The sequence below is a fragment of the Okeania sp. KiyG1 genome (genome assembly GCF_014132355.1).
Classification (GTDB): Bacteria; Cyanobacteriota; Cyanobacteriia; order Cyanobacteriales; family Microcoleaceae; genus Okeania.
Genome location: NZ_BLZO01000080.1, coordinates 1 through 57671, shown reverse-complemented (window position 1 = coordinate 57671; position 57671 = coordinate 1). Strand labels below are relative to the sequence as shown.

Here is a 57671-nt window from a genome sequence, read left to right as displayed (position 1 = left end):
TCCCACAAACGCAAGGTTTTGTCCCCACTCCCACTGAGAATCTGTTTGCCATCTGGACTAAAAGCGATCGCCAAGACAAGACCTGTATGACCTTCTAATTTATTCCTTTCTCGGACCCGATCTAAGGCTGCCAATAAGGTAGAATTAACTTCATTGATCACCGTTGGGTTTAAGTCTTTTTGCTGTTTTTGACTCTTAGCTGTTGTGTTAATGGCTTGGAGCAATTCTTCTGTAGTAGCTTCTACCGAGAGTCTATGCTTGATATTCGCAGCTTCTGCTTGGAATTTTGCGTTAAGTGCCCGTTTACTGGATTGTACGCCGAAAATCCCTGCAAGTCCTCCACCAACTACAACAAATATTAACGATGTCCCAAGTGCCCATGCCCTTTGACGGAGTTTTTTGTTAGCATTGGCTTGTTGTTGTTCTCTTTTTTCTGCTTCTTGACGCGCCTCTGCCTCTGCTTTGCGTCTGCCTTCGGATTCTTCTAGTAGTTTCTGTTGACGTTGTTCCTCTTCTTGTTCGATGCGATCGCGGACTTTTTGACTAACCTTAATAAGTTCTTGTGCATCACTATTAAGTAGATCCTGAGTGGGATATTGATTGAGATAATCCTCAGCATTAATTAATTTTGCCCCTTGCAGTAAAAAAGCCATTTCTTCTGGCTTCCCTTCATGTTTCCACTCTTGAGCCGCCATCTCAATCTTACGCTTGATTCTAATTGCATCGCGGTTTTCACTCACCCAACTCCGCAATAGACTCCAGTGACGAATCAAAGCTTCATGTGCCACATCCACCACTGCAACTCTCTCTGCTCCTCCTTTACCTACCATTTCAGTCGTCACAACCAACTTTTCATCAGCCAACTTCTGAACTACAGTCTCAATCAGTTTTTCTCCATAACGCCCATTAACTAAATTCGGCTGCAATACTCTTCTGCGGGTATCCTCTGTACCCTCCCCCAACTGCGTTAATTCTAGAAAAATATGTCGCACTGCTGCTTTTTCCTCTTCAGAACATCCCTCATACACCTCATCAGCACGTTGACGCAATGTTCCCATCACACCACCCAATTTAACATAAGTGTTGAGTCGCAAACAATTATCGGTTCTTTCCTCCCACAACCGTGTCAGTGTATATTGTAACAATGGCAGATACCCTGGAGCATCCGCTACATCTGCCAGTATTTGTTCCACCAGTGCTGGCTCAATTTCCAATTCTACCTGTTTTGCTGGTTCTACAATTGCTTTTCTTAACTCCTCTTCCGACATTCCCATCACAACAACACCATGTTGCTGCATCAGTTGTGCGAGTCCGCTATATTCCTGTTCAATACATTTACTAAAAAAATCTGCCCGCATTGTCAAGACTAAACAGAGTTTATCCGTTTTCGGTAAAGCATCAAACAAGCAGGCAAAAAACTCCTGACGTTCTGAGGTATCCTGACATAAGGTAAAAGCTTCTTCAAATTGATCTACTACCAGCACCAGTTTCCGTGTATTCGCCACAGAAATTATTTGTCTCAAACCTTCAGAACCTTTTTTTATCAATTCCTCAGCTTTAGCTAATTGGGTAGCGCGTTCAATATCAGATAACTCAGAATCTAAAAAAGTGAGTGCTAGAGAATTTAGGGGATGTTCGCCTGGTTGGAATATTTTAATCTGCCAACTTTCACTACCAGATAACCGCCTTCCCAACTGTAACTGATATAACAATCCTGCCCTAACAACACTAGATTTACCACTACCCGAAGCACCCAAGACAGCCAGAAAATTACCAGCACGCACCTTTTCTAATAATTCATCAGTTAGAGCAGTACGTCCATAGAAATACTTGGCATCCTCTTCTGTACAATCAAAATAAGCCAAACCTTTGTAAGGACAAATACCTTTTCCTGATTGAGCAGGGATATTAATTGGTGCTGCAAACCTATGGGTAAGATTAATTGGTTCCCCAGAATTACTAAAAATCGGACGTTGAGGAAAGGTATTCTGTTCTTGATTAAGTGAATCAATCACAGTGTAATTAGTCACCCATCGGTCTTGTTTAGGTTCCAATCCTTTGATAAGTGCTGCCGTGAGAACACTATGATTACTACCAACTTCCTCAAAAGCAACTTCAAAAGCACGAGAAGCAGCAATAAAACACCTATCTCTGCCTTTACCTCTATCTCCGGGGTCTGCTTCTGCAATATTGAGGACTTCTCCAGCATAACAACAATCTAAAATAATTATCTGCTGCCGTACTTCACTTTCTTGTAACAGTTCCCGCAGCCATTTTAAGCGTAAACCCCAGTTACCCATGTCTGGATTTGCATCACTACTTGCCAAAAAACCTTCTTGTATCCGTCCCTTGCTTTTTCGTAAACCGTGGCCAGAAAAATAGAGGAGAGCTGTATCTGGTGGTTTTCCATCAGGCATAAATAATTGTATTATTTTGTCTTCCAACTGGGTTAGAGTAACCTTGGTTTTTTGACCAACACGAATGGTATTATTCTGTTTATCCTTAACCGCAGGAAGTCGCGTTACTTTAAAGTCCCCATAATTTTCCAGTAATTTGGCTACAACTTCTGCATCTTGCCCAGGTGCAGTTAAATTATTGAGACGTTCGTAGGTGTAGGTATTAATTCCAATTATTAAAGCATCTCGACTCATAACAACAAGCTTTTTTTTAGATAAATGGTTACTCAAGAGGCATACAATAGTCTTATATGGAATCTGGCTGAAGAGTCGTCATTGCGACGATAGGAAGCAATCTCCGCGCACCCCTAAGATTGCTTCCTTCCACTCCGTTCCAGTCGCAATGACTTGAGTATAGTGATTATTCGGATTCTATATTACCATTATATTTTTGGTAAATACTTTAACTCAAATTATACTACATTATGACACAACTAACCCCAATTCAACTAGAGGACGGTACAACTATTTACGTTGAAGCTACAGAAGATTTGGACATTCCTGAAGTAAACAGTCCAGAAAATTTAGCAGAAGAAGAGAACGAAGAAGAAGCCCTGACAGACAAGGGTATAAGTCCTGAAAAGCTAAAACAGCAACTAATACAACACGCCCAGATAATTGAAAGTACGATCCGGGCTTATACTATTATTGGTTTAAATGCTTTTAAGAAAAAGAGAATACCCAATGTAGAGAAAGTCACCCTAGAATTCGGCATTGAATTGGGTGGAGAAGCTGGTATTCCCTATGTAACCAAAGGTACTGCTAAAAGTAATCTCAAGGTGACAGTTGAATGTTCGCTTCCTAAGCAAGTTGAAGAAACAAGATAATAGCAGTTTTCCGCAAGATGGAACACACTCTTAAGAACAAAAATCCTTGTAGGGAAGTTCCATCGAACGTCTGATGAGTTAAGCGATCGCTATTTTAATTCCACTAACTCTATTTTAGGTTTTCCACCATATATAGAACCCATTTGGGATCTATTTAAAAATATATGGGGAGGGTGGGGAGATAGGGAGATGGGGGGATAGGGAGATGGGGGGATGGGGAGATGGGGAGATGGGGAGATGGGGGGATGGGGGGATAGGGAGATGGGGGAATAGGGAGGTGGGGGGATGGGAACCCACCCCTAACCCCTCCGAGGAGGGGAATATCGAGAAATATTTGGTAATGGTTGAAGATGGAGCATTTTTGAATGTTATATGATGTCCGCTGGTATCGAATGAGACGGGAGCAAGATGCTCCCACTGCCGTAGGTAACAAAAATAATCACAATACACTCCCCCACTCCCCCAGGGCTATTTCAAAGTATCGCAAGTTAACGATGAGCGGGAGAATGGGAGTCATTTCAGTTATCAGTTATCAGTTATCAGTAACTCTAGCTGTTTGCGAAGCATGACCTAGGAAAGCAAGAGGCTTGAAATAAGGAATATGTTCTTTTTTTTATCCCCTTAAAAGGGGAGGCGCATACCCAAAATTTTTCGGTAATGGGGATAGGAGGATAGGAAAATTTACCAAAATTTGCCTATTTTTCAGCTAATAAGCGTCTTTAAGCTCTGAGAGAATATTTGGTTCAACGCCACTTAAAAGCCTCTATCTCCGTGTCTCCGTGTCTCCGTGTCCCCGTGTCTCCGTGTCCCCGTGTCTCCGTGTCCCCGTGTCTATCGAGAATGAAACAGCCCTCCCCCACTCCTCTACAAGCACTCAATCTGTCGCACCACAGTTAATGCTGAATAAGACACTCCTGCGGTACCCTCTCCCGGATGAGTTGAATCTCCTACCAACCATAAATCCTGAATGGGAGTACGATTGGCAAATCCAAAAGGTCCGAAAGTGGAAAGACGCTGACCGACACCACCCACAACACCTTCCTCCCTTGCTGTAAATTTAACAAAAGTACGAGGTGTAGCAGCTTCTTGATGAACTATTGTTTCTGGTTTTAAATAAAAATATTTACTCAAACGAGCGATCGCTTCCTCAGTATATTGCTGCTTCAACCCCTGATAATCTTTGCAATGTCTCCACATCTGAGTATCGGTAAAACTCGAAGCTGTAATTGTTGCCTTACCTGTGGGAGCGCGACCGTCTCCTGGATGACTCACTGATACAAACAAAGAATTATTTTCTCCAATGGGACCGTCATAATTGTAGAAAAACTGCAAATGAGGCGGACAGTCTTCTGGAATAGCACTTTCATCTACTCCCAAATAAATCACAAATGCACCTGATGGTGAAGGGAGTTTATTCACTCGGCGTTTGTAACCGGGTATTGGGTGTGAGGTCTGATTTTCATCTTCCACTAACTTCACTAAGTTTTCCACAGTGACATTAGCCACAATATGGTCGGCAGTTTCTACCCAAGTTTCTCCAGTTTTTTGATTTTTGACTTTGACACCAGTAGCTTTACCCTTATCTATATATATCTGTTCCACTGTATGACCCATCAAGAGTTTGCCTCCGTCTCTTTCTAAGGCTGTAACTAGGCGATCGCTTAACACCTGCATACTTCCCTCAAGATGATACAAACCTTGGGGAGCTTGGGAAACAGCTAAAGCGGTAGCAGCATAAAGTAGAGCGGTTTCCTCTGTACCTACTTGAGAGTAAAGTTTCAGTTGTAAATCTAGAAATGTTTTCAACCGTAGATTATCATTCAAACCATACAACCGTAACGCATCTGCTACCGTCATCAAAGTAAATGGCACTGTAATCAAAGTATCCAGACGTACTGCTTTTGCTAACTGCCACATATCCCAAATATTGCGCGGTGGTAAAACTGGGTCTCGCCCTTGAAATTTCCAACTTACCTCAAATAATTTTGTCATTAGTTGCCAAAAAGGTTCACAACCGGGAAATTGACTAAGTCTCTCTTGTTGCCATTTTTTGGGGTCGCGCCAAACATTAATAGGTTGAGTTTCTCCTGGTAGAAATACGGCACAGGAAGGGTCGCAGTTGGTGGCGTTCGGAATGTCGATTTCTAACTCAGAGAAAATCCGGTGATGAATACCACCTGTTTCTAAACCTGCCACTTGAGTTGCACCAACATCGAAAGTAAAACCACGTCGTTTAAAAGTGGAAGCGCAGCCACCAGGGACGACCGCTTGGTCGAATATGTGGACTTGATAGCCTTTGTGGGCCAGCAATGCTCCTGCTGTTAGGCCACCAATACCAGCACCACATACCACAATTTTTGATTTTTGTATAGTCTTTTTAGAGGACATAGAATTGATATTAATATTTCTTAATTAAATATTAATATAATCTATCATTTCATCGGCTTGGTTGTGCAGAGCGTAAAGTGTGGGATAAGTAAGGTTTGCAAAAGTGGGAATCTAATCTAAAAGCACTGAGATATAAAGGTTGAGCGCATTTTGGCTGCGAAGGGGGTGCAAATATTTAAGCTTCTTGGACCAAAAAGTTAGGAAAAGATACAGGTATAGTCATTCCAGTTAAGATTGAGACAAGGGTTTCTTGCTTTGAAAGAGTTTCATCTGAGATCTCCCCACACTTCCCACATTCCCCTCCAGGGAGGGGTTAGGGGTGGGTCCCCACCCTCCAACCACACTTTCTTGACGCACAACCATCGGCTTTTTGTAACTTTTAACTGCGGAGGTTGATAAACGCTCAAAGGAGGGTCAGGTATTACTTTTAACCTTTGACTTTTGATTTTTGACCTTTAACTGCGGAGGTTGATAAACGCTCAAACAAGTGTCAGGTATTACTTTTAACTTTTAACTTTTGACTTTTGACTTTTAACTTTTGACCTTTAACTGCGGAGGTTGATAAACGCTCAAACAAGTGTCAGGTATCACTTTTGACTTTTGCCTTTTGACTTTTAACTTTTGACTTTTAACTGCGGAGGTTGATAAACGCTCAAACAAGTGTCAGGTATCACTTTTGACTTTTGACTTTTGACTTTTGACTTTTAACTGCGGAGGTTGATAAACGCTCAAACAAGTGTCAGGTATCACTTTTAACTTTTGACTTTTTAATTTTGACTGCGGAGGTTGATAAACGCTCAAACAAGTGTCAGGTATCACTTTTAACTTTTGACTTTTTAATTTTGACTTTTAACTGCGGAGATTGATAAACGCTCAAACAATTATCAGGTATCACTTTTGACTTTTAACTTTTGACTTTTAATTTTTGACTTTTGACTTGCGTGTAGCGCTATACCAAGTCCGCAGAACAAAGATACTTTTCTATTACCCCCTTAACTTTTCAGCATAGCCGCCTCCAACTTTACCTTTGTAGTCAAGAAATAGAGCGATAAACAGATTTAGTATTAATAGGGGGATTAATGTGCAGGAATTAATTCTTTTTCTTAACTACTGACTCTTTCTTTAAGCTTCATTCAAAGCATTGCTAACTCAAGTATTGACAAAGAATAATAGTTGCTAAAACCATCCGGATGATGTCCGATATCGGTTGATTTGATACAACCGCATAATTACAGAAATATTTGGATTGAACTAACTTTTTTATGAAGATTCTATCAAGGCATTCAAAGTGTTCACAAATAAGAATTATTCACGCATTCATTTGAGAATATGAATAATCAAGTTGATTTTACACCTCCGCGTAATTACAGAAATATTTAGATCGAACTAACTATTTTATGAAGATTCTGTAAAACCACTCAAAATGTAGTCAAAAGTAATGCGGTTTATCTGTATACTGTGGTAGAAAAATAAAGCAATTGAAATATTTATGACTATTACTTAAATATTTTTCCCGGTGTATCATAGGATTTTTTTCATTAAGTTAGCAGCTTTTTATGAAGATTCTGTAAAACCACTCAAAATTTAGTCAAAACTAATTCAATTTATCCGTATATTATGGTAAAAATAATAAAGCAATCGAAATATTGATGACCATTACTTAAATATTTTTCCTGGTACATCATAAGATTTTTTCATTAAATTAGCAGTTTATTATGAAGATTCTGTAAAACCACTCAAAATCAAGTCAAAAGTAATGCGGTTTATCCGTATATATGCTAAAAAGGATAATAAGACCAAAATATTAATGATGAAGCTGATATCTTATTACTTTGCGAGTGCTATAACTCTCTTCCCTGGGGTGGTTAGAGGATTAGGTTTTTCAATTATTTTAAGATACAGCACAACACATTTTTTCCCCACCACTCCCAAATTATTCTGTAAGACTATTAAAGTATCAAAATTGAGTTTGCGATCTTAGCAGTTACAGCAACTTCGAGGGCTGTAAAAATAGCTATTAATCGCACAAACACTTTAAGGCAGTCATCAAAAATTTAACTATATTTATCATTGCTACCGATATGTTTTATTGACTGAGTCGGTAAATTTTGCATCTTCTCAAGACAGCACTATGGGTCTGAAAAGTAAAAGCTATCGTAATGTCTTGAGGATAAGACAAAAAAATTCAACAAAGCGCTCAAATGTTAACTAATTCCCAACTTATTAAAAATTTTATGTTTCAGGAGACATCAAGCTATGACTATTTCCAAACTCATCAAAAAATTTGCCACGACTCTCGCCGGAACAGCTTTCGTTACTCTTAGTGGTACAACAGTAGCTCAGGCAATTTCCATAACTCCCACCAGTAATGGCAATGATTTGCTCAATGAAGTCCTCGGCAGTGGGATTACAATTGTACCAGATTCTATCAATTATATAGGTGCTTCTGGTGCTTCTGGAACCTTCACTGATGGATTATCATCTGGTATTGGTATTGATAGTGGTATTGTTATCACTACAGGTCAAGCTATAGATGCTAAAGGTCCTAATGAGTCAGATAGGAAAACTACCGACAATAAATTACCTGGAGATTCAGACTTAGATGGGTTGATTCCTGAAGAGCAAACAACTTTTGATGCAACCATTCTGGAATTTGACTTTGAAAGTGAAGGAGGGGATGTTTTCTTTGATTATGTATTTGCCTCTGAAGAGTATGTAGAATGGACAAACTCTAAATTCAATGATGTCTTTGGCTTCTTCTTAAATGGAACCAATATTGCTCTAATTCCTGGTACATCTACTCCAGTTGCTATCAATACAGTTAATGGAGGTAAACCACTGGGAACTGATGCTAGTAACCCACAATTTTTCAACAATAATGACCCTAGTGAGGGTGGACCATTTTTCGATCTAGAATATGATGGCTTCACTAATGTATTTACTGCACAAGCACTAGGACTTAGTGCTGGAACTCACAAGATTAGATTAGCGATCGCTGATGCTGGTGATGCTTTTTACGATTCTGCTGTATTTATTAAAGCAAACAGCTTTTCAGATATGCTTGAAGACTCAGAAACCACCTCAGAACCAACCCCAGGACCTGAACCAAGATCACAACCAACCTCAGAAGCAACCCCAGAACCTGAAGCAACATCAGAACCCACCTCAGAACCAACATCAGGACCTGAACCAACATCAGAACCCACCTCAGAACCTGAAGCAATCTCAGAACTCACCTCAGAACCAACCCCAGAACCTGAAGCAACATCAGAACCCACCTCAGAACCAACATCAGGACCTGAACCAACATCAGAACCAACCTCAGAACCTGAAGCAATCTCAGAACTCACCTCAGAACCAACATCAGGACCTGAACCAACATCAGAACCAACCTCAGAACCTGAAGCAATCTCAGAACTCACCTCAGAACCAACATCAGGACCTGAACCAACATCAGAACCAACCTCAGAACCTGAAGCAATCTCAGAACTCACCTCAGAACCAACCCCAGAACCTGAAGCAATCTCAGAACTCACCTCAGAACCTGAAGCAATCTCAGAACTCACCTCAGAACCAACCCCAGAACCTGAAGCAATCTCAGAACTCACCTCAGAACCTGAAGCAATCTCAGAACTCACCTCAGAACCAACCCCAGAACCTGATACTTCTATTAAAGATGTCCAAGATATTCCTGAACCGTCTTTAGTTATTAGTTTGTTAGGAGTCGGTTTTGCTGGACTTTGTTCAAGAAAAAATAAATAAAATAGATATTAATTTTGATTTTTAATAGTTCTAAAAATTCATCCACAACTTTATTGGGTTCTCTGTAACATTTTTTGGAGTCAAACCGATAAATTCTTACACCATTCCGCTCAAAGTCTCTTTCTCTTTCTTGCTCTTCTGCTCGTCTTTTAGGTGTATGATAGAAACCATCAACTTCGAGAATTGCCCACTTAAATCCTTTGGTGGTTTTGTAGGAAATTAGAAAATCTGGTTCTTTATTTGCACGACCTTTTTTTTGTAGTGAGACGGGCGGCACTATTGGGAAAAAAAAGTAAGTTTCTTTTGTCGAGTTATTCTGCTATTTTAACTTCTGATTGAGAACGAAAACTGAGATGTTCCCATGTGATAATATCGTCTATTTTTATACTTTTAAATCTACCGTTATTTAATGGTAAGGAATCAAGAATAGTTCCTGTAATATTAGCATTATATAATCTGGCTTTTGTTAAATCTGCACCTCCTAAGTTGGCATTGGTTAAATCAGCATTAGTTAAGTCTGCTTCTGTGAGGTCTGCACAAGCTAAGTTAGCATTGGTTAAATCGGCATTTTGGAGGTTTGCTTTTGTTAAGTTTGCATCGCATAAAGAAGCATCATATAATCTAGTGTTACTTAAGTTAGCTTCACTCAAATCAGCAAGAGTTAAGTTAACCCACAGTAAGTCAGCATCTCTTAAATTAGCATTCCTTAATTCGATACCGTGCAATAAGGCAGCATCCAATTTGGTATTAGTCAAGTTCGCATTAATTAACTTAGTCCTAACAAAGTTGGCATAAATAAATTTTGCATCACTTAAGTCAACATTGCTCAAATCAATACCACTCAAATCTACATTCTCAAAATCTCTTTCCCTACTAGCATAACGCCTCAAAAGTTCTTCAGCATTCATATCAAATCTCAGATTATTAAGAACTACTATATTATAATTCCAAAAGCCAAACCAATAATATTTTTATTCTCATAGCGATCGCTCTGACAAAACTATAACGTTTGAGTAAAATAATAATGCCAACCAAAGCGTCATTCATGACTCAATACAGTTTCCTAGGTCATGCTGCGCAAACAGATAAGACCAAAACTCATAAGGTATCGATCTATAGATTCATGTACTTTCCTTCTTTCTTCTTCCTTCTTCTTTCTTTCTTCTTTCTTCTTTCTTCTTTATCCCCAAAATCACTCAAGGAGAAATTATATGGACTCGAAATTAACTTTTGAATATGACCGGATTGGAGATATTTTTTATCTCAATAAATGCACTCCATATCCAGAACAAAAATCAGAATAAATTGAGTATAGAATTATTGCTCGTTTCAACCCGGAAACAAATGAAATTTAAAATTTGGAAGTAATGTTTTTCTCAAAAAGACTATCTTAAATAATGGATAATGGATAATGGATAATTGATCATTACCTCTCCCTAAAAGGAAGAGGATTGAATAAAAGGAAAATTAATTCATTGTTTCTCCTTTAAAGGAGAGGCTTTAAACCTTAATTATTTGGTAAAAAAACTGGTTTTAATTGCCCATTAATGCGGATTTTAGTTTGGTAGGATTAAGCTAATACGCATTTAAAATGCGTATTAGCAAGTCAGAAGTTAGAAGTCAGAAGTAATAATGGTTTTCCGTTGAGCGAGGCAAACAACAGCTTATCCTAAAAAAATAAGGTGTTGCTGAATGTATACAATAACTTTGTAGTAAGATTTATTCTGGTTCAATAAAGCTTTGATGGCGTACCAAAAGTAATAGCTGATAGCTGATAACGCAGTTCCGACCATAGGAGGCTAGCTGATAGCTAAATGCTTACTATCATACTGATTTTTTGACATCTGACTTCCATCTATTGTAAGCTCTACCTACAATAACGAAGTAAATCAAACTATCATCAATGACTGCAAATATTCCCGAACAATTCATCGAAGAATCTCCCCTATCAGTTGCAGGAATTACCTTTTATATCAAAGATATTTTAGAAGAAGACTACCAACTTCAACAAATATCAGTTATCGGAGAAGTCTCTAGCGCCAAGCTCAATTCAGGAAACTTATATTTCACACTTTCTGAACCAGATAATTCTGCCTCTATTACCTGTGCTATTTGGAGAAATACTCTCAAAAATATTCATCATCAACCTGAAAAAGGAGAACAAATAATTGTCACAGGTAGAATCAGTCTCTATCCTCCTAGGGGGGACTATAAACTAATAGTTAATACTGTTTCTCTTGCCGGAGAAGGCATACAAAATATCCGTTATTTACAACTTCGTTCTCGTCTAGAAGCAGAAGGTTTATTCGATCGAGAAAATAAGCGCGCTCTCCCCAAATTTCCTAAAATAATTGCTGTAGTTACCTCGGATACTGCTGCTGCTTGGGGAGATATTCAACGGACAATTAAACAACGTTATCCTCTGGTAAAAATATTATTATCGCCAACTTTTGTACAAGGAGAATTTGCTCCTCCTGCCATAGTTGAAGCTATAAAAAAAGTAGAATTAGACGGACGTGCCGAAGTAATAATTTTAGCTAGAGGTGGTGGAGCAGTAGAAGATTTATCCTGTTTTAATGATGAAAGAGTTGTCCGAGTTATTGCTGATTGTGGAATTCCAATTATTACGGGTATTGGTCATCAAAGAGATGAAACTTTAGCAGATTTAGTGGCAGATTATTCGGCTCATACTCCTACTGCAGCAGCAGAAAAAGTTGTGCCAGACAAAAATCAATTTTATGAAGAACATTGTCAAAGAGTTGAAAGAATTATTGATGCTTTGAAAACTAGGTTTAATGAGGAAAATGCAAGTTTAAACTCTCTGAAAAATCGATTAAAAAATATCCCCCAAACTGCCAGGACTTTAGACAAGGCAACTGTTAAATGTCAGATGTTAAGGCAAAAGTTAGCAGCACTTAATCCTAAAGCAGTTTTATCTAGGGGTTACGCAGTGGTGCAAGAAAATGATGGTAAGTTAGTAAATTCAACGGCAGATTTAACAACTGGGCAAGAATTGATTATTCAGCTAAATAGTGGTAAGGTAAAAGTTAAAATTATGGATATTTTGTAAGCATTTCCTCCGGAATGCTGCGCAAACAGCCATCAGCTATCAGCTATCAGCTATTGCTCTTAGTTTAGGATAAAAGCTTTATTAATTGTCTTATTACAAAATTTGGCTCCCTTCCTTGCCCTTAAAGTCTATATTAATTTAAACACTGTCCTGAAAGAGAGAGTCTTGTTGCTGATAGCTGACAGCTAAGTAGCTGAATACTTACGATATTTTTGAATCTGAGAGTCTGGAGTAAAAAAATGGAATTTGATTATGAGGAAACTGTTATTAATCTTGAAGAAATTATTGCTGAAATTGAATCGGGGGAATTAACATTAGAGGAAGTGTTTGAAAAGTTTTCTCTTGCTGTGGAAGATTTGCAAAAATGTGAAGCTTTTCTTACTCAAGGTCAGGAACAAATGAATTTATTAATTGAAACTTTAGATGATGATTTTTAGGAGGTATGGCACACAAGGATTTTGCCGCGGAGAGGGGGTTATTGAGGACACGGAGAGGGGGAGATGGGGAGATGGGGAGATGGGGAGATGGGGAGATGGGGAGATGGGGAGATGGGGAGATGGGGAGATGGGGAGATGGGGAGATGGGGAGATGGGGAGATGGGGAGATGGGGTGTCACCGTGTCACCGTGTCACCGTGTCACCGCGTCACCGCGTCCCCGTGTCTCCGTTCTTTATTTGTCTTCTGTTCCCTGTTCCCTGTTCCCTAGAACCAACAAATTTTGTACCTCACTCTTTTTGGGAATTGCTATATAGCGTTTCTCAAAAAGCGTGAGATACAGTTGTTTTTCTTTTTTTCTATCCCCTGTTTCTCGAATTACTACTCCCTACTCCCTACTCCCTACTCCCTAAAACAAACGAATGCGCGTACCTCACGAATATGAGAATTGCTATATGACAGATAAACCGACAGACTATGCTGCTATTCTCCGAGCGACAGAAAATCAATTACCATTACCTCCAGAATGGTTAAAAATTGGTGTGAAAATATATTCTTCCGAACATGGAATAGGTCAAATTACAGCAGTATTAGGTAAACGTTTAATTGTAGATTTTATAGAAAATCCTACCCCAGTACATTTTCCTGATTGGCAAATAGCAATTAATCAGAAAAAGATTAATCCTAGAGATAATGTAATTCCTCAAAATAAAAATTTAAAACAGCCAGAAAAATCCAAAATTACTTCAGCAGAAATAGCAGCTATTCCTCGACCAGTATTTCAAACAATAGCCGAAGAATTTAAAGATAATTTAGTAGGGATAGATAATACTCCTCCAACTCCAGGAAAACTTTATCCTTTGCCAGAAGATTTACCAATTACTCTCAAAAGTTCTCTCATTTTACAAAATATTACGGAACTCTATGAACATCAAATTGAATCATTAAACGCTCTGAGAAAAGAATTAGACCTTTGCATCTTTACCCCCACAGCTTCTGGCAAAACTCTCTGTTATAACCTTGCCATTTTAGAATCATGTCTCCAACAACCTCAGACCACAGCATTATATATTTTTCCTCTCAAAGCATTAGCATTAGACCAGATGCAAAAGCTGGAAAAAATGGTCTCATATTTTCCTGAAAATTCCGTCAAAATTGGATTAATTACAGGCGACATCTCCTCAAAACAAAGGAAAAAATTATTTATTCCTAACCCACCCAATATATTAGGAGTAAGCCCAGATTTATTACACTATCAACTATATAGAATTAGAAGTAAAGATGGAGAAGGATGGCGCAAGTTTTTTCAACAACTCCGCTATGTAGTTATTGATGAATCTCATACTTATAGAGGTGCTTTTGGCGCTCATTTTTCTAATCTAATGCGCAGATTAAAAATGGCGGTAGACCGAGTAGGAGGAAATTCAGAAAAACTACAATTTATCTTTAGTTCAGCTACTATTGGCAACCCCGCAGAAATGGCAATGAGATTTAGCGATCGCTCCCATGAACCAGAAAGACTTCATCTAATATCAAAAAGTGGTGCGGATAGTGCTGGTAGAACAATTTTATGTTTCAAACCTAGCCACACTGCTAACCCCGATGCTTGTCAAATAATTTTGTCTTGGTTGCGCCACGACTTAAGTGGGATAGTATTTTGTAATTCCCGGGGAGCTGTTAAAAAACTCCTGGGCATAATTAAGAGAATAGCTGATAAGAATGGTGAGAGTTATTTGGCAGATAAAGTGGCAATTTTTTATGGTTCTTTGCAGCTTAAGAGACGACAGGATATTATCCAAAAATTAGAAGCTGGGATAATAAAAGTTATTCTTTCTACTTCTGCATTAGAAGCAGGAATTGATTTACCAGGACTTGACTGTTGTTTGGTGCGTGGTTATCCAGGTAGTTTAATGTCATGGGGGCAAAGAATTGGTAGAGCAGGACGTAGAAATGCTGGGTTGGTGATGTTTTTACCAGTAGCTCAAAACCCCTTGGATAACTTTTATGGGAATCAACCAAATTTATTACTAAATGGTGAGGTGGAAAGTGCTGCTTTTAATCCAAATTATCCGACTATTTTGGGTAAACATTTAGAATGTAGTTGTGTGGAAAGTGGCGTACCTTTGAATGAAATAACAGAACGTTTTGGAGAAGTTTCTGGAGTAATTGCCGATAGCTTATTAAAACAGGAAAAAATCTATATTACTAACTCTTCTGAACTTTGGGGATATGGTTTTCCTCATCGGAATATTAATATTCGCGGTCATGCTCAAAATGATGTGGAGTTAATCAATATTGATACTGGAAAAAGTTTTGAAAAAATGCAAATGAGTCTGGCACATAAAGAAGTATTTCCAGGGGCAATTTATTTTGCCCAAAATTATGACAGTGAGTTAAATTTTTATCGTTCTGAGAATCTCGACTTAGATAAAAAACAAGCAATTTTAAAACCTTTAGGCAAAGATTGTAATTTAGAAAGCAAGCCAAGAACTCAGTTAGTTATTCAAGAAATTCAGCAATTAGCAAAACCCCAAATAATTCAAACCAATATTCCACACGCTCGATTGAGATTAAGTTTAATCTGGGGAGAAATTACTTCTTTAGTAACAGGATATGATTTGTTTACTACTGAATATACGAAAAAAGGTGAAATTGTTAGAATAAATTTAGATAAAGGTAGCTTCACTCCCCCCTATCAAACTCAATATCAAGCTCCAGTTGTGAAGGTAGAGATAAATCATGTTTTTAACAATGTTATAGAGGAAAATATTAGACAAATTCAGGAGAAAATAAAACAGAAGTATCAAGACACAATTCCAGATAAGTTCAAAAAATTATGGAGTTGTAGTTCAGATTTTATTGCCTTACATAGTATGGGGCATCAACTAATGTTTGCTGTGCCTCTAGTAGTGTTAAGTTCGAGTCAGGATGTGCAATGGTTTGTGAAGCAAGAGGCAGGAGAAATTGTCGGTTATTTTTTTGATACTTGTGATGGTGGAAATGGGGCGAGCGAAGCTATTTTTAATCAATTGTTGAAGTTTGCAAGAAAGGCAACAGAATTAGCCAAAAATTGTGATTGTGAACATGGTTGTCCCCGCTGTTTGACTCAGCATAATTGTCCTCAGCAAAATCAAGGTTTATATAAAGATTTAGGGTTATTAATTTTGGAGGCGATCGCTTTTTAGGGAGTAGGGGAGTAGGGGAGTGGGGAGTGAGGGAGTGGGGAGTGGGGAGTGGGGGAGTGGGTAGGGACGCCCTTATGCAACGTCCATACAGAGAAGTAAATACTAAGAACAATTAACACTAACTAGCTAAGTAAAAAGCAATAGCTAAAGCTCAGAAATATTCAAGTTCATATTCGGATTAAAAATGAGAAGATTTATATTGAAAAAGATGGGACGGAGTTAGGAATTTCTACCTTAAAAATCTGGGTGCATCTCATATGTGCAAAAATACTTTTTTCCTATATATTCCCTATTCTCTATTCCCTGTTGTCAGATGAGTTGTTGCCTGTTGCCTAAAAGCGATAAATTTTTGGCTTTATTCAAAATTGAGATGTACCCAAAAATTTCGGTTAAAATGATTGTGTAAATCATCAGGAGGACAATGCCAGCAAGAGATGTTTACCACGATGCGGTTAAAAATGCTTTAATTAAAGACGGTTGGATTATTTTAGCCGATCCTTATGTAATCAAATACAAAGATGCTGAATTATTTGCCGATCTAGCAGTAGAAAAACCTATTGCTGCCACACAAAATGGACGCAAAATTATTGTCGAAATTAAAAGCTTTTTAAGCCCCTCAGCAATGAGAGATTTTGAAATGGCTTTAGGGCAATATATTTTATATCGAAATTTAGTCAATCTTACTGAACCAGAATATCAAATTTATCTAGCAATTAAAGACAGTATTTACGAAAACTTTTTTCAACGCGATTCAATTCAAGATATTACTAAAATAAATCAATTACTTTTGATTGTTGTTGATATGGAACAGGAGGAAATTCTACAATGGAAAAATTAGATAAATATCGTAATTATATTAAAAAAATACTAACTGAATATCACGAATGGGCTTCAGGTTCAGCCAATTTGGATCGAGAAAGTTGTCTAGTTTTTGATGAGATACACGATCAATATTTTTGGTTGTTTATGGGTTGGGAAGGGAAGAAAAAAATCAGAAATATTCAAGTTCATATTCGGATTAAAAATGAGAAAATTTATATTGAGGAAGATTGGACGGAGGCAGGAATTGCTACTGAATTATTAAGGGAAAATGTATCCAAAAAGGATATTGTTTTAGCTTTCCACGATCTAGAAACTCGTAAATTAACTGAGTTTGCCGTTGTTTAAATTACAGGATTACTGAATAATTAATAATTAATAATTAATAATTAATAATTAAGAGTTGATAGTTAATAATTATTCATTCAACAATTAAGGTTTAAAGCTTCCCCTTTTAAGGGGATAAAGTGGTCGTTAGCGTAGCTTCCCGTAGGGTGGGATGGCGTTTGCTACCGCAAAGCTTTCCGTTCCGGAATGCTACCGCAAACGCTAACAGCGGAGCGGCTCTGATAAGAGCGGGTTTCCTCGCCATATCCAATCGACCAAGAGAATCAAAAAAAATCCTTTTAGTCAATCCCCTTCTTTTAAGAAGAGGTAATTATTAATTATTAATTGTTAATTGTTAATTGTTAATTACTGAAACAGTTTTTGATGATATTTTTATCCCTATTATTTGGTTATAATAAAATTTATGAATACCGATTTAGCTTTGTGGAAAGTTGTAATTAATCTGCCTGAATCTCTGAAAAAAGAACTGTTGAATTATGCAGAATATTTACGAAAAAAATATCCGAATAATCAACAATCTACAGAAAAGATGGAAACTTTTAAGGGTTATGGTAGTTGGGCAGATAAAATTATTATGTCAGATGATTTTGATGAACCATTAGAAGATTTGGCGGAATATATTTCAATAATTGATAATTGATAATGGATAATTGATAATTACCTCTCCCTAAAAGGAAGAGGATTGAATAAAAGGAAAATTTTTTCTTGTTTCCCCTTGAAAGGGGAGGCTTTAAACCTAAATTATTTAATTATTTAATTATTTAATTCTTAATTCTTCGGTAATATGAAATATCTTTTGGATACTCATGCTTTTCTTTGGTATTTACTGGGTAATACTAATTTATCAATTAAAGCAAAAGATATTATTGATAGTAAAGAAGACTTGTATTTTAGTATTGTTAGTCTTTGGGAAATTGCGATGAAAATTAATATAGGTAAGTTGCAAATAAATCGACCTATGGAAGATTTATCTCAAGAATTGCAATATATGAATATTTCAATCTTACCAATTATAGATAAAAATATTGAATTATACTCAGCACTTACTTTACCATCAAATCATCGAGATCCTTTTGATAGAATGTTAATTGTTCAAGCTATGAATTACTCTCTTATTTTGATTAGCAGAGATGTTAAGTTTGATGCTTATCCCATTCAAAGGTTATGGGATTGAAGTCAATATAAATAATTTTGGTTTGAGGAAACAAAACACCATATTCGAGGCAATAATCAGAGTTTTTGATTTAGTTTTTATATGGAAAAGGTTCCTTAAGACATTTTTCAATCCTAAAATCCTTTTACCGAATAATTAATAATTAATAATTAAATAATTCGCGCCTTGAAGCCTCCCCTTTTAAGGGAAAAAGCGGTCGATGGATGGCGTTTTGCTCCGCAACATATAAAGCGGAGCGGCTCTGATAAGAGCGGGTCTCGGAGCCATATCCAATCGACCAAGAGAAGAAATAATATTTCCTTATATTCAATAAAGAACGGTTTTAACCAGAGGTAATTATCAATTATCAATTAACGAAAGTTTGCTATTTCCTGTTCCCTATTCCCTATTCCCTCACACCAACGAATTTTGTACCTCACGCTTCTTGGGAATTGCTATAACACCTACCACCTACCACTTACTGAATATAGCAATGTGCGCTGGGATATTTACACATAATTTTTTGTACACCTTTTATAGACTGCACTTTGAGCTGGAAGTTGTAAATACCTGAGCGCTCATTGCTATAATTAATAATTAAATAATTCAGGTTTAAAGGTTCTCCTTTTAAGGGGATAAAATCAAAAATTTTCCTTTTAGTCAATCCTCTTCTTTTAAGAATGGGTAATTATTAATTATTAATTATTAATTATTAATTATTAATTACTAACACTTTCTTCTCAATTTCACCATAAAAAAGCCATCCATTTGTTCTCTATGAGGCCAAACTTTTACCCATCCTTCCACAGTAGGAGGCACTATAAAATCAATAGTTGGCGCTTCAATTTCCCACTCAGAATTATTTGTCAAAAACTTCTCAATCACCTCCTCATTTTCTAAAGGATGAATTGTACAAGTTGCATATACCAAAACTCCCCCTGGTTTTACCCATTTGGCAGTATTTTCTAATAATTCACTCTGAAGTTTTGAGAGTTTTTGAATATTCTCTGGAGTTTGTCTCCACCGTGCATCTACTCGACGGTGTAAAGTTCCTAAACCAGAACAAGGTACATCTAATAAAACTCGGTCAGCTTGATTAATAAATTCAGGAAAACTTCGACTATCTCCTATAGAAATAGAAATAGATTTTAACTGCAATCTTTCAGCATTTTGTTCTAACATTTTTAGTCGAGAAGCTGTTTTATCAATAGCAAAAACTTTGCCATTATCTCCTATTAATTCTGCTATGTGAGTTGTCTTACCTCCAGGGGCAGCACAAGCATCAATAATTATTTCTCCTGGTTGTGGATTTAATAAATAACTAACTAATTGAGCGCTACTATCTTGAACTGACCACCAACCTTCTTTATAACCCGGTAATTTTTGAATTGGACCTACTGCACCTGTTAATCTTAAAAGTTGGGGAAAATGGGGCATCCAGTCAACAGAAATACCTGTATTTTTCATAGCTGTTTCTACTTCTTTGATTGAAGTATTGAGCGGATTAATTCTTAAATCAAGACTCGGCGATTGATTGAACCATGAGCATAATTCTTCAGTTTCTCTTAAACCTAATGTCTCTATCCAATATTCAACTATCCAGTCAGGAAAACTATATAATGTTCCTAATTTTTGTACTGGATTTTTAGGTAGGTCTATTGTCAATTCTCGCCGAATATATTCTCTGAGTAAACCATTAATAAAACCAGTTAATTTAGCTAGTTTACTTTGTTTTGCTAGCTCAACTGTAGTATTAACTGCTGCTGATTCTGGAATTTGTGCTAAATAAGATAATTGATATAAACCAATATGGAGAATTATCCGTAAGTCTGGATGTTGTTGGTGAGATTTCTTTTTTGCTAATTGATCTATAATTGCATCAAGCGATCGCTGCTTTCTCACACATCCATAAACTAATTCTGTAACTAATCGACGGTTGGCATCAATTAAATCATTTTTTCTGAGATGTTTATCTAGGGCAAAATCAGCAAAAGCTTGCTTTCGATACACCTCTTGGAGGATAGTAAAAGCTAATTGACGAGGGTTATTATTCACTGCAATTAATTAAAAAAATTAATAACTTTTTTGATTAATCTGGCAATTATAACATGATAATATATAGCAGAAGGAAGAAGGAAGAAGGAAGAAGGAAGAAGGTTGATATTCCTTTATTTCTACTGCGGAGTGCTCTCAAACAGACATTTGATCGCTCAAGAGTAGCCATGGCAGTTGGTATAGATGAATAATTTTAACTTTAAACTGTTCAAAATTTAACATTAGTAGATTAATATTGACTTATTAATAATTCCTCTATTTGAAAAGTCTTTTCCTATTCCCTATTTTCTTGAATAGTTTACTAAAATAAGTAGTCAAACAAAATTAATTGTATATTTGATAGTCCAGTTAAAATAGGTAAGACAAATGATTGTTATAGCATTAATTAAAAAAGTGAAGTACGACTTATTGCCTATTACCGAAAAATTCTGGTCTAAAGCTTCCCCTTTTAAGGGGATAAAAAGCGATTGAGGGATGGATGTATCTAACCATATCCATGAGACCAAGAGAAAAGAGAATATGCCAGATTTCAAGCATAAGGTTTCAGCTAGAGGTACTGATAACTGATAACTGATAACTGATAACTGATAACTGAAATTACCTCTTCCCCAATTAAAAAAATGAAATTACAACTAGAAAACCAATTGTTTGTCGTAGGTATAGCAATATTTGCAGAGAACCTACAACTACTAGAAACATTTTTTTTCTCATCTGCCAAAACAACTAAATATTGCATTCATAATAGTAGTCCAAAATCAATCTGCTAATTTTCCCAGTCACCTTGTCCAACTTCTAGAAGGAAAAACGAGCCTCACAGTCCATAAAATAGAAGATGGAATGAAAATAAACCCCTGGACTGTATATATCGTCCCAGAGGGAAAATATCTACACTTAAAAACTCAGACCCTACATTTACTCGACCTTCCCTTAGAGTCTGACACTCCCATCAACTATTTTTTCAAATCTCTGGCACAAGAATGGGGAGAGCGCGCTCTTGCCATTCTCATTTCAGGTAATAACAATGATGGCCAAGAAGGATTAGCAGCCATCCGTGATGCTCATGGCGTTGCCCTGGTTAAATCTCCAGAAACAGACCAATTTACCAGTATATCCACCAATGCCATTTCCTCTGAGTTAATTGAAGAAATCTTGTCTCCAGTAGAACTTGCTCAACTTATTTACCACATTGTGGAATGGGAAGGAAATCCATTATTCTCTAGAGACGATCGAGAATCACCATTAATTCCTTCCGAAGAACTACAGGAAATATTAAATATCCTCTACAAATATAAAGAAGTAGATTTCTCTTATTACAAAACTTCCACCATCACTCGTCGAATTATTCATCGCTGTACTTTATTACGATCTGGAAAGCTAGAAAATTATATTCATCATCTCAAAAATTCTGAAGAAGAACAAAAAATACTTTACCAAGATTTACTCATCGGTGCTACCTCCTTTTTTCGAGACCCTCCAGCTTGGGAATATTTAAGAACAAAAATTCTGCCCGAACTTGTCAAGAAAGCTCAACAGGAAGAAAAACAATTGCGAATTTGGGTTTGTGCTTGTGCAACAGGAGAAGAAGCGTACTCAATGGCTATCCTAATTAATGAAGCTATCCGACAAACAGGTAAGTCCCTGAATGTGAAAATCTTTGCCACAGACATTGATAGTAACGCTCTAGAAATTGCTGCTAGGGGAATTTATCCAGAGTCTATTGCCAAACATATATATCAGGAATACCTAGAAAGATATTTTAATCATGAAGTAGGTAGTTACCAAGTAAAGCGATCGCTACGGGAAATGCTGATATTTGCCCCTCACGACCTGACCCAACATCCTGGTTTTTCTAGGATGAATTTAGTTTCGTGCCGTAACGTACTGATTTATATGCAGCCAGAATTGCAGCAACGAGTGCTACGGTTACTCCACTTTTCCTTATCTTCCCAAGGAATTTTATTTTTAGGTAATACTGAAAGCGTTAGAGAACTGGAGGAAGAATTTATCCCCCTCAAATCTTGTTTGAAAGTCTATCGCAAGCGACGAGATGTGCAGCTATCCTTAACTCATCTGACACCAAAAGCAGTAAGCATACCTACTATCTATTATTCCATAAAGACAAAACTTAATCACTCCAGACTTGACCAAATGCTGACAGAAGTATTTCAAGTAGGTTTTGGGGAGCGACAAATTACTGCTTTATTGGTGAATATAGATAACCGCTTGCTGAATGTTTTCTACAATGAGGCAGATCTACTGCAAATTCCCATTGGGGAAGCAAATTTAGAAATCACCGACATTATTTTACCAGAACTCAAGCTACCTTTGAATACAGCGCTGCATCGTGCCAAACGAGACAAACTGACAGTTTTGTATACTGGAATTAAGCTCTATAGAAATAACCAAGAAGAAAATATTACTCTGCGAGTTGGTTACAACTGCGACACCCCATCATTAGAAGAATATTTAATTGTATTTCTGGAAATAGAAACCCCACCAACAGTATCTTTACTAAACGATCGCCAAAAAAAAGTCTATGAAGTAGCACCTGAAGTAGCACAACAAATTATAGAACTAGAATATGAACTCCAACAAACCAGAGAAAATTTACAAGCAGCAGTAGAAGAGCTGGAAACTATCAACGAAGAGCAACAAGCTACTAACGAAGAATTACTAGCCTCCAACGAAGAGCTTCAAAGTACCAATGAAGACTTACAGTCAACAAACGAAGAATTATTTACTATTAACTCCCAATATCAGGCAAAAATTGAAGAGCTGACTCATCTGAGCGAAGATATTGATAATCTCCTCCGTAGTATAGATATCGGCGTAGTTTTTCTCGACAAAAATCTTAAAATTCGTAAATTTACCCCTCCTGCTACCCAAGCTATTAATATTAGAGGCACTGATATTAACCGCCCCATATATCATTTTACTCACAACCTAGACTGCCCAGACTTCATCACAATTATTCAACAAGTTCTCAACCATCAAAAATTAATCGAGAGGGAAGTAACTTTATCTGCTACCGGAGAAAATTTACTCCTGCGCATTCATCCCTATATTCGGGAAGATGACATCAACGATGGTATAGTCATAACATTAGTAAATATTAACGAACTCCAAAAGACCAAAACTCAACTCACACACACTAATAATGTTCTGGAAAGCTTATATGAATCTAGTCCCGCAGGTTTGTTTTTACTAGACCAAGAATTAAGATTTTTACGCATTAACTCTATTTTTGCTGAGATTAACGATTTAACTATATCAGAAAATATTGGCAAGACCTTCTCAGAAGTGCTACCGTATTTAGCAGATCAATTAAATCCTTTATTCCATCAAATATTGGCAACAGGAGAAATCATCAGAAATATTGAAATCAATGCTCCTCATGCTACTAATATTGAAACAGTAGGTTGGTGGCTATCAAGTTATTATCCTGTAGAATTAGAAAACGGCAAACAAGGAATTGGTGGAGTAATTACAGACATTACTCAACTCAAGCAAATTCAACAAAAGTTATTAGAAAGCCAAAAATTAGCTGAAGCAGCTAACAAAACTAAGAGTGACTTCTTCAAACAGATGACCCATGAGCTGAGAACACCTCTAAATGTGATTCTTGGTTTTACCCAACTTTTAGCCCATGGAGATAATCTCGACAAGCACCAAAGAGAGCAGTTAGACCTGATATATAAAAGTGGGAATAATTTGCTAGAGTTGGTCGAAGAAGTTTTGGATTTTTCTAAGCTAGAAGCTAACCGCATGGAGCTGAAGCTGAGTTTGTTTGATTTTCAAGCCTTCATCACAGAGCTGAGACAAATGTTTCGACCAAGTGCAGAAAAAAAAGGTTTGAATTTATTGCTTGAGTTTGATGAGAAAGTACCTCAATATATTTATGGCGATCGGCAGAAACTACGACAAGTACTGATTAATTTCCTCTCCAATGCTATCAAATTTACTGATGTGGGTCATGTGAAATTAAGCGTTCGAGTTGCACAAATATCAGAAAGTAATGATATAGAAGATGATACAGAAGTGAACCCTGTTGATTTAACTACTAACCTAGAGTTTGAGATTGAAGATACAGGTAAAGGTATGACTCAGCAAGAATTAGAGAAAATATTTGAAGCATTTGTTCAAGGCACAGCAGGTAGGTATTCTCAAACAGGTACAGGTCTAGGTTTGTCAATAAGTCAGGGATTTGTGCAACTAATGGGTGGCGATATTCATATCCAGAGTAGTCCTGCTTCAGGAACAACTTTTAGTTTCTCAATTATTGTTAATTATGCTGCGGATACTACCCATACCAAGCTGCCAGTGGTTCAACAAGTATTAGGTCTCGCTCCCGACCAACCAGAATATCGTGTTTTAGTAGTTGATGACATAGAAGAAAATCGAAAATTGCTGCTGATGATGTTGAGACCATTAGGTTTCCGAATATTAGAGGCAGTTAATGGTGAAGAGGCGCTCCACCAGTGGGAGCAGCACCAACCACAGTTAATTTGTATGGATTTACGAATGCCTGGAATGAATGGGTTTGAGGCTATTGAACAGATTAAATCTACTCCTGAAGGTCAAAATACTATGATTATTGCCCTTTCTGCTTCTGGAGCTTTCAGTGACGAGCAACATTCATTTTTGGAAGATAACTGTTGTCATATACTCTCCAAACCAGTTGAAGAAGATGTTTTGCTCAACTCAATTGCTGAATGTATTGGTGTTAAATACATATATAGTTCTTGTCATATTACCCCTGTTCCTGAAACCGATGCTTCAGCAGTACCTAATTTATCTAAAGATTCCTTGAGTGATATGAGTATAAGTTCAGAGTTTCGCTCTCAACTTCATACGGCAGCTCTTAGTTGTAGTTCTGAGGAGGTTATTTCTCTATTAGAGCAAATTCCAGAAGAACACCAGCAACTCACAGACGCTTTGATGGAATTAGCTGATGAGTTTCGGTTTGATATTATTGCTGAATTGATGGAAGAAGAGTAGGGAGTAGGGGAGTGGGGGAGTAGGGGAGTGGGGGAGTGGGGGAGATTAAATATTGAAGTAATTATAGAATTATCAACATAATAGGAAGAAGGAAGGAAGAAGAATATATATCTGGCGATCGTCAGAAATCAAATCAATTATCGCGCAAAAACCATCAATTCTTTTCCCTTACTCTGTTGTTGCATGGAACGTCCCATCTCCCCATCCACCCATCCTCTGTAAGGCATCCCCGCGTCTCCGTGTCTCGGTTATAATACCAGTTTGATAAATATTTGCTACATTTTCTTGAGCGGGGGAGTAGGGGAGTGAGAGAGTAGGGGAGAGGTAAAAATTAAGAATAATTAACAATAATTGGCGTGCTAATTATCAAAAAAATTATTCAGTCTGTGTTAATTACTTAATAATTGAAGTGTGACTTAAATATAGCATTCTTTTTTCAAATTGATATAAGACGTCCCCGTGTCTCCGCCTCTCCGTGTCACCCCATCACCCCATCCCCCCATCTCACCACACTCTCCCTTCACCCAGTTGGATGAGAATAAAATCACCCTTATAGAGGAAGTGTGACTTTCAGTCTGTGTATTATGATGAAGATACTTAATAAAAGCAAATTTTGAGGAAATCGATATTATGAGCTTTCAAGTAAACGACTATGTAATGTTGATTGAGTATGAATGGATTGGAAAAATCTGTAGAATTATCAAACATACTAATCAAAAAGGTTCTCGTCTTGAATATGTCTTATCTAGTATTGATGATAACAGACCTTTTGTTTACAGCAAACACGAACAATTAATGCCTGTGTCTGCCGATCGCCTATAATATCATGTCCGACTGAATACTTATTATTAAGATACTAGGGGAGCGGGGGAGTAGGGGAGTAGGGGAGCGGGGGAGTAGGGAAAATAGAAAGATTTACTGTTTAAGCAAGAGGATAAGTTTTTTCCAGAACGCTCTTATCTGGACATGATATAATATCAAGCTCGGTTGAATACTTACACTTTGGAGGAAGGAAGGCAGCTATGCTGAAAGGTTAGAAGGATTTTGGATAAACTAGCTTTTCATAACCGGATTTGGTATTATACATAATTAATATATGTTGATAATTCTATAATTACTTCAAGCCTTCAATCTCCCCTACTCCCACCCCCAAATATATAATAAGTATTCAACCGGATTTGATCTTAAACCCGCCACAGAAAAAATAACTCATTTTGATGGCATTGTCAGTACGCGCCAGACAATAAAACCTGCAAATAAAACATAACCTGCTACTCCTACCCAGTCTTGCCAACTACCGGATAATTGACTTTCCATAATTTCACTTCCTATTAATTTTGACTTAGACTATCATAATTATTGATTATTGTAAAAAATCTAGAAATTAATCACTCAAAATTTGCAAAACATCGCCAACCGCCACACCCCCATCACTATCAACAGTTGCCAAAACACCTGTGTGAGCGTGACCAAATTTTTCTTTCAACACCGATAATAAAGGAATATCACGATCGCCTGTTTCTGGGTCAACCTCAATATTCATACACCGCCCAATTTTAGCAGTAACAGTAATTTGAGCATTACCCAAGCGCAACTGTTTTCCCACCAAGTCAAACTCTGACCAAGCATCCATTCCATCCACAACCACATTAGGACGAAACCTCTGTATATCTAATATCTTACCTGCCTTTTCTCCTAAATCATCCATTGTTGCCTGACTAATAATAGAAATATGTACAATTTCGCGGTCGGGATAACGAGTTGTACTGCCATTTCCCACTAACTGCACGGGAGCTTTTTGAGGATGACGCGCTCCTTTATTCGGTGTGAGACTTTTCAAATAATCTGTGAAAAAAGTACTGATTCGATCGCGCTCCTCAGATAAACCTGTATTTGCCTTCAGCAACTCAACCCCCTGTCGTCGCACAGTCAAAAAACCAGTTTCTGAGTCAAACTCACAATTCAAAGCAGCTAAACCAGGCCAGTCATTTTGTACTGCAAAATGCTTTTTACTCATCCAAGGTATAACTTCTGGTCCGACGGTCTGGTTATCAGAGTCGAGAAACATCAAAGCAAAAGAGCGATCGCCTTTAATGCCATATCCTGAAGTCAGGAAAAAATCTTGGCAAATTTGAGGAGTTAACCCTTTAACTGGATGAATAAATAATTGTTTAACTGTTGCTAATTTCATGTTATACCAATTTTATAAATCTTTGCTACAAATAGTTAGGTTATTTCTTAGGAGTCAACCCACCCCTAACCCCTCCCAACCCACTCCCTAACCCCTCCGGTGGAGGGGAGGGGAACTCAGGAGTCAGAATAAATAGCTTTAATACCATTTATTAGGTCGTAAGTTATCTTTGTAGTCAAAGGCACATCTCCTGGGCGTGTCTTTTAATTGCCCTTATTATTTTTAACATTCTTTTTTCAAAATGATATTATCATACCAAGATAGGGAAATTAGAAAAAATTATATAGGAATAAGTTTATATCATTATGCGTTTCACTGTTACCTCAAACCTAGAATTTTTTACCTCACGCTTTTTGGAAATTACTATTGCTATATTACTAAAATATTCTATTACCGAATAATTAAAGTAAAAATCCTCTCACTCGCCGTGGAGAAACAATGAATTGATTTTCCTTTTATTCAATCCTCTTCCTTTTAGGGAGAGGTAATTATCAATTATCAATTATCAATTATCCATTATCCATTATTGAATAATACCTAAAAAAATTGAATCATAATTCTCATCGTTATTTACAAAAAGAGTGGAAATGCACTCAAGTAGGACTATTACTGTTTCCTATATTACCAACTATAGGTATATTAACTGTAATTTTTGCTGTTATTCGCACTTGGCAACAAAAATGGCGCAGCATTATTCGTCGTCCCCACAATATAGCTTTAGCTGGTCTTGCTGTCTGGTTAGCGATCGCTACTTTTTTTGCATTAGACCGCCAGGAAGCATTTTTAGGGCTAGCTAATTTATTACCATTTTTTGGGGTATTTGCTGCCTTGAGTACTCTTATTCAAACTCCTTCCCAACTGCGACGACTTTCTTGGGTAATGGTATTCTCTTCAGTGCCTGTAGTCATTTTAGGTTTCGGACAATTATTTTTGGGTTGGTCTGGCCCCCTGAGTTTACAGATTATTTTAGGTTGGGTACTTGCACCACAAGGCAACCCTCCGGGGAGAATGGCTTCAGTATTTATGTACGCTAATATTCTAGCATTTTATTTGACGGTTGTATTTATTCTCGGGTTGGGGTTGTGGATTGAAAAATGGAAATTTTTATCTGGAAACAGGGTGACGACAGAAAGCGCACATCCAAAAAGGAAAATGGGTCGCCTCAATATTTTTCATGGTAAGTCGTCTCAAGAATTTGTTTTTTTAACAGTGGCAATAATTAGTAATGGCATTGCTTTGGTTTTGACAAATTCACGCAATGCTTGGGGGTTAGTGGTATTTGCTGGTCTTGCTTATGCTATTTATCTTGGTTGGCATTGGTTAGTATGGTTAGTAATGACAGCAGTGGCAACTGTATTTGGAGCTGCTTTTGCTCCTGCACCTTTGCAGGAATGGTTACGAGTAATTGTTCCGGAATACTTTTGGGCACGACTCACAGATCGAGATTTTGACAGACCTGTAGCCATTCTACGCAGCACCCAATGGAAATTTGCTTGGAATATGACTTTAGAAAAGCCTTTGAGTGGTTGGGGTTTGCGGAATTTTACTCCTGTGTATGAAGCACAGATGGAAATGTGGCTTGGTCATCCTCATAATTTATTCTTGATGCTAACGGCAGAAACTGGAATTCCTGCTGCTTTGTTTTTGTTTGTTTGGGTGGGTTGGATATTGGCAAAGGCAGTATTGTTATTAATTAATTGGTCATCAATTTATTCTAGAGGAGACCGTTTCATATTTTTTAGTTATTTAGTGGCTTTTGCTGCTTGTACTATATTTAATATGTTTGACGTGAGTTTGTTTGATTTACGAGTTAATACCATAGGATGGTTACTTTTAGCTGCAATTTGTGGGTTAATTGGCAGAAGGCAGAAGGAAAAAGTTATCATGCCCGGTTGAATAGTTTATATCATGTCCGGTAGCATCGGTATTGTATAACAAAACCTACATTTTGATGTTATCATAATCATAGAATTTTTGGTCAAAATAACAAATCACTATGATACTAGAAGCAGTTTACGAACAAGGAGTGTTGCGGTTAACCCAACCTCTAAACTTACCAGAGGGAACGCGAGTCGAAATTACTCTTGTTAAAAGCGGTACAAATTTTCAACAGAAAAAACCTGCTGATATTTTGGCAGCGATCGCTTCACTACCTCTAGAGGGAGAGCAGGATAAATTTTCAGGTAGAGACCACGATCAAATTCTTTATCTAGAGCAAGAGAGACAATGATTTTTGTAGATACAAGTGCTTGGTTTTCTAGTGTTGTTCCATCAGATTCGTGCTATCTAGCTGCTACTGGTTGGATAAGTAGAAATACTCAACCTCTACTAACAACTGACTATTGTGCCATAAAATAAGCGATCGCTCTTAATTCAGAGTTCAATATTGAGTTTACACAAACTCAGTTTCTCGTAGGATATTTATGGGAGCTGATAACTGATAACTGATAATGGATACCCCAAAGACCTATAGAGAAATCGTCAAACAAGTAATTGGTAAATATGCTAAATTACGTCCTTCTCATGGAAATATTAGATTAGATACTGTTTTTGATGAACAGAGCGATCGCTATGCTCTGATGCAAGTGGGATGGAATAGAGGTAAGCGAGTTCGAGGAAATATTATTTATATTACTCTAGGAGAGGGAAAAGTTTATGTTGAATATGATGGTATAGAACATGGCATTACTCAAGACTTAATCGACCAAGGTATTCCTCAGAATAATATAATTTTAGAACATTTATGGGAAATGAATAAGATACTGTACTGATAACTGATAACTGTTAACTGAAATTGCATATCTTCCTGGAAACTAGAAATATAATAGATGAAAATTTATAGTTGTGAGGAAACGGTAAATTTATGGTTTCTCCTAAGAAATGGTTGTCTATTCTCAGTGTTAATAGTCTGATGTTATTTAATGTCAGTTTTCCTGTATTAATGTTGCCCAATATTGTCAATGGGGGAGAAGTTATTGCTCAGACAAACCCCAATGCTGAGGCAGATAAATTACTTCAGCAGGGATTAAAACTATATAAGCAAGGTACAGCAGAATCTCTGAAGGGAGCGCTTACTAAATGGGAGGAGGCACTATTACTATTTAGGAAAACGGGCAATTTAAGTAGGGAAGCTTATACTCTCAATAATATTGGCGCTGTCTACAATAGCTTAGGAGAAAAACAAATTGCTCTCAATTACTACCAGCAAGCATTACTTCTATCTCAGCAAGCAGGCAATCAGGGTGGGGAAGCAATCACTCTCAATAATATTGGTAATGTCTACGATAGCATAGGAGAAAAACAAATTGCTCTCAATTACTACCAAGAAGCTTTACCTCTCAGACGACAAGTAGAGGATAAACGTGGGGAAGCTGACACTCTCAATAATATTGGCGCTGTCTACAATGACTTAGGAGAAAAACAAATTGCTCTCAATTACTACCAGCAAGCATTACTTCTATCTCAGCAAGTAGGCGATCGGGCAGGGGAAGCAATCACTATCAGTAATATTGGCGTTGTCTACGATAGCTTAGGAGAAAAACAAATTGCACTCAATTACTACCAAGAAGCTTTACCTATACTTCAGGAAGTAGGGGATAAACGTGGGGAAGCTGACACTCTCAATAATATTGGCGCTGTCTACAATGACTTAGGAGAAAAACAAATTGCTCTCAATTACTACCAGCAAGCATTACTTCTATCTCAGCAAGTAGGCGATCGGGCAGGGGAAGCAATTACTCTCAATAATATTGGCGGTGTCTACGATAGCTTAGGAGAAAAACAGACAGCTCTCAATTTCTACCAGAAAGCTTTACCTCTTAGACAGCAAGTAGGGGATAAACGTGGAGAAGCAACCACTCTCAATAATATTGGTGCTGTCTACAATAGCTTAGGAGAAAAACAGACAGCTCTCAATTTCTACCAGAAAGCTTTACCTCTACTTCAGCAAGTAGGCGATCGGGCAGGGGAAGCAACCACTCTCAATAATATTGGCCTTGTCTACGATAGTTTAGGAGAAAAACAAACAGCTCTCAATTACTACCAGAAAGCTTTACCTAGGCTTCAGCAAGTAGGCGATCGGGCAGGGGAAGCAACCACTCTCAATAATATTGGCGGTGTCTACGATAGCTTAGGAGAAAAACAAACAGCACTCAATTACTTCCAGCAAGCTTTACCTCTACTTCAGCAAGTAGGAAATAAAGGTGGGGAAGCAGGCACTTTTTTTAATATTGCTTCGCTCAAAGCTAGACAAGGCAAACTCACCGAAAGCCTTACTTTCATAGAAAAATCCCTAGAAATAATTGAAGATCTCCGCACTAAAATAGTTGCAACTGATCTCCGCACATCATACTTTGCCACAGTTCAAGATGAGTATCAATTCTACATCAACCTCCTAATGCAACTCCACAAACAAAACCCCAACGAAGGTTATGACAGCAAAGCATTAGCCGCCAGCGAACGCAGTCGTGCCAGAAGCTTACTAGACATCCTAGCAGAATCAGGAGCCGACATCAAAACCGGAGTAGACCCCCAACTCCTCGCCCAAGAAAAACAATTACTGCAAAAACTCAACACTTTAGATCAAGCACGACAACTCAATACCCCAGGATACAACCCCCACGAACTCAAACAACAAATTGAAACCCTAAGCAACCAACTCCAACAATTAGAAGTCAAAATTAAACAAAATAGCCCTCGTTACGCCAATCTCAAATATCCAGAACCCCTCACTGCTTCCGAAATTCAAAAACAAGTCATCGACAAAGAGACCATACTTTTACAATATTCTCTGGGAGAAGACCGTAGTTATTTATGGTTAGTAACTCCCACAGAAATTAGCAGTTATGAACTACCTCCAAGAGTAGAAATAGAAGAATTAGCTAAACAATTTAGAGAAGAAATAACCTCTCTTTCCCCAGTACCAGAAACGGGAAATAAATTAAGTGAAATATTATTGTCGCCTGTAGCAAATAAACTAGAAAATAAACGAATATTAATAGTAGCAGATGGAATATTACAGACAATTCCTTTTGCAGCTTTACCACTACCACAAAACCTCAATCAAACTAACTATCAACCCCTAATTGTCAACCATGAAATAGTCACTTTACCATCAGCTTCAAGTATTGATATTCTCAGAGAACAAGTCAAAGACAGAACCCTCGCCCCGAAAAAAGTAGCCGTTATTGCCGACCCAGTATTTGAAGATAATGACCCCCGGTTTCAGACAATTTCTCAACCAAAAAAAGAAACAGAAAATAATGATTTAACTAGAATGGCATTAAAACGTTCTATAGAAGATTTTCTGGGTTCATCATTCAATCGTCTAGAAGGGACTCGTCAAGAAGCAGAAGCAATATTAGCATTAGTTCCTGACAATTTAGAACAAATATTTTTAGACTTTGATGCTAATCGAGAAACCGCAATAAATCCCAAATTATCTGAATATCAAATAGTACATTTAGCCACCCACGGACTATTAAATGAAACTCAACCTGAATTATCAGGATTAGTGCTTTCTTTGTATGACAAAACTGGTAAAGGAAAACCAGGATTTTTACAATTAAACGATATTTTTAACTTAGAAATGCCAGCAGAATTAGTAGTATTAAGTGCTTGTAAAACAGGAATCGGCGAAGAAATTAGAGGAGAAGGATTAGTCAGTTTAACTAGAGGATTTATGTATGCGGGAGCTAAACGAGTAGTAGTAAGTTTATGGAGTGTGGCAGATAATTCGACTTCTAAATTAATGCAAAATTATTATCGGAAAATGTTAGAAATGGATAAAAATCCTGTGGAGGCAATGAGAGAAACTCAGTTAGAAATGTTGAGTTCAGAAAATTGGAAAGCACCTTATTATTGGGCGCCATTTGTTGTGCAGGGAGAGTGGAAATGAAGTCAGAAGTTTGAAGTCAGAAGTCAGAAGTTTGAATAAATCAAGTTAGAAGATGTAGGTTGGGTTGACGGAGGAAACCCAACAAATTGCTTGAATAAACAACAACACCTAACAAAAATAGGTATCTGTTGGGTTGCGCTCTCGCTTAACCCAACCTACATTTACATTTTGATGTTAGTAGTAGGGTGCGTTAGGCGCTATCATGGGGAATATATTATCTCTCAAAGAGTTTGTTGCGCCGTAACGCACCTAAACTAACGGTGGGTTACGCGATAGCTAACACACCCTACGGATTAATTTATCGAGTTGATGTTAGAATATTTCTAATAGTCACTAAATAATTTAGCTAATGTCAATGAAAGCAATAGAAACTAACGGCAAAATTGATAAAAATGGCAATCTAATTTTAGTTGACGGAGGAAACCCAACAAATTGCTTGAATAAACAACAACACTTAACAAAAATAGGTATCTGTTGGGTTGCGCAATAGAACATCTGTTCCGCTCCGCGATCGCTTAACCCAACCTACTAGACTGAAATAACCTGCATATTTTCCTTGAAACTGAAACTATAATAGTATTGATTATATCAAGATGATGATGATGATAAAGCGTAGAAAATTTTGTCGTTATATTGCTCTGAGTTCAGCCTGTTTAGCTGGTGCTTTAGAGAAAAAATTAGCTCTTTCTACTACTGCCAAGTTTTCCCCAACTAAATCATTTCATAACTGGGTAGTATTGTATTGGATGCCATACGATAACGATCTTGTACGTTTTGGTGAACCAATAATTAAAATGTTAACCCGTGGTACACAAAACTCAGAAGTTGCTGTAGTTGTTCAATCAGACTATTGGGGTGACAAAAAAATGCGTCGTCGTCTGCTGGTAAAAGGAACTACCAAAGAAATTAATATACAAGGAGAAGATAGTAGTGATGTATCTGCTTTTTCCGCTTATCTTGATTGGGCAAAGGAAAATTTTGAGGCAAAAAATTGGGCTATTATTATTGTAGGTCATGGTGGCAGGATTAACGAAGTTAGTCCTGATGACCACAGAGCAACTAATCAAACACGAACCTGGATGAGAGTAGACCAGTTAACCAATGTACTTAGCAATTTTAACCAAGGGGTTAATGGACGAGTCGAACTACTTTTCTGGCAAAATTGCAACAAAGCTACCCTAGAGGTCATGTATCAAGCAAGGAATTGTGCTAAGTATACTCTTGCTTCTCAACTGCTTCTAGGGGCACCAAATTACTATTATGAGGGTTTTCTCAATCGTTTACAAGAGCCATCTGTCGGCGGACGTGAAGCAGCTATAGCTATTATGGATTCTGAAAGAGCTGATATGTATCATACTCTGACTCTGGTGGATAATGAAGAGGTTAAGCTGATTCCAGAGAAACTCTCACGGTTACTTCGGTTGATTCTCAACAACAATTTGCTATCTGTCAGGCAATCAGAACTCTCAACTTTTCGCTATTTTGGCGAACAGTGTTGTGATGCTCTTGTATTTCTTGGTTATCTCTCCAGTTTGAACAAGAAAGGATATCTAGAGTTTACTGAGTTTGCTAATTTTCTGCGTCATAGGGTGATTACTTTCCATAAAATAGGGGGAGAATTTTATGGTACAAGTCGTCATAACAATACAAAATTGGAGGGATTATGTGGTCTGAGTTTATATCTTCCAGAAACTCAAAAGGACACTTCTCGCTATAGTTCACTTGCTCTATATCAAAAAGTTGATCTAGTCAACTTATACAGAAGGATAGTTAACATTTAAAGGGTTGAAATTAATGAAAGCAATAGAAACTAACGGCAAAATTGACGATAAGGGAAATCTAATTTTAGGCTTAGGTGCGTTACGCTATCGCTAACACACCCTACAGATTAATTTATCAAGTTGATGTTAGAATATTTCTAATAATCACTAAATAATTTAGCTAATGTTAATGAAAGCAATAGAAACTAACGGAAAAATTGACGATAAGGGAAATCTAATTTTAGAACATCCTCTAGAAATAGATACTCCTACAAATGTACGAGTTATTATTCTTGTACCAGAAGATTCTGAAACTCAAGAAATACAAACTAATCAAACTAATGAAACTAATTTTGAAAAAGCTATGGTTATTTATAAAAAAGGAAGTGAAAAATATAAAAATGCGTTACGAGAATTAGCAAAGTGAAAGAACCTATTTGGATAGACGAAATTATTGCTAAAGCTATTCATGCAGACCAAATTATTCAACATGGAGGAAGTCCAGGAATTAGAGATGAAAATTTACTTTCTGCTAGTTTAGCTAGACCTCGACATTTGTTTAATTATGGTCAGCCAAATTTATTTGAACTTGCAGCAGCTTATGGTTATAGTCTAGCGAAAAATCATCCATTTATTGATGGGAATAAAAGAACAGCTTTTATGGTTATGTATACTTTTTTAGGGCTAAATAATTATTTGCTAGAGGTTCCCGAACCAGAAGTTGTAACAATGATGGAACAGCTAGCAAGTGGAGAAGAAAATCAAGAATCTCTAGGGAAGTGGTTAGCAGAAAATTCTGTAGAGATTTAAGCATTAAAATAATATTTAGTAGGACTTAGGCAAATTAACCTTAAAGACACCATATGTAGGGGCGAATGCCATTCGCCCTCAGTGGATTTACTGTACGTGCATAAGTCCTGTTAGTCGAAAATTTTAACAAAACCTAGAAATAAGGAATTATTCAAAATGTCTCCTATATCTCGCCGCCATTTTTTCCAATTTGCTAGTTCAATACTTGCCACCCTTGGCATAAGTCAATTGAAATTTCTCTCCCAAGCCGAAAATTATGGCAAAGTATTAGCTCAAAGTACCCCACGAAAACTTGCTCTTTTAGTAGGAATTAATACATATCAAACAGCACCTTTAAGAGGTTGTGTAAATGATACAGAAATGCAACGTCATCTATTAATTCACCGCTTTGGTTTTAATCCGAAAGATATCTATATTGTTACTGATGAAAAAGCAACTCGCCAAGGAATTTTAGAAGCATTTGAAGAACATTTAATTAAACAAGCAAAACCAGGAGATGTGGTAGTTTTTCACTATTCAGGTCATGGTTCCCGCGTTAGAGACCCTAATCCTATTATCAAGACTTCTTTGATGGATGGTAGTGGTTTAAGTGGTACATTAGTTCCAGTGGATAGTTCTTTTCCCGATCCCGATATTGGTGGTGTAGTTGATGATATTATGGGGCATACTTTGTTTCTACTCACATCAGCTTTAAAGACAGAAAATTTCACCGGAGTTCTTGATAGTTGTTTTTCAGGAATGACAACTAGAGATTTTATTGTTCGTTCTCGTGCTGGTGGAAAGAAAATAGAAATTGCTCCTCAAGAAAAGGCTTATCAAGAAAAATGGTTATCTCGATTGGGTATGTCTAAGGATGAGTTTGTGAAAGCTTATCAAAGTGGTGTAGCAAAAGGAGTTTTCTTTGCTTCTGCTAAACCTTTTCAACTGGCGCAAGAACGGAAAATTATTGATTTTTATGCCGGAATTTTTAGCTATTTATTTACACTATATTTATGGCAAGAAACAGCTACACCAAAAGAGGCGATCGCTTATGTTAATCGACAAATTCCTCCTAGGTTAAAACAGAACTCACTGTATGAAGTTAAGAAAGGTACTAAATTAGATAGTCAAGGCATATATTTGACTGAAAATTCCAGTCCTGTTGCTAATGCAGTAGTTACAGAAATTAAGGGCGATAAAGCTCAAATTTGGTTAGGAGGATTAGATGTGAAAAAAAATCTCTGAATTAACAACAGGTGCTGTATTTAATGTTGTGAATTCAAAAGAAAAATCTGCTGCTAAATTAATGTTTGAATCTCGTGATGGTTTGGTGGGAACTGCAAAAGTTAAAGGTATCGTTGAACCTGGTTCTCTATTAGACCTCTCCTGAAAAGAGGGAGTAGGGAGTAGGGAGTAGGGAGTAGGGGGGAAATAATTGATGATTTATGCACGATAATTGATTTTATTTTTGATGCTCGCCAGATTTATATTGCAAATTTAAAGGGTGCGCTTCAACACACCCAATAAGGAGTCAGGAGTCAGGAGGGAAGAAAGAAGAAGAAAGAGAAAGTTTTTTGCTAGTCCTGCTCGCGTAATGGTATACAAGGAACAAGGGATGTTTGGCACAGGAGCAAGGGATGCTTGGCACGGGAGCAAGATGCTCCCACTGTTCTCGTAACAAAAATAATGCAATGCACTACCATGACAATGCACCACCACCAGTTTTTTTATCACTAATTATCCAGACATGATATACAGCAAATTCCAAGTATATGAAGTACAGATATGAAAAATTAAATGTTCCCAGTGCGAGCATCTTGCTCGCTTCGGGGTGTACCTCACCAAGGTGGAACCTGCTGTAACTTCTGACCGTAATAAAGTGTGTCTTACATTCTGAAGGCGATGTGTGCGGAATCATTTCCGCACTAGAAAAGCGCCGTAGGCAACCTCAGAGTTACACACTCACTTCTGACTTCTGAATTCTAAATTCTAAATTCTGAATTCTAAATTCTGAATTCTAAATTCTAAATTCTAAATTCTAAATTCTAAATTCTAAATTCCCTAAGCTCCCCCCCGTAACTTATCTAATACACTCCGGTCTTGTAACGTTGAAGTATCCCCAGCAATTTCCTGACCCGCCGCCAGAGACCGTAACAACCTCCGCATAATCTTACCAGAACGAGTCTTAGGCAAATCCTCAGTAAAGCGAATATCACCAGGACGAGCGATCGCTCCAATTTCCTGAACAACGTGCTGCTTCAACTCCTTCTCCAAATCCTCATTTGGTTCGCGATCGCCTTCTAAAGTCACAAAAGCCACAATATCCTCACCCTTAACCTCATCAGGTTTACCAACAACTGCCGCCTCAGCAACAGCAGGGTGAGAAACCAACGCCGACTCTACCTCCATAGTACCCAAACGATGACCAGCGACATTAATCACATCATCAACACGACCCATCACCCAAAAATAACCATCGTCGTCTTTGTGGGCACCATCACCAGCAAAATAAATATACTCTCCACTCTTCGGACGTAAATACTCCCAATAAGTACGACGGAAACGATCGTCATCTCCATAAACAGTCCGCATCATTCCTGGCCAAGGATGCTTAATCACCAAATAACCACCATTATTACCATCCACAGATTCACCCTCCTGATTAACAATATCAGCAATAATGCCAGGGAAAGGCAAAGTCGCCGAACCAGGTTTAGTCGAAGTAGCACCAGGTAAAGGAGTAATCATAAACCCACCCGTTTCAGTTTGCCACCAAGTATCAACTATCGGACAGCGATCGCCACCAATAACACGGTTATACCAAATCCAAGCTTCAGGGTTAATTGGTTCTCCCACTGTTCCTAACAACCGCAAAGAAGAAAGATTTCTAGAATTGGGATGATGTTCTCCCATTTTCATTAATGCTCGGATAGCAGTAGGAGCAGTATAAAAAATAGTAACGCCATATTTTTCTACCACATCCCACAGACAACCAGGATTAGAAGCTCTTGGTGCGCCTTCATACATTAGGCTAGTGGCACCATTGGAAAGAGGACCATAAACAATATAACTATGACCAGTAATCCAACCTACATCCGCAGTACACCAATATACGTCTGTATCTTGCAGGTCGAACGCCCACTTATTAGTAACATGAGTATAGAGATTATAACCACCTGTGGTGTGTACAACACCTTTAGGTTTGCCAGTAGTTCCACTGGTGTACAGAATAAATAGCATATCTTCACTATCCATCGGTTCCGCTGGACATTCCCCAGAAGCACCTTTTTGGACATCGTGCCACCAATGGTCGCGCCCAGGTTCCATGTGAATTTGTTGAGCAGTGCGTTTAACCACTAGCACATTTTCCACAGTGGGGGCACCTGCGACTAGAGCTTTGTCTACTTGCTCTTTGAGCGGAACAATGGCATCTTTTCGCCAACCACCATCGGCAGTGACTACTAATTTAGCCTCAGCATCAACCAGTCTGTCTTTGAGAGCTTCAGCGCTAAAACCCCCAAAAACAACAGTGTGGGGAGCGCCTATTCTTGCACAGGCCAACATAGCAATGGCCGCTTCAGGAATCATCGGCATATAGATACCCACGCGATCGCCTTTTTTCACTCCCAATTGTTTAAAAACGTTAGCCATCTGGCAAACTTCCCGATGCAGTTGGGCGTATGTAAGGGTGCGAGAGTCTCCGGGTTCTCCTTCCCAAATGAGGGCTGCTTTGTTACGTCGCCAGGTGGTAAGATGACGGTCGAGACAGTTATAGGAAATGTTAATTTTGCCATTAACAAACCATTTGACAAAAGGAGGTTGCCAGTCAAGGACTTTGTCCCATTTCTGGAACCAGTCTAATTCTGTTTCAGCTAGTTCTGCCCAAAATGCTTCTGGGTCAGCCTTAGCCTTTTCGTAGAGTTGTTTATATTCTTCTATACTTTTAATATGTGCTTTTTGAGCAAATTCTGTCGGTGGGGGAAAAAGGCGTTTTTCTTGTAGGATTGATTCAATAGTAGGTTGTGACATTTTTGTATTTGTAGTTACTGCTAATAATTATCTCAACGTTGGTTGAAGACCCACGCTCTCCCGCAGGGGAGCGTCGTATGGGAAAACCAATCAATGTTGCGGTTTTACATATAATATGCTAAAATATAAGTCTTACAACAATTAAATATGTAGATGGTCGAAAAAGCGTACAAATTTAGGTTCTACCCAACTCCAGAACAAGAAAACTTGTTGCGGAGGACTTTGGGTTGTGTGCGTTTAATATACAATAAAGCCTTAGCAGCCAGGACTCAAGCTTGGTATGAAAATAAAGAGCGAGTAGGGTATAAGCAAACTTCTGCTATGCTGACGAACTGGAAAAAACAAGAAGATTTAGATTTCCTCACAGAAGTCAGCAGTGTTCCATTGCAGCAAGGCTTAAGACATCTACAAACAGCATTCACCAACTTCTTTAGTGGACGTGCCAAATATCCCAACTTTAAGAAAAAGCGTAATGGTGGTAGTGCTGAATTTACAAAATCAGCGTTCAAGTGGAAAGATGGTCAAGTCTATCTAGCTAAATGTGCTGAACCATTACCGATCAGATGGAGTAGGCAAATACCCCAAAGCTGTGTACCAAGTACGATTACAGTGAAACTTGACCCCTCCGGCAGATGGTCAGTGTCTCTGAGAGTCAATGACCCTAGAGATTTAAAGCTGAACCCAGTAAGCAAACAAGTTGGTATTGATTTAGGAATTACCAGTTTAGTTACTACCAGTGATGGAGAAAAAGTTACTAACCCTAAAAATATAAACAAATTACACAAAAAACTGAGGCTAGCTCAAAAGTCTCTATCTAGGAAAACTAAAGGATCAAATAACTATCAAAAAGCTAGGCTGATTTTAGCCAAGATATACGCAAAAATTAAAGATTCAAGGCTTGATTATATCCATAAGCTGACTACTCAACTAATCAGAGAAAACCAAACGATAGTGGTTGAGGATTTGGTAGTAAAAAATATGGTCAAGAATCACAAATTAGCTAGAGCAATAAGTGATGCCAGTTGGTCCGAATTAGTTAGGCAATTAGAATACAAAGCAGAATGGTATGGACGGAAATTAATCAAGATTGACAGATATTTCCCTTCTTCTAAGGGTTGCTCTAATTGTGGTCATGTAGTGGAGAAATTATCTCTAAATATTAGAGAGTGGGATTGTCCTGAATGTGGTAGTCACCATGACAGGGACATAAACGCAAGTATAAACATTTTGCGGATGGGAACCCGCGTCGGCGTAAGACGCAAGGGAACGCCCACCAAGAAGGCTGCGGGACTCGCAGTGTCAGTCTGTGGAGCGACCATAAGACCTTCTGGGAGTAAATCCCGCAAGGCTGGTGCTAAGAAACAGAAAGCCCCTAACAGTGATGTTAAGGAATCCCACGCTGTCTCTTAGAGCAGCGTCGGGAGGATGTCAATGTGGACTTAGAATGAACATCAGAATCTTTATTTTTTTTAAGTTGAGTTTAAGATTTGTAGGGGTTCAAGAATTTAGAATTTAGAATTTAGAATTTAGAATGGCTTTGTTGCATGAAAGTATATAGCTCTTTATAGTGTTCAAAAAGAGCTACAATATTTATTGTGATATAAAAACCTTTTTTACAAAGTCTTAAGACGGGTCTTAACGTAGGAGGATGATTGCAAGCAGGAGAAATTGAGCCTAAGCTAAAACAACTTAGCTGTCTTGCCTCGTCAACTGAACCTGCGTTAGCCCAGAGGTTAGATGAAGTAACACGCTGGATTAAGGATATTAGGCCAGGCTTATTAATGCAGAAAGGAGTCTTAGTAGGATTTTTGTTAGAATTAATTAAGGATGGAGAATTTTGGTTGAAATTGCAATCCTTAACAAACGAAGAAAGGCAACTATTTTTAAGTCATCTTCCATCACCAGTAAGGTACTGGTATGAAAATCTTTTTCCAAAATGGTTTAATGAAAACGACCGTAAATTCTATATATGGAAACAAAAGTTAAGATCGGGGGAATTTAATCAAGAAGATGCCGATATACTAAAATCTGTTGCTCGTCAGATAAAAAGTCGTGACGGGTGTGTTGTTCATCGTTATATCGCAGATTTGTCTATGGCAACAGATGTAATTGTGAGTAGTAGCACAGGTAAGCCTCTCTGTGTTCAAATTACTACTATGTCCGGAGAATTATGTAATCATAAGTATAAAGAATGGAAAGATACACTACAGCAATGGAGAATTAGAAGGGGTATTTTTGTTAGTTATAATCCCGGACAGGACCGCTCAGTTATTCAATTAGTAAATCTTGTTCTGCATAACAGCAAACATTTAACTGAGGCTAAATATATTAAATTTTGTTTTAGATAGGAATTGAGCAAATTTCTATTACATTTCAACTTGCACATCAAAGTACAGATTTTAATACTAGGCAGGATACATGGTAACAATTAGCAAAACTCTGTCAAATAAAGAACGTTTAGAAAAAGTTTGGCACGCTCTCCAAGAGGCTCAACAATTACAAGAAGACCGACTAACTTGGGGAATAAATCATGTCAATTTATACGTGGAAAATATTGATGGAGATTGGCTGGAAAAATGGGGTGAAGATGAACAGGAATTAAGTGAAAAGTTACCGATAAATTCATAAGTTTCCAACAAGTCAAAAGTTAAAAGACAAAAGTCAAAAAGAATTGGAGAAACAATAACAATGACTGAACTATACATTTAAGATGGTATAGCAGAAGAAAGAAAGAAGAAGGAAGAGGGAAACACTGGCGTTGTTTGAGCTTTAAGCTTTTGATATGTCTGCGCCCTTTCCTTCCACTGCTATATGAGCGATCGCCTTTATATTTTGTGATGGAGATGAAGAGCGATCGTTCAGAAAAATGAAGATACTATCCCTCAAACGTAGAAGGAAAAATCATCTAACACTCTAGGTTTTAGGCTTTTGATATGTTCTATAGCACAAGGAAGAAGGTTTTAGTTATCTAGGCGATTAGTTATCTAGGAGAGAAGGAAGAAGAAAAAATCTGGCGTTGTTTGATTTTTAAGCTTTTGATATGTCCTAACCTTTTTTTAGATCATTCTAACAGCTATAGCTACTGCTATATGTAAAAAATGTCACACCTAAAATGGAGATTTTATATCAAATCCGTTTAATTCGGCACGTAAAAAATGTTCCATCTTCAACGATTACCAAATATTTCTCCATCTCCCCATCCCCCCATCCTCCCATCTAATTACACCGATGCTACCGGATTTGATATTATGAGCAATTTTACAGAATTACCTGCAAATCTTCCTATCCCAGTAGATGATGGAACTTGTAATCACCTGCAAGGTTTGTTTTTGCCATCGCTTACTTTACCTTCAACCCATAATAGATATGTAGATTTATCTAAAATTTCAGGTTACGTCGTTATTTACTGTTATCCAATGACTGCTCAACCAGGTATTCTACTACCCGAACAATGGGACAAAATTCCTGGAGCAAGAGGATGTACCCCTCAATCATGTGCTTTTCGAGACCACCACCAAGAAATAACAGAGCTCAAAGTGCAAGTATTTGGCCTCAGTACACAAAAAACTGAATATCAGATAGAAGCAGCAAAGCGACTTCATTTACCTTTTGAACTTCTGAGTGATAGTGATTTAAACTTTTCCCAAGCGTTAAAATTGCCAATATTTGAAATAGAAGGAAAGCAACTACTCAAAAGAGTTACATTAATTGCACAAGCAGGAAAAATTATCAAAGTTTTTTATCCAGTATTCCCACCTGATAGAAATCCTGATGATGTAATTGATTGGTTACGAAATAATCTTGTGTAATAGTTAGTCAATAATCAGCTTAACAGACATAGCAATTATAGCGCTACGGGCAAGTTAGAAGTCAAAAGTCAAAAGTAATCTCTGACCTATTTTCAGCATTTAGTATTGTCCTAACTTAATTGCGTAGTACTATACATATTTTTAAAGCTCATTATTTATTTCCAAAACAAATTTAATATTTAAGAAAGATAAGATATTTGATTCTAGACTTTAAGCCTAGTTAGACATTATCCTACCTCAATTTACTGCTGATTTTTTTCAGATTTCAAAAAACTCTAAAAAATTCCCAACAGTCTGATTAAATTTTTCTGGCTCTACCAAAAATGCCCAATGATTTCCTAGAACTTTTTCCATTTTCAAATTCCTTAAATATTTCCGATAAGGCTTAATTTGCAACTCACTTCTATTTACACCTTTTTCCGGTTGAATAAACAAAGTCGGCACATCAATATATTCTGTTAAACCAGGAACTCGCATCACTTCTTCAAATATTTCATCCCGTGCCGGAATCACAAATTTACTTCCCCACTTACCATCAGATTTTTCTTCAAGACTTTCCTTAAATACTATCTGTTGCAATTCACTCCAACCTGCATATTTTCCTAACTGCTTTGCCTGAGCTTCTGCCTCAGCAAAACTATCAAATGGACCCATACCTTTAAGAGTTTCTAAAGTCCGATAAAGAATAGGAAAAGTAACTTTAATTAATCCTGGCATTTTGCCAATAAAAATAGGATCTATCAACATCATACTTTTAAATCTTTCTCGATTTTTTCCTGCCCAAATACAAGCTAATTTTCCCGTCCAAGAATGACCTAAAATATGAGCATCAGACCAATTTAAATGCTCCATGAGAGCTTCTAAATCAGTAATTGTTTTCTCAAAAGTATACCCACTTTCTGGTTTTCCACTTTCTCCATGACCACGCATATCTGGTGCAACAATATGATATTTATCAGCTAAATAATCTCCTAAACTTGACCAAACTAAAGCCAAATCTGCCAAACCATGTAATAACAAAAGTGGCTGTTTTTTCTCTTGACTTTCTTCTGGTTGCCACTCCAAGTAAGAAAGTTGAATCTCAGGTAAATTTAAAGTTTTGCGAGTATGAACCATAATTAAAAGTGTTTCTCAAGTTACTGTAGCTAGCTTTGGCTTTTTATTTTATCTTCCGAAGCAATCTCAATCTTACTGAGTAATTACACTTTAAACAAACTGAGTAGAGTCAACCATCATCTACTGGACTGACATACCTTAAATGGTGCAGAGCGATGGGGAGGGTGGTAAGTGTGGGGACCCACCCCTAACCGCTCCCAGGAGGCAAGGCTGTTTCATTCTCGATAGACACGGGGACACGGAGACACGGGGACGGAGGCTTTGAATTTATGATATTAAATTGATTTTATTCTGTTGATTCGGAGACCAGGGAAAAAAGGAACGGGGAATTTTTTACGGAAGGAAGATGTGAATTTATATGATGTAGCTTCTCAAGCTTTGAAAGACAAACTTCCTTTGAAAGAATGGGTTTTTATGTTACTAAATCAGGATGGGGAAAATGAACAGTTATCTCTGGATTTTGAGAATACTATGCCCAGGAAAGGAATCCATGTTAAACAATGTTTGAAAGCTAATACCATTTCTCTGTAACAATGCGCTTAATAATTCTTACCAAAACTTGAATTTTACTAATAGCTATTATCTTTTATTAAGCGCAACTTCATGGAGAATTGGTATAACTGCAAAAATTCAAATGCAGCAAATCAAGTTATGGAAAAAGTGCTTGATTATCTGACAACAAATATGAAAAATTTAGACAAAAAATATATGTCTGCTGCATCGAGAGATTTGAGGAATTTTCAAAGTTGGTCACAATTTCAGGAGTTAGAAGAACAAAAGGAATTACAGAAACAATGGTTTGCTGTGGTGGATGAGGCTTTATTTTGCAAAGAGCAACTATTATAAATAATATAATTAACTCATAGAAAAAATTAAATAGTATGGAACAATGCCCCATATGTGATACTAAATTTACAACAGGAAAGGTTAATTATTGTTCTACTTGTGGTTGGGATTTAACTCCATATCCGATAGGTTTTCAATTGCCAGAGTATTTTGCTCAGAGAGAAGAGGAGAAAATTTATTGGGCTAGGAAATTATGGCAGAAAATGGAATCTCAATTAGGGCAATATAAATCTGAACTCTCTCAACTACAATTTCAATTATCTGAGGCACGGTTAAAAAGAGTAGAATTGGAGGTACAAAATAGAGGACTTTTGTCTCAAACACAATGGTTAAATCAACTACAATCTGACTTACAAACTCAGAAAAAAGAATTAGAAGAGCAATTAGAAAATTCAGAGTATAATCGCTCCCTGCTGCAAAGTATAATAGACAAATTGGAGGCAGAAAACAAAGGAATTTTATGCCGAATAGAAGGGGTAATTCAACAATATTATGACTTACAAACTCAGGAAGAAGAATTAGAAAAGGAATTAAAAAATTCAGAGCATAATCGTTCCCTAATGCAAAGTAAAATAGATAAATTGGAGGCAGAAAATAGAGTATTTTTATCCCAAATAGAAGGGTTAAATCAACAATATTCTGACTTACAAACTCAGAAAAAAGAATTAGAAGAGCAGTTAAACTTATCTCATTACAAATCTTTTCACTTGCAAACTGAAAAGGAGAGATTGGAGGGAGAAAGGAAAAATTTTGTGTCTAAAATAGAACAGTTAAATCAAGAGTTATCAGATGTGAAAAAGAAGTTATCTAAGTTGCAAGAACCCAAAGATGGAAAATCCAAAGGAAAAAAAGATATGTGGGGAATAGATTAATCCCTTATTGCTTGTTGCTATTTTCGATTAGTCAACTTATTTTGGACGACTACTAAAATTAATTCAAATCAATTTGAATCTTTTTTCCACTTAAATAAATATCTGTACTACTTAAATCTTGTTCTCTAGCTAGTATATTTATCATTTGTATAGTTTTTTTAGTTGTATATCCGCTTTTCCTAACTTTTCATTCAGCGCCCTAATTTTAACTCTATTAATCCATTTCTTAATTAGATTACTACTTTCTAGAATGTAAAGTTGATCGTCGATTTTTCTGAATTCTTGCTTCTGCGATCGCGCTTGTTCTGTCAGGATACAATATAAGACAAAAGCTACAGGAACATCAAGATTTTTAGGTTCAATTTTTCCATTATCTTTGTCTTGAGCAAGCTCCTTACCTAAAGTAATTGGACATATCATTACTAACCAACCAGAATTGGGAGCAAACAGAGGAGGAAACATTCTTTTGACATCTTCCATTAATTCTCTTTTGTCTCTACGATAACAATAGTCATACTGAGTAACAATAATAATAATTGGAAAAGATTTTTTTCGAGCTGGTCTTCTATCAATACTCAAATATTGAAGATACTTACCCATAAGGTTAGCTTTACTTTCAATTGCAATCTTTTGCAGATTAGCATCAGTAACTGGATCTTTTAAATATTTACCTGATATACAGAAGAAAAAGCCACTAGATTCAGTAGCATAATCTCTAAGTGTTCTCACATCATCGTCGTTACTAGATAGATCTAACATAGAACCACCACGGTAGTCCAGCCATTCAAATTCTATTAATGGTTTGTATGCATAGCAAAGTTCAAAGTTGTAAATTTCAGGTTTATCGCTACCTGGAGGCCAACGTTCACCACCAGTTCCGTCCACAATTGCTGACCATAAAACAGTTAGTCGAATGCCTTCATCTGGATCGGTTGCCTTGAGACTGAATGTACTGCTATCTTGAATAGCTGTATACATTCCTACCATAAAGCAGGTTTTGCCTGAATCCTTATCTCCTAGCATTAGAATTTTAATTTTCTCAGACATTTTGCTCTTCTTAATTCAACTAATGATATTTGGAAATTTGAATATCAACGACGGTTTTTATTTTTAGTTATTGAAGTTCTTGAATCTTTAGTTGTAATGTGGTCAAATATTATTCCTAGATAAAAACCAATTAATAGACTCATAACTATACCTATAGCTAATTTATAGTTTTTCCAGATAACTAAGAGTATAAAAAAATAACAGCTAAGATGAATGATATCCCAACTACACGTCTCCAGGAAATAGAATGTAATAATCTTTTTATAAGAGTTTCAAGTGAATTACTTTTGGAAGCATTTCTGTTGTAAATTTCTGGAATATTAGAAGAATCATTTTTAACTTTTGAATTCCGTTTAGGTAACTTAGATAACTTTATGTGTTGAGTTACATCAGATTTATAAGTTGTGGCATTTGAGAATGGTCCTTCTAAAACATCTTTGTTTTGGGGAAGACCCAGGCAAAGAGATAGAGGTATATATTTATGTGGAGCATCAAAAAACTTACAACAGTTTTCCCACAATTTTTGTCTATTCTCTAGATTGTCAGGGCAAATAAAAGCTTGATTTTCTCCTTCTGAGCATGGGATAAAGTTTGGGGGGATAAATTTATTAAAGACATCAATATGACCTATAGATTCTGTTAGTTCTAATTTATAAGGATATTTATCAATATTTCTGTTAATTATTTGGTAATCTTTGAGATGCCATGATTTTTCTAAAGATGTGAATAAATCCTCAGACTTAAAAAATTCAATGTCTTCTAAATCAGGCAAAATTTTCAATGGATTAAAATATCTGTTGATCTGAGCAACATAACCAACAAAAATATGGAGTGGTCGGCCACCACCATCCTTGGCCATATGTTCATACCCTCGCTCGGAACCAATCAATTCTTTAGCCATACAAGTTACGCCAAAAACACAATGCTTATGATTTTTAAATAGGGACCAACGAGGACTCCCCGGTAACTTCTCTCGATACACTGTAGTCCCATGAATATATTTGCGTGCCCAATTCTGTTCTTCTGTTCCAAAATCATCAGGGATGGCCAGAAAACGATAATCTGCTTCTTTAGTTCTACCGTAAACTATTACAGACCATGACTCCATAAATTTATACCTCTAACTCTACAATTAGGGACATCATTTCATATATTATCTACTGTTTTATGGAGTTTTCGAATGAAGACCTATTCTGCAAGAAGAGAGGAAATATACACCCCCTTTCTTCTATCATCGGAACTGCTTTAACAAAGTCAGAAGTCACAAGTCAGAAGTTATTTTTGTAACGGGGATTTGAGCAACTCTCCAAAAATATTTCGCCAATCAAGGCGGGGTTTTAGACCCATATTATTTTGATAATTGATTGTTAAATCTGGGATATTACCATTAAAATTAAGTAGGTAGGCATTTCCAAAAAAGAATCTAGGAGCGTTAAATTCAACATCTTACAAAGGTTTGAAAAAGGATTGATAATTTTGATAGATATCTATTTAGATATCTCCGAAAATCAAAAACAAAATCAATTATTATCCATAAATAATCAATTCTTACTTTCTGTTCCCTATTCCCTCTTTTATGGAGATTTCTATTGTTAAGAGCCTCAATATTATAATTGTTTTAATATCAGAAAAAAAAATAAACTAATTATGACAAATATCCCTCGACGTCGCTCTGGTCGTAAAAATCAACCCCAAGAAGAGCGCGATACACTCTTAATGGTTGTACTGACATTTTTTAACTTTGGTAGCGGTGCCACAACTATCTTGGGAGCGATGCAAATATTACCAATATATTTAGCTTGGACTGTTGGTGGTGCTGTTCAACTAATGTTATTCCTTTTACAAGCTGGATTAACAGCAAAGCGTACTCCCTTACGCAAATGGTTGGCGATTATCATACTAGCTAGCGCCAGTGTTTATACTAGCTTTTTTACTTATTATGGAGAATTAGCTCAAGAAACGAATGAAAAGCGGGCTATGGATCGGGCAATCCAAGCTCATAACAGATTAGTTTCAGAGGTATATACGCCAATGGAAGACTCTCTTCGAGATTTACAACGAGAAGCTGAAAGACTTAGAGCAATTGCCGAAGCAGAAAAAGAAAGAGGTATTGACAGTGGATTTGTTGGTTATGGAGAGGAAGCAAGGAAACGAGATAAGCTAGCTCTGGAGAAAGAGATTAAAGCTGAAAATTTTCAGAAAACAGTTAATGAGCTGCGTCCATTGTTTGAATATAATCTCGAAAACCTGAAACCACAGGATATCCTGCAAAAGGATGGAGAAGCTTTATCTTCTGCACCACAAGAATTTCGTAATAATTATCCTGAATTAAAACGTGGTGACTACATAGATGAAGGAGCGGAAATTTCCTTACTTGCTCCATATCTTAAAGTAAAGAATCAGGAGGAAGCTGCTCTCATAGCTTTGTTAATTGCAGTAGGAGTAGATGGGATGGCAATTATGTTGGGAACGTCAATTGTTACCAAGTTGGTACCACCGGAAGAACGTCGCTCTCCTGTCGCTATTGTTGCTAATTCTATTGCTAGTTCTATTAGAGAGGTTAGAACATCCTTTGCCAAAGTAAATAATGCTGGTAGAGAGTCTTTTCTAGCAGAAGACGAGGATTTGCAAGCTGCGGTAGAATTGGTGACTTTGAATGTGAAAGGAAAAGGTTCCAATTTTCTCAACAATTTTTACCATGCTATTTCAGAAGTAGAACCACATATTATTAATTATTCAGCACTGACACAAAAATATAGAACAGATGAGAATATGCACAATCCAATCCGAGTATTTATTGACAAACTAAGAGAACCAAGAAGAGCATGGGTTGTAAGAAACACCAACAATACCGAGTGGGTAGTACCACCGGAACATTATCATCAACTCGTAAATTGGCTACAAAAAGAAATTAAACGCCAAAAAAGTTCGGAAGCAGAGATAGGGGAAGAGATAGATTTTGGTTTTGGATTTTCTGAACTTCAAGAAACTCCTGTCCAATTTAAGATACCAGTAAATCCTAATTCTAACTAAGTGTTATGTCTCATTAAATTAGTGATTAAGTGGATTTTATATTACTCAAATAAAACAGTAGTTATAGTGCTTTGAAACATTCATTATTACAACGCTTCCCATTGTTATAAGGTTCACCTATCGCGGGCAAGATGCCCGCACTACATGATTTTCACCATTTACCCTGTACATTATTTGCCCGAAACGTGCTGTACATACAAACCAACTAATAGACTCATAAATATTTGTATAGCTAAGGTATATTTGTTCCAGATAACTAAAAGTACCAAACCAATAGAAATTGAGATTAATAATACCATCCGAATTGGAAGACGTCTCCTGGAAATAGAATATGATGAATTATGTGTTGTCTTAGAAGCATTTCTATTGTCAGGTTCTCTAATTTTCGAGGGTTCATTTATAACATTTGAATTCCGTTTAGGTAACTTAGAGAACTTTATATTTTGAGTTGTGTCAAAAGTTGTGGCATTTGAAAACGGTCCTTCTAAAACATCTTTTTTTCGAGGAAGACCTAGACAAAGAGAGAGGGATGTATGTTGATGTGGATAATCAAAAAACTTACAGCAATTCTCCCACAAATTCTGTCTATATTCTAGACTATCAGGGCAAATAAAAGTTCTATTTTCTCCTTCTAAACACGGGATAAATTCCGGGGGGATAGATTTATTAGTATAACCTGTAGATTCTGTCACCCTAGAATAATTTAGTTCTAAGTTATAAGGATATTCATCAATCTTTCTGCCAATTAATTGGTAATTTTTGAGATGCCACGATTTTTCTAAAGATATTAATAAAGACTTAGGCTTAAAAAATTCAAGGTTTTCTAAGTCAGGCAAAATTTTCAATGGATTAAAATCTTCGTTTATCTGAGCAACATAACCAACAAAAATATGGAGCGATCGCCCCCCAGGACCCTTGGTCATATACTCATACCCTCGCTCGGAACCAATCAATTCTTTAACCATACAAGTCACGCCGAAAACGCAATGCTTATGATTTTTAAATAGAGACCAACGAGGATTCCCCGGTAACTCCTCTCGCTTCACTGTAGTCCCATGAATATATTTGCGTGCCCAATTCTGTTCTTCTGTTCCAAAATCATCAGGTATGGCCAGAAAACGATAATCTGCTTCTTTGGTTCTACCGTAAACTATTACAGACCATAAGACCATAAATTTATACCTCTAACTATACAATTAGGGATACTAATTCATATATTACCTCCTGTTTTATGGAGTCCTAATGGAATACGAACCTTTCTTTCCCTTCTTCCCTTCTTCCTTCTTCCCTCTTCCCTCTTCCTTCCTAATTAAGACCGCTGAAACCTTAAAGCATCAATTGATTGAGCAGTTAAAAATACTCCCAAAACAATATAACTCAACAACATAATTATACTGCTAGTATCCACAAGTCCCTGAATAATATTAGTGTAATGTGTCAACATTGATAAATGTCTTAATGCTTCTGCTAAAGGACCACTAACATTATTTGCTACAACATCAATTACCCACAAAAATAATACTAATGCAAAGGTAAGAATGGCAGACAAAATTGTACTATCTGTCAAAGAAGAAATAAACATTCCTAATGATAATACTGCTCCAGCTAGTAATATTAAACCTCCATGTCCTAACAAAAGTAACACTGGCGAAATAGGTGGTTCAGCAGCACCAATAGCAATAGCTTCCAACCCTAATAATGGCAATACCATAGAAATATAAAATGTTAATACAGCTAATAATTTTCCTGTTGCTACTGCCCAGTTTGTAATCGGAGAAGTAGCTAATAATTCCAAAGTTCCTCTTTTTCTTTCTTCTGCATATAAACTCATAGATAACATCGGCAGTAAAAACAAAGAAAGAGAACCCATAATACCCAGATAAGCTTTTAAAAATTCGTATGGTGCATCAACTGGCGGTTCAGTAATTCCTAATTGGTCTCTAGTCGCAATTTGTTGAATAATTCCATCCGGTCCTAACAAAATAGCAACTAAAAAATATCCTCCCAATAGCCAAAATATTCCTGTAATTGCATAAGCTAATGGTGATGCAAAATATCCCTGTAATTCTTTTCTGTAGATTGCCAAAATATTGCTAATTACTACTAGCATTGCTTAATATCCTTATAAATTATCTTCATTTACCTTGATCGGGAGTCAAATTCTCAGTTAAATATTAAGCATAAATATTTACTTAATCCTTGACTCCTATTGACGTAAGCATTTCCTGCGGAATGCTGCACAAACAGCTATTAGCTGTCAGCTATCAGCAACAAGATTCTCTCCTTAAAGACAGTGTTTGAATTAATATAGACTTTAATGGCAAAGGAGCCAACTTTTGTAGTAAGAGAATTAATAAAGCTTTTATCTTAAACCAAAAGCAATAGCTGTTAACGCAGTTCCTCCGGAGGAGGCTAGCTGATTGCTGACGGCTGTTTGCGTTTGCGTAGCATCCCGTAGGGAAGCAGTCCGCAGGAAATGCTTACCTATTGACCACTATAATTTTATTCCTATTTCTTACTTCTTAATTTCTTACTTTTGACTTTTGACTTTTGACTTTTGACTTATTTCTTACTTCTTAATTTCTTACTTTTGACTTTTGACTTTTGACTTAATTTTGTGGTGGGGAATTTTGGTTTCAATCATCTGTTTCTGTCACATCTTGCCAAGGATCGGGAAGAGGATTTTGATTTTTCTGAAGTTCAATATTTCGGTCATTATTCACTCTATTTATGACAGAATTTGCTGATACCTCAATCGATGAATTTTTAGAAGCTTCACCTGTAGTTAACCCTAAGAAAACATCTTCTAAACTAGCACGAGTTCGGCGCAATTCGCATAAATTCAAACCATTAGAAATTATAGTATTAGCAATTTCTTTTCCTGGTTCCATATCTGGTTGAGATTTTATTTGTATTCTGAAGCGACTTTCATTATCTGATTTAATTTTTTCTAGAGATTGAACCCCCGGAACTTCAGCTAATAATTTTAATCCTGTTTCCATTGCCTGATTTTCTCCCTCAATTTCTACTTCATATCCCCACCCACTTGCTGATTTATTACTCATTTCTTCAGGACTACCTGTAGCGACAATTTCACCATAATTAATAATCGTCACTCGATTACAAGTCATACTAACTTCCGGCAAAATATGAGTAGATAAAATAATCGTATGGTCATTAGCCAAACTTTTAATTAAATTTCTCACTTCAATAATTTGTCTAGGGTCAAGACCAACAGTAGGTTCATCTAATATAATTACTTGCGGGTCATGTACCAAAGCTTGAGCAATACCAACCCTTTGTTTATAACCCTTAGAAAGTTTTCTAATTAATATTTTCCGCTTATCTAATAATCCACATCTCTTCATTGCCACCTTAACCTTAGAAGAGCGATCGCCCGCAGGAACACGTTTTATTCTTGTCACAAAAAATAAAAAACTTTCCACAGTCATTTCTGGATACAAAGGCGGAATTTCTGGTAGATAACCAATCAATTGTCGTACTGCCATAGAATCTTCATGGACATCATAACCAGCAATTTTAGCCGTGCCGCTCGTAGCAGGCAAATATCCAGCTAATATCCGCATTGTTGTAGTTTTACCTGCGCCATTCGGACCTAAAAATCCCAATATTTCTCCTTGTTGTACAGCAAAGGATACCTCCTTAATTGCTGAGGTTGAACCATAAATTTTGCTTAACTTCTCAACTTCAATCATTATGACCTTAAATAAGCTATTAAGTATAAACTTTTAATGATAAACTATTAATAGATAGATTACCTCAAATCTTGGGTAAAAATATAGCTTTGCTAACTAACTATAAATCCGATCAAATCATCATTTACCATTTTATATCAGTAAGTTTATTCTGAATTTTTCAAGACAAAACTAACTATCAACATTGTCTTAATTTTAATTATTTGCCTTAGTTTTAACAAAAATTTTTATAGATGCTAACTTTACTTTAGGCAAAAAAATTCCTTTGACTTTAGGTTTAAATAAGTGCTTATGCAAAATTAATTACACATTTTATTATATATCTCCAATCTTATCCAGAAATTATCAATTATTCCCCTCCTGGGAGGGGTTAGGGGTGGGTTCCCTGTTCCCTATTCCCTATTCCCTATTCCCTATTCCCTGTTCCCTCTCTCAACCAGGAAATTGATTTTGCACAACTACTTATTATGTTAAAAATTAAAACTATACTAGCCACATTAGCAGTAGTCACATTCCTACTACCAAACAATCAACTATCAGTTAAGGCCAACACTACTTCCTCAGAAAATTCTACCCCAACAGAACAGACAAAAGACACCGAAGAACCAAAAAATATATACGAACAGGCCAAACAAGAATTACCTGATGACCTTTACGCACTGTATCGAATGGTTGACCGTATTGCTAGAGCAAATGGACTAGACGAAAAACCTTGGCGAATCATCATATTGCCCAAGTATGAAATCAATGCCTTTGCTACAGAAGTTAATCTGATTGCCATGTACAACGGTATCCTAGACCAACTTGTAGGAGATGCCTCTGCCATAGCTTGTGTAGTAGCCCACGAAATGGCACATCATACTGAAAGGCACATAGCTTTGGCCACACCAGAAAAACTTGCTTTGATCGAAAAAATTGAACAAGAGGCTCAACAAGAAGTTCTGGCAGAAAAACAGGATGCTCAAGCAGAGGCAACTGGTATGTCCATTGGGGGTACTGCAGCCAGAGTATTTGGAGGCAGAGCAGGGAGAGTTGGTGGTGCTGTTTTGGGCACTGCTAGTCGTCAACGCATTAAAGCTAGCCAAGAAAAAATCAATGAAATTGTCGCTCAGAAAAAAGAAGAATTAGAACAAACTTTGGCTGAAGAAAGCCGTAAAAGAGAATTAGAAGCTGACGAAAAGGGATATTTGTATTCAGCAAAGGCAGGTTTTGAACCAGAGGGTTGTTTAAGAGCAATGAATGTTTTGCTGCAAACTCCAGGTGCTGAATTTGATACTACTCATCCCGCCGTACCTAAACGTATTGAAGCCCTAAAAGATTTAATGGTCAAATCTCCAGCAACATCTCTAGCAGAAGAGGGTAAAGCCCTTATTTCTCAAACTGAACCTTTGAGTTATGATTTGTCTAAAGATGGAAAATCTTTGAGAGTTAATTCTAGTCGCGGTGGTTCTTCTGGAGATGATATAGAACGTTTATTTGATTAGTGAAAATTATCAAATTTAATAAGGTCTATATTTATAGATATTCATAGGTTTATTTGATTACAATTATGCCTATGAAATAATTGTATTTTAGTAGTAGATAGTAGCTAGCAACTTTATTTAGGGTTTGCGTATGGAAAGTATGAGTGGTAGGGGTAGGAGACAACCCACCCCTAGCCCCTCCCAGGAGGGGAAGACAGGAGACAGGAGACAGGAGACAGGAGAAATGGAAATTAATTGAGGAGGTAGTCGTAAAAATTGTTCCAAGATTTTTCTGCCATAATCATCCCAAAATACTAGCTTTATACAGCTCTTTAGACCGAAGCAGGCGCACTTTTTTCGATCAAAAAAGGCAGCAAATCAATATCTGTCAGTGCTTTGATATTTAATCAGCAAGCCCTATTTAGTGAAAATATCTTAGTTTTGCAGAAAACCTGAAAAATAAATAGGTAAAATAGGGTTTAGATTCAAATTTAGCTATTAATTATTATTAAATTAAGACCGTGAATTGCACCTTATTCTAGATATTTTTATAATAAATTGATGTGTAAAAAACTCTATTTATAGAAGTTTTAATTAACATAGAATACAGAGGCTTTGGCTGAAAGACAGCTATGCTATTTGTGCAGCATGATAAACTGAAAAGCAGAAGGCATAAGTTTTGTATTCTACCTTTGTGAAAATCGCTATAAAGTTAAATATAAAGATATTTATACCATTTAATTGAGTAAATATTTAGAGCTATTAAATCGGAACTTTATTAATACCAACTTACAGCAATAGTCTCATAAATTCTTTCTCTTAATAAGAGTTAAACAATCGATATAAAATTATTGTTATTTAAAATTTTTAGCCAAATCCATGTTTTTTAACTTTTTTAAGTTCATAAGCAAAATTAATTACACATCCTATTGACTTCCTGTTTCCTGTTCCCTGTTCCCTGTTCCCTGTTCCCTGTTCCCTCTCTCAACTAGGAAATTTATTTTGCACGACTACTAATATACTTAGTTCGTGAAACTCGATCGGATTGTGTTTATAATAATGTTTTAACGATTTCTTAAGGATTAATAAAGATACTGATGAGTGCAATTCAATTTATTCAAGGTGTTGATGAAGAGGCTATACCAGAAGTACGTCTAACCCGTTCTCGTAGCGGTAATCAGGGGACGGCCACATTTATTTTTGAGGACCCCAAGGCTTTAGGTCAGGATGTTACTGACAATATTACAGGAATGTATATGATTGATGAAGAAGGCCAAATTACCAGTCGCGAAGTTAAGGCCAGATTTGTTAATGGTCAGCCGAAAGGGCTGGAGGGACTTCATGTGATGAAATCTAAAGAAGATTGGGACCGCTTTATGCGGTTCATGGAGCGTTATGCTAAAGATCATGGTTTAGAATTTAGTCAGGCTTGATTCGTTCCCCAGACCAGTAAGTAACTTTTGAGTCTGGGGCTAACTGCTAAAAGTTGAGTGCCCAAAAGAAATCTCTGAAAAAGGTGGTCTTATACCAATTTGATAAATGTTTGCAACAAATCGCTATATAATCATATTAGTTAGGTAGGACTCAGGTAGGGGAGCTGTCGAATTG

General features: G+C 36.9%; 48 protein-coding genes and 1 pseudogene (1 of these 49 running past the window's edge). 35 read left to right on the top strand and 14 right to left on the bottom strand.

The annotated features are described in order from the left end of the window. A protein-coding gene (locus SAGCYANO_RS17275; RefSeq protein WP_202221214.1) for a caspase family protein crosses the window boundary here: on the bottom strand, positions 1-2651 show its 5' portion. The gene continues 2173 nt to the left of window position 1, outside the view; 2651 of the gene's 4824 nt are visible here — the first part of the coding sequence; the start codon lies at positions 2649-2651; its stop codon lies beyond the left edge, outside the window. Positions 2652-2881: 230 nt separating this feature from the next. Between SAGCYANO_RS17275 and SAGCYANO_RS17270 the strand changes: the two genes are divergently transcribed. After that, complete coding sequence (locus SAGCYANO_RS17270) at positions 2882-3283, top strand: CU044_2847 family protein (RefSeq protein ID WP_202221213.1); 402 nt, start codon at positions 2882-2884, stop codon at positions 3281-3283. Positions 3284-3488: 205 nt separating this feature from the next. Continuing rightward, positions 3489-3659, top strand: a complete 171-nt coding sequence (locus SAGCYANO_RS17265; RefSeq protein ID WP_202221212.1) for a hypothetical protein — start codon at positions 3489-3491, stop codon at positions 3657-3659. Between the two features lie 488 nt (positions 3660-4147). Here SAGCYANO_RS17265 and crtD read toward each other — a convergent pair whose 3' ends face one another. Beyond that, on the bottom strand, positions 4148-5671 hold the full coding sequence (gene crtD, locus SAGCYANO_RS17255) for a C-3',4' desaturase CrtD (protein WP_202221210.1): 1524 nt from the start codon (positions 5669-5671) through the stop codon (positions 4148-4150). A gap of 2256 nt (positions 5672-7927) precedes the next feature. On the opposite strand from crtD, the pseudogene SAGCYANO_RS50415 reads away from it, so the two are divergent. Next, positions 7928-8764 (top strand): annotated as a pseudogene (locus tag SAGCYANO_RS50415) (choice-of-anchor L domain-containing protein); the annotation flags it as partial. Between the two features lie 616 nt (positions 8765-9380). Here SAGCYANO_RS50415 and SAGCYANO_RS17245 read toward each other — a convergent pair. Further along, the gene (locus tag SAGCYANO_RS17245) at positions 9381-9710 is read right to left on the bottom strand and encodes a DUF559 domain-containing protein (RefSeq protein WP_202221208.1); all 330 of its coding nucleotides are present in this window, start codon (positions 9708-9710) and stop codon (positions 9381-9383) included. Positions 9711-9744: 34 nt separating this feature from the next. Then, the gene (locus SAGCYANO_RS17240; RefSeq protein WP_202221207.1) at positions 9745-10341 is read right to left on the bottom strand and encodes a pentapeptide repeat-containing protein; all 597 of its coding nucleotides are present in this window, start codon (positions 10339-10341) and stop codon (positions 9745-9747) included. Between the two features lie 995 nt (positions 10342-11336). Between SAGCYANO_RS17240 and xseA the strand changes: the two genes are divergently transcribed. From xseA to SAGCYANO_RS17195, 9 genes are all read left to right on the top strand, one after another. Further along, the gene (gene xseA, locus SAGCYANO_RS17235) at positions 11337-12503 is read left to right on the top strand and encodes an exodeoxyribonuclease VII large subunit (RefSeq protein WP_202221206.1); all 1167 of its coding nucleotides are present in this window, start codon (positions 11337-11339) and stop codon (positions 12501-12503) included. A 239-nt stretch (positions 12504-12742) separates the two neighbouring features. After that, a complete protein-coding gene (xseB, locus tag SAGCYANO_RS17230; RefSeq protein WP_202221205.1) occupies positions 12743-12940 on the top strand; it encodes an exodeoxyribonuclease VII small subunit in 198 nt (65 codons plus the stop codon). Between the two features lie 41 nt (positions 12941-12981). Then, on the top strand, positions 12982-13209 hold the full coding sequence (locus SAGCYANO_RS17225) for a hypothetical protein (RefSeq protein WP_202221204.1): 228 nt from the start codon (positions 12982-12984) through the stop codon (positions 13207-13209). Between the two features lie 184 nt (positions 13210-13393). Further along, on the top strand, positions 13394-16123 hold the full coding sequence (locus tag SAGCYANO_RS17220) for a DEAD/DEAH box helicase (protein WP_202221203.1): 2730 nt from the start codon (positions 13394-13396) through the stop codon (positions 16121-16123). Between the two features lie 159 nt (positions 16124-16282). Then, the gene (locus SAGCYANO_RS50410) at positions 16283-16459 is read left to right on the top strand and encodes an element excision factor XisI family protein (RefSeq protein ID WP_202221235.1); all 177 of its coding nucleotides are present in this window, start codon (positions 16283-16285) and stop codon (positions 16457-16459) included. A gap of 85 nt (positions 16460-16544) precedes the next feature. Beyond that, positions 16545-16961, top strand: a complete 417-nt coding sequence (locus SAGCYANO_RS17210; RefSeq protein WP_202221202.1) for a XisH family protein — start codon at positions 16545-16547, stop codon at positions 16959-16961. Further along, a complete protein-coding gene (locus SAGCYANO_RS17205; protein WP_202221201.1) occupies positions 16949-17290 on the top strand; it encodes a XisI protein in 342 nt (113 codons plus the stop codon). Before SAGCYANO_RS17210 ends, SAGCYANO_RS17205 begins: the two co-directional genes overlap by 13 nt. A gap of 403 nt (positions 17291-17693) precedes the next feature. Continuing rightward, positions 17694-17930: a DUF2281 domain-containing protein gene (locus SAGCYANO_RS17200; protein WP_202221200.1), complete on the top strand. Its 237-nt coding sequence runs from the start codon at positions 17694-17696 to the stop codon at positions 17928-17930. A 144-nt stretch (positions 17931-18074) separates the two neighbouring features. Continuing rightward, on the top strand, positions 18075-18464 hold the full coding sequence (locus tag SAGCYANO_RS17195) for a type II toxin-antitoxin system VapC family toxin (protein WP_202221199.1): 390 nt from the start codon (positions 18075-18077) through the stop codon (positions 18462-18464). 705 nt (positions 18465-19169) lie between these two features. Here SAGCYANO_RS17195 and SAGCYANO_RS17190 read toward each other — a convergent pair. Continuing rightward, positions 19170-20498 carry a 16S rRNA (cytosine(967)-C(5))-methyltransferase gene (locus SAGCYANO_RS17190; protein ID WP_202221198.1) on the bottom strand — a complete coding sequence of 443 codons (1329 nt, stop codon included), beginning with the start codon at positions 20496-20498 and terminating at the stop codon, positions 19170-19172. Between the two features lie 53 nt (positions 20499-20551). Between SAGCYANO_RS17190 and SAGCYANO_RS17185 the strand changes: the two genes are divergently transcribed. Continuing rightward, positions 20552-20689 carry a hypothetical protein gene (locus tag SAGCYANO_RS17185; RefSeq protein ID WP_202221197.1) on the top strand — a complete coding sequence of 46 codons (138 nt, stop codon included), beginning with the start codon at positions 20552-20554 and terminating at the stop codon, positions 20687-20689. 356 nt (positions 20690-21045) lie between these two features. On the opposite strand, the gene SAGCYANO_RS17180 is transcribed toward SAGCYANO_RS17185, so the two are convergent. Further along, positions 21046-21234, bottom strand: a complete 189-nt coding sequence (locus SAGCYANO_RS17180) for a hypothetical protein (RefSeq protein ID WP_202221196.1) — start codon at positions 21232-21234, stop codon at positions 21046-21048. On the opposite strand from SAGCYANO_RS17180, the gene SAGCYANO_RS17175 reads away from it, so the two are divergent. Beyond that, the gene (locus SAGCYANO_RS17175) at positions 21210-25496 is read left to right on the top strand and encodes a CheR family methyltransferase (protein ID WP_307785918.1); all 4287 of its coding nucleotides are present in this window, start codon (positions 21210-21212) and stop codon (positions 25494-25496) included. The genes SAGCYANO_RS17180 and SAGCYANO_RS17175 overlap by 25 nt on opposite strands. A gap of 630 nt (positions 25497-26126) precedes the next feature. Continuing rightward, positions 26127-26318 (top strand): hypothetical protein, encoded by a 192-nt coding sequence (locus SAGCYANO_RS17170; RefSeq protein WP_202221194.1) that lies wholly within the window; start codon positions 26127-26129, stop codon positions 26316-26318. Between the two features lie 562 nt (positions 26319-26880). On the opposite strand, the gene SAGCYANO_RS17165 is transcribed toward SAGCYANO_RS17170, so the two are convergent. Further along, positions 26881-27687, bottom strand: a complete 807-nt coding sequence (locus SAGCYANO_RS17165; protein WP_202221193.1) for an MOSC domain-containing protein — start codon at positions 27685-27687, stop codon at positions 26881-26883. 546 nt (positions 27688-28233) lie between these two features. Between SAGCYANO_RS17165 and SAGCYANO_RS17160 the strand changes: the two genes are divergently transcribed. The 10 genes from SAGCYANO_RS17160 (at position 28234) to SAGCYANO_RS17120 (ending at position 37377) form a co-directional block, all read left to right on the top strand. Continuing rightward, positions 28234-29583 carry an O-antigen ligase gene (locus SAGCYANO_RS17160; protein WP_202221192.1) on the top strand — a complete coding sequence of 450 codons (1350 nt, stop codon included), beginning with the start codon at positions 28234-28236 and terminating at the stop codon, positions 29581-29583. A gap of 100 nt (positions 29584-29683) precedes the next feature. Next, positions 29684-29917: an antitoxin family protein gene (locus SAGCYANO_RS17155; protein WP_237396263.1), complete on the top strand. Its 234-nt coding sequence runs from the start codon at positions 29684-29686 to the stop codon at positions 29915-29917. After that, the gene (locus SAGCYANO_RS47665; protein ID WP_255502587.1) at positions 29914-30045 is read left to right on the top strand and encodes a hypothetical protein; all 132 of its coding nucleotides are present in this window, start codon (positions 29914-29916) and stop codon (positions 30043-30045) included. The genes SAGCYANO_RS17155 and SAGCYANO_RS47665 overlap by 4 nt, the downstream gene beginning before the upstream one ends. 92 nt (positions 30046-30137) lie before the next feature. Beyond that, the gene (locus SAGCYANO_RS17150) at positions 30138-30458 is read left to right on the top strand and encodes an element excision factor XisI family protein (protein WP_202221191.1); all 321 of its coding nucleotides are present in this window, start codon (positions 30138-30140) and stop codon (positions 30456-30458) included. A gap of 92 nt (positions 30459-30550) precedes the next feature. Further along, positions 30551-33583, top strand: a complete 3033-nt coding sequence (locus SAGCYANO_RS17145) for a tetratricopeptide repeat protein (RefSeq protein ID WP_202221190.1) — start codon at positions 30551-30553, stop codon at positions 33581-33583. Between the two features lie 355 nt (positions 33584-33938). Further along, entirely contained in the window at positions 33939-34073 is a 135-nt protein-coding gene (locus SAGCYANO_RS47660; RefSeq protein WP_255502586.1) for a hypothetical protein, read from the top strand. A 103-nt stretch (positions 34074-34176) separates the two neighbouring features. Continuing rightward, positions 34177-35364, top strand: a complete 1188-nt coding sequence (locus SAGCYANO_RS17135; RefSeq protein WP_237396262.1) for a clostripain-related cysteine peptidase — start codon at positions 34177-34179, stop codon at positions 35362-35364. A gap of 169 nt (positions 35365-35533) precedes the next feature. After that, positions 35534-35770 (top strand): hypothetical protein, encoded by a 237-nt coding sequence (locus SAGCYANO_RS17130; protein WP_202221188.1) that lies wholly within the window; start codon positions 35534-35536, stop codon positions 35768-35770. Continuing rightward, positions 35767-36153, top strand: coding sequence for a type II toxin-antitoxin system death-on-curing family toxin (locus SAGCYANO_RS17125; RefSeq protein ID WP_202221187.1), 387 nt, complete (start codon positions 35767-35769; stop codon positions 36151-36153). Before SAGCYANO_RS17130 ends, SAGCYANO_RS17125 begins: the two co-directional genes overlap by 4 nt. Before the next feature lie 156 nt (positions 36154-36309). Further along, positions 36310-37377, top strand: a complete 1068-nt coding sequence (locus tag SAGCYANO_RS17120; protein ID WP_202221186.1) for a caspase family protein — start codon at positions 36310-36312, stop codon at positions 37375-37377. An 816-nt stretch (positions 37378-38193) separates the two neighbouring features. Here the strand turns inward: SAGCYANO_RS17120 and acs are convergent. Continuing rightward, the gene (gene acs / locus SAGCYANO_RS17115) at positions 38194-40161 is read right to left on the bottom strand and encodes an acetate--CoA ligase (protein ID WP_202221185.1); all 1968 of its coding nucleotides are present in this window, start codon (positions 40159-40161) and stop codon (positions 38194-38196) included. A gap of 153 nt (positions 40162-40314) precedes the next feature. On the opposite strand from acs, the gene SAGCYANO_RS17110 reads away from it, so the two are divergent. The 4 genes from SAGCYANO_RS17110 to SAGCYANO_RS17095 all read left to right on the top strand — a co-directional run bounded on the left by SAGCYANO_RS17110 (position 40315) and on the right by SAGCYANO_RS17095 (position 43970). Then, entirely contained in the window at positions 40315-41571 is a 1257-nt protein-coding gene (locus SAGCYANO_RS17110; protein ID WP_202221184.1) for an RNA-guided endonuclease TnpB family protein, read from the top strand. A 242-nt stretch (positions 41572-41813) separates the two neighbouring features. Further along, positions 41814-42509, top strand: coding sequence for a hypothetical protein (locus SAGCYANO_RS17105; RefSeq protein ID WP_202221183.1), 696 nt, complete (start codon positions 41814-41816; stop codon positions 42507-42509). A 70-nt stretch (positions 42510-42579) separates the two neighbouring features. After that, complete coding sequence (locus SAGCYANO_RS17100) at positions 42580-42789, top strand: hypothetical protein (protein ID WP_202221182.1); 210 nt, start codon at positions 42580-42582, stop codon at positions 42787-42789. A gap of 527 nt (positions 42790-43316) precedes the next feature. Continuing rightward, positions 43317-43970, top strand: coding sequence for a peroxiredoxin (locus SAGCYANO_RS17095; protein ID WP_237396260.1), 654 nt, complete (start codon positions 43317-43319; stop codon positions 43968-43970). A gap of 258 nt (positions 43971-44228) precedes the next feature. Here the strand turns inward: SAGCYANO_RS17095 and SAGCYANO_RS17090 are convergent, their stop codons facing one another. Further along, positions 44229-45086 carry an alpha/beta fold hydrolase gene (locus SAGCYANO_RS17090; protein ID WP_202221180.1) on the bottom strand — a complete coding sequence of 286 codons (858 nt, stop codon included), beginning with the start codon at positions 45084-45086 and terminating at the stop codon, positions 44229-44231. 348 nt (positions 45087-45434) lie between these two features. Here SAGCYANO_RS17090 and SAGCYANO_RS17085 point away from each other — a divergent pair, with 348 nt between their 5' ends. From SAGCYANO_RS17085 to SAGCYANO_RS17075, 3 genes are all read left to right on the top strand, one after another. After that, on the top strand, positions 45435-45617 hold the full coding sequence (locus SAGCYANO_RS17085) for a hypothetical protein (RefSeq protein WP_202221179.1): 183 nt from the start codon (positions 45435-45437) through the stop codon (positions 45615-45617). A 72-nt stretch (positions 45618-45689) separates the two neighbouring features. After that, positions 45690-45932, top strand: coding sequence for a hypothetical protein (locus SAGCYANO_RS17080; RefSeq protein ID WP_202221178.1), 243 nt, complete (start codon positions 45690-45692; stop codon positions 45930-45932). 35 nt (positions 45933-45967) lie between these two features. Further along, on the top strand, positions 45968-46804 hold the full coding sequence (locus tag SAGCYANO_RS17075; RefSeq protein WP_202221177.1) for a hypothetical protein: 837 nt from the start codon (positions 45968-45970) through the stop codon (positions 46802-46804). A 141-nt stretch (positions 46805-46945) separates the two neighbouring features. Here SAGCYANO_RS17075 and SAGCYANO_RS17070 read toward each other — a convergent pair whose 3' ends face one another. Both SAGCYANO_RS17070 and SAGCYANO_RS17065 read right to left on the bottom strand, forming a co-directional pair. Further along, positions 46946-47851 (bottom strand): hypothetical protein, encoded by a 906-nt coding sequence (locus SAGCYANO_RS17070; protein ID WP_202221176.1) that lies wholly within the window; start codon positions 47849-47851, stop codon positions 46946-46948. Positions 47852-48032: 181 nt separating this feature from the next. After that, entirely contained in the window at positions 48033-48959 is a 927-nt protein-coding gene (locus SAGCYANO_RS17065) for a hypothetical protein (protein ID WP_202221175.1), read from the bottom strand. Between the two features lie 539 nt (positions 48960-49498). On the opposite strand from SAGCYANO_RS17065, the gene SAGCYANO_RS17060 reads away from it, so the two are divergent. Further along, positions 49499-50884 carry a hypothetical protein gene (locus tag SAGCYANO_RS17060; RefSeq protein ID WP_202221174.1) on the top strand — a complete coding sequence of 462 codons (1386 nt, stop codon included), beginning with the start codon at positions 49499-49501 and terminating at the stop codon, positions 50882-50884. A gap of 170 nt (positions 50885-51054) precedes the next feature. Here SAGCYANO_RS17060 and SAGCYANO_RS17055 read toward each other — a convergent pair whose 3' ends face one another. The 3 genes from SAGCYANO_RS17055 to SAGCYANO_RS17045 all read right to left on the bottom strand — a co-directional run bounded on the left by SAGCYANO_RS17055 (position 51055) and on the right by SAGCYANO_RS17045 (position 54600). After that, complete coding sequence (locus SAGCYANO_RS17055; protein WP_202221173.1) at positions 51055-52056, bottom strand: hypothetical protein; 1002 nt, start codon at positions 52054-52056, stop codon at positions 51055-51057. Between the two features lie 137 nt (positions 52057-52193). After that, entirely contained in the window at positions 52194-52994 is an 801-nt protein-coding gene (locus tag SAGCYANO_RS17050) for an ABC transporter permease (protein WP_202221172.1), read from the bottom strand. A gap of 526 nt (positions 52995-53520) precedes the next feature. Continuing rightward, positions 53521-54600, bottom strand: a complete 1080-nt coding sequence (locus SAGCYANO_RS17045; RefSeq protein WP_202221171.1) for an ABC transporter ATP-binding protein — start codon at positions 54598-54600, stop codon at positions 53521-53523. Between the two features lie 467 nt (positions 54601-55067). Here SAGCYANO_RS17045 and SAGCYANO_RS17040 point away from each other — a divergent pair, with 467 nt between their 5' ends. Beyond that, positions 55068-56084: a M48 family metallopeptidase gene (locus SAGCYANO_RS17040; protein ID WP_202221170.1), complete on the top strand. Its 1017-nt coding sequence runs from the start codon at positions 55068-55070 to the stop codon at positions 56082-56084. A gap of 1076 nt (positions 56085-57160) precedes the next feature. Beyond that, complete coding sequence (gene psb28, locus SAGCYANO_RS17035) at positions 57161-57496, top strand: photosystem II reaction center protein Psb28 (RefSeq protein WP_202221169.1); 336 nt, start codon at positions 57161-57163, stop codon at positions 57494-57496. Positions 57497-57671 lie beyond the last annotated feature (175 nt).

Bases quoted from the DNA above. Each gene is read 5' to 3' on its own strand.
- SAGCYANO_RS17270 (WP_202221213.1), top strand. From the start codon at position 2,882: ATGACACAACTAACCCCAATTCAACTAGAGGACGGTACAACTATTTAC.
- SAGCYANO_RS17265 (WP_202221212.1), top strand. From the start codon at position 3,489: ATGGGGGGATGGGGAGATGGGGAGATGGGGAGATGGGGGGATGGGGGG.
- crtD (WP_202221210.1), bottom strand. From the start codon at position 5,671: ATGTCCTCTAAAAAGACTATACAAAAATCAAAAATTGTGGTATGTGGT.
- SAGCYANO_RS17240 (WP_202221207.1), bottom strand. From the start codon at position 10,341: ATGAATGCTGAAGAACTTTTGAGGCGTTATGCTAGTAGGGAAAGAGAT.
- xseA (WP_202221206.1), top strand. From the start codon at position 11,337: ATGACTGCAAATATTCCCGAACAATTCATCGAAGAATCTCCCCTATCA.
- xseB (WP_202221205.1), top strand. From the start codon at position 12,743: ATGGAATTTGATTATGAGGAAACTGTTATTAATCTTGAAGAAATTATT.
- SAGCYANO_RS17220 (WP_202221203.1), top strand. From the start codon at position 13,394: ATGACAGATAAACCGACAGACTATGCTGCTATTCTCCGAGCGACAGAA.
- SAGCYANO_RS17210 (WP_202221202.1), top strand. From the start codon at position 16,545: ATGCCAGCAAGAGATGTTTACCACGATGCGGTTAAAAATGCTTTAATT.
- SAGCYANO_RS17205 (WP_202221201.1), top strand. From the start codon at position 16,949: ATGGAAAAATTAGATAAATATCGTAATTATATTAAAAAAATACTAACT.
- SAGCYANO_RS17200 (WP_202221200.1), top strand. From the start codon at position 17,694: ATGAATACCGATTTAGCTTTGTGGAAAGTTGTAATTAATCTGCCTGAA.
- SAGCYANO_RS17195 (WP_202221199.1), top strand. From the start codon at position 18,075: ATGAAATATCTTTTGGATACTCATGCTTTTCTTTGGTATTTACTGGGT.
- SAGCYANO_RS17185 (WP_202221197.1), top strand. From the start codon at position 20,552: ATGATAATATATAGCAGAAGGAAGAAGGAAGAAGGAAGAAGGAAGAAG.
- SAGCYANO_RS17180 (WP_202221196.1), bottom strand. From the start codon at position 21,234: ATGCAATATTTAGTTGTTTTGGCAGATGAGAAAAAAAATGTTTCTAGT.
- SAGCYANO_RS17170 (WP_202221194.1), top strand. From the start codon at position 26,127: ATGAGCTTTCAAGTAAACGACTATGTAATGTTGATTGAGTATGAATGG.
- SAGCYANO_RS17165 (WP_202221193.1), bottom strand. From the start codon at position 27,687: ATGAAATTAGCAACAGTTAAACAATTATTTATTCATCCAGTTAAAGGG.
- SAGCYANO_RS17155 (WP_237396263.1), top strand. From the start codon at position 29,684: ATGATACTAGAAGCAGTTTACGAACAAGGAGTGTTGCGGTTAACCCAA.
- SAGCYANO_RS47665 (WP_255502587.1), top strand. From the start codon at position 29,914: ATGATTTTTGTAGATACAAGTGCTTGGTTTTCTAGTGTTGTTCCATCA.
- SAGCYANO_RS17150 (WP_202221191.1), top strand. From the start codon at position 30,138: ATGGATACCCCAAAGACCTATAGAGAAATCGTCAAACAAGTAATTGGT.
- SAGCYANO_RS17145 (WP_202221190.1), top strand. From the start codon at position 30,551: ATGGTTTCTCCTAAGAAATGGTTGTCTATTCTCAGTGTTAATAGTCTG.
- SAGCYANO_RS47660 (WP_255502586.1), top strand. From the start codon at position 33,939: ATGAAAGCAATAGAAACTAACGGCAAAATTGATAAAAATGGCAATCTA.
- SAGCYANO_RS17135 (WP_237396262.1), top strand. From the start codon at position 34,177: ATGATGATGATGATAAAGCGTAGAAAATTTTGTCGTTATATTGCTCTG.
- SAGCYANO_RS17130 (WP_202221188.1), top strand. From the start codon at position 35,534: ATGAAAGCAATAGAAACTAACGGAAAAATTGACGATAAGGGAAATCTA.
- SAGCYANO_RS17120 (WP_202221186.1), top strand. From the start codon at position 36,310: ATGTCTCCTATATCTCGCCGCCATTTTTTCCAATTTGCTAGTTCAATA.
- acs (WP_202221185.1), bottom strand. From the start codon at position 40,161: ATGTCACAACCTACTATTGAATCAATCCTACAAGAAAAACGCCTTTTT.
- SAGCYANO_RS17110 (WP_202221184.1), top strand. From the start codon at position 40,315: ATGGTCGAAAAAGCGTACAAATTTAGGTTCTACCCAACTCCAGAACAA.
- SAGCYANO_RS17100 (WP_202221182.1), top strand. From the start codon at position 42,580: ATGGTAACAATTAGCAAAACTCTGTCAAATAAAGAACGTTTAGAAAAA.
- SAGCYANO_RS17095 (WP_237396260.1), top strand. From the start codon at position 43,317: ATGTTCCATCTTCAACGATTACCAAATATTTCTCCATCTCCCCATCCC.
- SAGCYANO_RS17090 (WP_202221180.1), bottom strand. From the start codon at position 45,086: ATGGTTCATACTCGCAAAACTTTAAATTTACCTGAGATTCAACTTTCT.
- SAGCYANO_RS17080 (WP_202221178.1), top strand. From the start codon at position 45,690: ATGGAGAATTGGTATAACTGCAAAAATTCAAATGCAGCAAATCAAGTT.
- SAGCYANO_RS17075 (WP_202221177.1), top strand. From the start codon at position 45,968: ATGGAACAATGCCCCATATGTGATACTAAATTTACAACAGGAAAGGTT.
- SAGCYANO_RS17070 (WP_202221176.1), bottom strand. From the start codon at position 47,851: ATGTCTGAGAAAATTAAAATTCTAATGCTAGGAGATAAGGATTCAGGC.
- SAGCYANO_RS17065 (WP_202221175.1), bottom strand. From the start codon at position 48,959: ATGGAGTCATGGTCTGTAATAGTTTACGGTAGAACTAAAGAAGCAGAT.
- SAGCYANO_RS17060 (WP_202221174.1), top strand. From the start codon at position 49,499: ATGACAAATATCCCTCGACGTCGCTCTGGTCGTAAAAATCAACCCCAA.
- SAGCYANO_RS17055 (WP_202221173.1), bottom strand. From the start codon at position 52,056: ATGGTCTTATGGTCTGTAATAGTTTACGGTAGAACCAAAGAAGCAGAT.
- SAGCYANO_RS17050 (WP_202221172.1), bottom strand. From the start codon at position 52,994: ATGCTAGTAGTAATTAGCAATATTTTGGCAATCTACAGAAAAGAATTA.
- SAGCYANO_RS17045 (WP_202221171.1), bottom strand. From the start codon at position 54,600: ATGATTGAAGTTGAGAAGTTAAGCAAAATTTATGGTTCAACCTCAGCA.
- SAGCYANO_RS17040 (WP_202221170.1), top strand. From the start codon at position 55,068: ATGTTAAAAATTAAAACTATACTAGCCACATTAGCAGTAGTCACATTC.
- psb28 (WP_202221169.1), top strand. From the start codon at position 57,161: ATGAGTGCAATTCAATTTATTCAAGGTGTTGATGAAGAGGCTATACCA.